This is a genomic window from Streptomyces sp. NPDC048441 (assembly GCF_043200235.1).
GTDB lineage: Bacteria > Actinomycetota > Actinomycetes > Streptomycetales > Streptomycetaceae > Streptomyces.
The window spans coordinates 571,073-627,339 of record NZ_JBICXM010000003.1; the positions used below are offsets into that span (position 1 = coordinate 571,073).

Annotated in this window: 55 protein-coding genes (1 of these 55 cut by a window edge); 34 read left to right on the forward strand and 21 right to left on the reverse strand. The window is 69.8% G+C overall.

All coding sequences use genetic code 11. From position 1 onward, the window contains the following. Positions 1-140: 140 nt before the first annotated feature. Positions 141-524: a DoxX family protein gene (locus tag ACGFSB_RS10550; RefSeq protein WP_393396810.1), complete on the reverse strand. Its 384-nt coding sequence runs from the start codon at positions 522-524 to the stop codon at positions 141-143. A 158-nt stretch (positions 525-682) separates the two neighbouring features. Here ACGFSB_RS10550 and ACGFSB_RS10555 point away from each other — a divergent pair, with 158 nt between their 5' ends. Continuing rightward, the gene (locus ACGFSB_RS10555) at positions 683-1,609 is read left to right on the forward strand and encodes an RNA polymerase sigma-70 factor (protein WP_393396812.1); all 927 of its coding nucleotides are present in this window, start codon (positions 683-685) and stop codon (positions 1,607-1,609) included. Positions 1,610-1,739: 130 nt separating this feature from the next. Here the strand turns inward: ACGFSB_RS10555 and ACGFSB_RS10560 are convergent, their stop codons facing one another. After that, the gene (locus ACGFSB_RS10560) at positions 1,740-2,339 is read right to left on the reverse strand and encodes a hypothetical protein (RefSeq protein WP_393396814.1); all 600 of its coding nucleotides are present in this window, start codon (positions 2,337-2,339) and stop codon (positions 1,740-1,742) included. 89 nt (positions 2,340-2,428) lie between these two features. On the opposite strand from ACGFSB_RS10560, the gene ACGFSB_RS10565 reads away from it, so the two are divergent. From ACGFSB_RS10565 to ACGFSB_RS10585, 5 genes are all read left to right on the forward strand, one after another. Further along, on the forward strand, positions 2,429-3,022 hold the full coding sequence (locus ACGFSB_RS10565) for a TetR/AcrR family transcriptional regulator (RefSeq protein ID WP_393396816.1): 594 nt from the start codon (positions 2,429-2,431) through the stop codon (positions 3,020-3,022). 36 nt (positions 3,023-3,058) lie between these two features. Beyond that, positions 3,059-3,493: a hypothetical protein gene (locus ACGFSB_RS10570; protein WP_393396818.1), complete on the forward strand. Its 435-nt coding sequence runs from the start codon at positions 3,059-3,061 to the stop codon at positions 3,491-3,493. Positions 3,494-3,657: 164 nt separating this feature from the next. Then, positions 3,658-4,473 (forward strand): response regulator transcription factor, encoded by an 816-nt coding sequence (locus tag ACGFSB_RS10575; protein ID WP_393396820.1) that lies wholly within the window; start codon positions 3,658-3,660, stop codon positions 4,471-4,473. Further along, on the forward strand, positions 4,433-6,517 hold the full coding sequence (locus tag ACGFSB_RS10580) for an ATP-binding protein (protein ID WP_393396822.1): 2,085 nt from the start codon (positions 4,433-4,435) through the stop codon (positions 6,515-6,517). Before ACGFSB_RS10575 ends, ACGFSB_RS10580 begins: the two co-directional genes overlap by 41 nt. Before the next feature lie 457 nt (positions 6,518-6,974). Beyond that, the gene (locus ACGFSB_RS10585) at positions 6,975-10,526 is read left to right on the forward strand and encodes a BTAD domain-containing putative transcriptional regulator (RefSeq protein WP_393396823.1); all 3,552 of its coding nucleotides are present in this window, start codon (positions 6,975-6,977) and stop codon (positions 10,524-10,526) included. Between the two features lie 47 nt (positions 10,527-10,573). Here ACGFSB_RS10585 and ACGFSB_RS10590 read toward each other — a convergent pair whose 3' ends face one another. Next, on the reverse strand, positions 10,574-12,292 hold the full coding sequence (locus ACGFSB_RS10590; RefSeq protein ID WP_393396825.1) for a bifunctional 3'-5' exonuclease/DNA polymerase: 1,719 nt from the start codon (positions 12,290-12,292) through the stop codon (positions 10,574-10,576). Between the two features lie 68 nt (positions 12,293-12,360). Continuing rightward, positions 12,361-13,104 carry a TetR/AcrR family transcriptional regulator gene (locus ACGFSB_RS10595; RefSeq protein ID WP_393396827.1) on the reverse strand — a complete coding sequence of 248 codons (744 nt, stop codon included), beginning with the start codon at positions 13,102-13,104 and terminating at the stop codon, positions 12,361-12,363. A gap of 177 nt (positions 13,105-13,281) precedes the next feature. Here ACGFSB_RS10595 and ACGFSB_RS10600 point away from each other — a divergent pair, with 177 nt between their 5' ends. The 5 genes from ACGFSB_RS10600 (at position 13,282) to ACGFSB_RS10620 (ending at position 20,663) form a co-directional block, all read left to right on the forward strand. Beyond that, positions 13,282-15,585, forward strand: a complete 2,304-nt coding sequence (locus tag ACGFSB_RS10600; RefSeq protein ID WP_393396828.1) for an MMPL family transporter — start codon at positions 13,282-13,284, stop codon at positions 15,583-15,585. A gap of 77 nt (positions 15,586-15,662) precedes the next feature. Continuing rightward, on the forward strand, positions 15,663-16,019 hold the full coding sequence (locus tag ACGFSB_RS10605; protein WP_393396830.1) for a YnfA family protein: 357 nt from the start codon (positions 15,663-15,665) through the stop codon (positions 16,017-16,019). A gap of 62 nt (positions 16,020-16,081) precedes the next feature. Continuing rightward, positions 16,082-16,921, forward strand: coding sequence for a nitrilase-related carbon-nitrogen hydrolase (locus ACGFSB_RS10610; protein WP_393396832.1), 840 nt, complete (start codon positions 16,082-16,084; stop codon positions 16,919-16,921). A gap of 51 nt (positions 16,922-16,972) precedes the next feature. After that, complete coding sequence (locus ACGFSB_RS10615) at positions 16,973-18,157, forward strand: DUF2786 domain-containing protein (RefSeq protein WP_393397040.1); 1,185 nt, start codon at positions 16,973-16,975, stop codon at positions 18,155-18,157. A gap of 262 nt (positions 18,158-18,419) precedes the next feature. Beyond that, entirely contained in the window at positions 18,420-20,663 is a 2,244-nt protein-coding gene (locus ACGFSB_RS10620) for an FUSC family protein (RefSeq protein ID WP_393396833.1), read from the forward strand. Positions 20,664-20,712: 49 nt separating this feature from the next. Here ACGFSB_RS10620 and ACGFSB_RS10625 read toward each other — a convergent pair whose 3' ends face one another. From ACGFSB_RS10625 to rpmB, 3 genes are read right to left on the reverse strand one after another with little or no spacing between them, the layout of a single operon-like run. After that, on the reverse strand, positions 20,713-21,216 hold the full coding sequence (locus ACGFSB_RS10625) for a hypothetical protein (protein ID WP_393396835.1): 504 nt from the start codon (positions 21,214-21,216) through the stop codon (positions 20,713-20,715). Positions 21,217-21,259: 43 nt separating this feature from the next. Next, positions 21,260-21,565, reverse strand: coding sequence for a 30S ribosomal protein S14 (gene rpsN, locus ACGFSB_RS10630; RefSeq protein ID WP_393396837.1), 306 nt, complete (start codon positions 21,563-21,565; stop codon positions 21,260-21,262). Further along, positions 21,565-21,801 carry a 50S ribosomal protein L28 gene (gene rpmB, locus ACGFSB_RS10635; RefSeq protein ID WP_393396839.1) on the reverse strand — a complete coding sequence of 79 codons (237 nt, stop codon included), beginning with the start codon at positions 21,799-21,801 and terminating at the stop codon, positions 21,565-21,567. Before rpmB ends, rpsN begins: the two co-directional genes overlap by 1 nt. A 98-nt stretch (positions 21,802-21,899) precedes the next feature. Here rpmB and rpmG point away from each other — a divergent pair, with 98 nt between their 5' ends. The 5 genes from rpmG (at position 21,900) to ACGFSB_RS10660 (ending at position 24,327) form a co-directional block, all read left to right on the forward strand. Next, positions 21,900-22,064, forward strand: coding sequence for a 50S ribosomal protein L33 (gene rpmG, locus ACGFSB_RS10640; protein ID WP_003999141.1), 165 nt, complete (start codon positions 21,900-21,902; stop codon positions 22,062-22,064). A 5-nt stretch (positions 22,065-22,069) separates the two neighbouring features. Beyond that, the gene (locus ACGFSB_RS10645) at positions 22,070-22,315 is read left to right on the forward strand and encodes a type B 50S ribosomal protein L31 (protein WP_393396841.1); all 246 of its coding nucleotides are present in this window, start codon (positions 22,070-22,072) and stop codon (positions 22,313-22,315) included. Between the two features lie 5 nt (positions 22,316-22,320). Further along, positions 22,321-23,526 carry a CobW family GTP-binding protein gene (locus ACGFSB_RS10650; RefSeq protein WP_393396843.1) on the forward strand — a complete coding sequence of 402 codons (1,206 nt, stop codon included), beginning with the start codon at positions 22,321-22,323 and terminating at the stop codon, positions 23,524-23,526. Then, complete coding sequence (rpsR, locus tag ACGFSB_RS10655; RefSeq protein ID WP_393396845.1) at positions 23,527-23,766, forward strand: 30S ribosomal protein S18; 240 nt, start codon at positions 23,527-23,529, stop codon at positions 23,764-23,766. Positions 23,767-24,087: 321 nt separating this feature from the next. Next, complete coding sequence (locus ACGFSB_RS10660; RefSeq protein ID WP_393396847.1) at positions 24,088-24,327, forward strand: DUF397 domain-containing protein; 240 nt, start codon at positions 24,088-24,090, stop codon at positions 24,325-24,327. 83 nt (positions 24,328-24,410) lie between these two features. On the opposite strand, the gene ACGFSB_RS10665 is transcribed toward ACGFSB_RS10660, so the two are convergent. Next, positions 24,411-24,896: an ATP-binding protein gene (locus tag ACGFSB_RS10665; protein WP_393396849.1), complete on the reverse strand. Its 486-nt coding sequence runs from the start codon at positions 24,894-24,896 to the stop codon at positions 24,411-24,413. Between the two features lie 324 nt (positions 24,897-25,220). Between ACGFSB_RS10665 and ACGFSB_RS10670 the strand changes: the two genes are divergently transcribed. The 4 genes from ACGFSB_RS10670 to ACGFSB_RS10685 all read left to right on the forward strand — a co-directional run bounded on the left by ACGFSB_RS10670 (position 25,221) and on the right by ACGFSB_RS10685 (position 28,985). Further along, positions 25,221-26,084: a helix-turn-helix domain-containing protein gene (locus ACGFSB_RS10670; protein ID WP_393396851.1), complete on the forward strand. Its 864-nt coding sequence runs from the start codon at positions 25,221-25,223 to the stop codon at positions 26,082-26,084. Positions 26,085-26,141: 57 nt separating this feature from the next. Next, positions 26,142-27,599, forward strand: a complete 1,458-nt coding sequence (locus tag ACGFSB_RS10675; RefSeq protein ID WP_393396853.1) for an aldehyde dehydrogenase family protein — start codon at positions 26,142-26,144, stop codon at positions 27,597-27,599. Positions 27,600-27,735: 136 nt separating this feature from the next. Further along, positions 27,736-28,281: a DinB family protein gene (locus ACGFSB_RS10680; RefSeq protein ID WP_393396855.1), complete on the forward strand. Its 546-nt coding sequence runs from the start codon at positions 27,736-27,738 to the stop codon at positions 28,279-28,281. A 74-nt stretch (positions 28,282-28,355) separates the two neighbouring features. Further along, positions 28,356-28,985, forward strand: coding sequence for a PadR family transcriptional regulator (locus ACGFSB_RS10685; protein WP_393396857.1), 630 nt, complete (start codon positions 28,356-28,358; stop codon positions 28,983-28,985). 31 nt (positions 28,986-29,016) lie between these two features. Here the strand turns inward: ACGFSB_RS10685 and ACGFSB_RS10690 are convergent, their stop codons facing one another. After that, positions 29,017-30,444 carry a glutamate decarboxylase gene (locus ACGFSB_RS10690; RefSeq protein WP_393396859.1) on the reverse strand — a complete coding sequence of 476 codons (1,428 nt, stop codon included), beginning with the start codon at positions 30,442-30,444 and terminating at the stop codon, positions 29,017-29,019. A gap of 141 nt (positions 30,445-30,585) precedes the next feature. Between ACGFSB_RS10690 and ACGFSB_RS10695 the strand changes: the two genes are divergently transcribed. Beyond that, positions 30,586-31,344, forward strand: coding sequence for a MerR family transcriptional regulator (locus tag ACGFSB_RS10695; protein ID WP_393396861.1), 759 nt, complete (start codon positions 30,586-30,588; stop codon positions 31,342-31,344). A gap of 70 nt (positions 31,345-31,414) precedes the next feature. Here the strand turns inward: ACGFSB_RS10695 and ACGFSB_RS10700 are convergent, their stop codons facing one another. Next, positions 31,415-31,783, reverse strand: coding sequence for a YbjQ family protein (locus ACGFSB_RS10700; protein WP_344518213.1), 369 nt, complete (start codon positions 31,781-31,783; stop codon positions 31,415-31,417). A 144-nt stretch (positions 31,784-31,927) separates the two neighbouring features. Between ACGFSB_RS10700 and ACGFSB_RS10705 the strand changes: the two genes are divergently transcribed. Next, on the forward strand, positions 31,928-32,620 hold the full coding sequence (locus ACGFSB_RS10705; protein ID WP_393396862.1) for a DedA family protein: 693 nt from the start codon (positions 31,928-31,930) through the stop codon (positions 32,618-32,620). A gap of 12 nt (positions 32,621-32,632) precedes the next feature. On the opposite strand, the gene ACGFSB_RS10710 is transcribed toward ACGFSB_RS10705, so the two are convergent. Then, entirely contained in the window at positions 32,633-34,318 is a 1,686-nt protein-coding gene (locus tag ACGFSB_RS10710) for a threonine/serine exporter ThrE family protein (RefSeq protein WP_393396864.1), read from the reverse strand. A gap of 130 nt (positions 34,319-34,448) precedes the next feature. After that, positions 34,449-34,937, reverse strand: coding sequence for an inorganic diphosphatase (locus ACGFSB_RS10715; protein ID WP_351172006.1), 489 nt, complete (start codon positions 34,935-34,937; stop codon positions 34,449-34,451). Between the two features lie 85 nt (positions 34,938-35,022). Here ACGFSB_RS10715 and dacB point away from each other — a divergent pair, with 85 nt between their 5' ends. From dacB to folE, 6 genes are all read left to right on the forward strand, one after another. After that, positions 35,023-36,618: a D-alanyl-D-alanine carboxypeptidase/D-alanyl-D-alanine-endopeptidase gene (dacB, locus tag ACGFSB_RS10720; protein WP_393396866.1), complete on the forward strand. Its 1,596-nt coding sequence runs from the start codon at positions 35,023-35,025 to the stop codon at positions 36,616-36,618. 206 nt (positions 36,619-36,824) lie between these two features. Then, positions 36,825-37,943, forward strand: a complete 1,119-nt coding sequence (locus ACGFSB_RS10725) for a zinc-dependent metalloprotease (protein WP_393396868.1) — start codon at positions 36,825-36,827, stop codon at positions 37,941-37,943. 237 nt (positions 37,944-38,180) lie between these two features. Next, positions 38,181-39,260 (forward strand): tRNA lysidine(34) synthetase TilS, encoded by a 1,080-nt coding sequence (gene tilS / locus ACGFSB_RS10730; RefSeq protein WP_393396870.1) that lies wholly within the window; start codon positions 38,181-38,183, stop codon positions 39,258-39,260. A 51-nt stretch (positions 39,261-39,311) separates the two neighbouring features. Beyond that, complete coding sequence (gene hpt / locus ACGFSB_RS10735) at positions 39,312-39,872, forward strand: hypoxanthine phosphoribosyltransferase (protein ID WP_393396872.1); 561 nt, start codon at positions 39,312-39,314, stop codon at positions 39,870-39,872. A 192-nt stretch (positions 39,873-40,064) separates the two neighbouring features. Beyond that, positions 40,065-42,101, forward strand: coding sequence for an ATP-dependent zinc metalloprotease FtsH (gene ftsH, locus ACGFSB_RS10740; protein WP_393397041.1), 2,037 nt, complete (start codon positions 40,065-40,067; stop codon positions 42,099-42,101). Between the two features lie 120 nt (positions 42,102-42,221). Beyond that, a complete protein-coding gene (gene folE, locus ACGFSB_RS10745; RefSeq protein WP_393396874.1) occupies positions 42,222-42,827 on the forward strand; it encodes a GTP cyclohydrolase I FolE in 606 nt (201 codons plus the stop codon). Positions 42,828-42,859: 32 nt separating this feature from the next. Here the strand turns inward: folE and ACGFSB_RS10750 are convergent, their stop codons facing one another. From ACGFSB_RS10750 to ACGFSB_RS10775, 6 genes are all read right to left on the reverse strand, one after another. Beyond that, on the reverse strand, positions 42,860-43,339 hold the full coding sequence (locus tag ACGFSB_RS10750; protein WP_393396876.1) for a DUF3180 domain-containing protein: 480 nt from the start codon (positions 43,337-43,339) through the stop codon (positions 42,860-42,862). A gap of 71 nt (positions 43,340-43,410) precedes the next feature. Next, a complete protein-coding gene (folK, locus tag ACGFSB_RS10755; protein WP_393396878.1) occupies positions 43,411-44,022 on the reverse strand; it encodes a 2-amino-4-hydroxy-6-hydroxymethyldihydropteridine diphosphokinase in 612 nt (203 codons plus the stop codon). Next, positions 44,019-44,378 carry a dihydroneopterin aldolase gene (folB, locus tag ACGFSB_RS10760; RefSeq protein WP_160506392.1) on the reverse strand — a complete coding sequence of 120 codons (360 nt, stop codon included), beginning with the start codon at positions 44,376-44,378 and terminating at the stop codon, positions 44,019-44,021. Before folB ends, folK begins: the two co-directional genes overlap by 4 nt. Positions 44,379-44,511: 133 nt before the next feature. After that, positions 44,512-45,036, reverse strand: coding sequence for a nuclear transport factor 2 family protein (locus tag ACGFSB_RS10765; protein ID WP_393396880.1), 525 nt, complete (start codon positions 45,034-45,036; stop codon positions 44,512-44,514). After that, positions 45,033-45,905 (reverse strand): dihydropteroate synthase, encoded by an 873-nt coding sequence (gene folP, locus ACGFSB_RS10770; protein ID WP_393396882.1) that lies wholly within the window; start codon positions 45,903-45,905, stop codon positions 45,033-45,035. Before folP ends, ACGFSB_RS10765 begins: the two co-directional genes overlap by 4 nt. 30 nt (positions 45,906-45,935) lie before the next feature. Further along, the gene (locus tag ACGFSB_RS10775) at positions 45,936-47,786 is read right to left on the reverse strand and encodes a phosphatidylglycerol lysyltransferase domain-containing protein (protein WP_393396884.1); all 1,851 of its coding nucleotides are present in this window, start codon (positions 47,784-47,786) and stop codon (positions 45,936-45,938) included. Between the two features lie 170 nt (positions 47,787-47,956). Between ACGFSB_RS10775 and ACGFSB_RS10780 the strand changes: the two genes are divergently transcribed. Next, entirely contained in the window at positions 47,957-49,075 is a 1,119-nt protein-coding gene (locus ACGFSB_RS10780) for an alpha/beta hydrolase (protein WP_393396885.1), read from the forward strand. Positions 49,076-49,112: 37 nt separating this feature from the next. On the opposite strand, the gene ACGFSB_RS10785 is transcribed toward ACGFSB_RS10780, so the two are convergent. Further along, on the reverse strand, positions 49,113-50,270 hold the full coding sequence (locus tag ACGFSB_RS10785; RefSeq protein ID WP_393396887.1) for an ABC transporter ATP-binding protein: 1,158 nt from the start codon (positions 50,268-50,270) through the stop codon (positions 49,113-49,115). A gap of 154 nt (positions 50,271-50,424) precedes the next feature. Here ACGFSB_RS10785 and ACGFSB_RS10790 point away from each other — a divergent pair, with 154 nt between their 5' ends. The 4 genes from ACGFSB_RS10790 (at position 50,425) to ACGFSB_RS10805 (ending at position 54,048) form a co-directional block, all read left to right on the forward strand. Further along, complete coding sequence (locus tag ACGFSB_RS10790) at positions 50,425-51,153, forward strand: ABC transporter permease (protein WP_393396889.1); 729 nt, start codon at positions 50,425-50,427, stop codon at positions 51,151-51,153. Continuing rightward, entirely contained in the window at positions 51,150-51,830 is a 681-nt protein-coding gene (locus tag ACGFSB_RS10795; protein WP_393396891.1) for an ABC transporter permease, read from the forward strand. Before ACGFSB_RS10790 ends, ACGFSB_RS10795 begins: the two co-directional genes overlap by 4 nt. A gap of 109 nt (positions 51,831-51,939) precedes the next feature. Further along, on the forward strand, positions 51,940-52,917 hold the full coding sequence (locus tag ACGFSB_RS10800) for an ABC transporter substrate-binding protein (protein WP_393396893.1): 978 nt from the start codon (positions 51,940-51,942) through the stop codon (positions 52,915-52,917). 123 nt (positions 52,918-53,040) lie between these two features. Next, a complete protein-coding gene (locus ACGFSB_RS10805) occupies positions 53,041-54,048 on the forward strand; it encodes a hypothetical protein (RefSeq protein WP_393396895.1) in 1,008 nt (335 codons plus the stop codon). A gap of 36 nt (positions 54,049-54,084) precedes the next feature. Here ACGFSB_RS10805 and ACGFSB_RS10810 read toward each other — a convergent pair whose 3' ends face one another. Both ACGFSB_RS10810 and ACGFSB_RS10815 read right to left on the reverse strand, forming a co-directional pair. Next, the gene (locus ACGFSB_RS10810; RefSeq protein ID WP_393396897.1) at positions 54,085-55,428 is read right to left on the reverse strand and encodes a PH domain-containing protein; all 1,344 of its coding nucleotides are present in this window, start codon (positions 55,426-55,428) and stop codon (positions 54,085-54,087) included. Next, positions 55,425-55,943, reverse strand: coding sequence for a PH domain-containing protein (locus ACGFSB_RS10815; RefSeq protein ID WP_393396899.1), 519 nt, complete (start codon positions 55,941-55,943; stop codon positions 55,425-55,427). The genes ACGFSB_RS10810 and ACGFSB_RS10815 overlap by 4 nt, the downstream gene beginning before the upstream one ends. 63 nt (positions 55,944-56,006) lie before the next feature. Between ACGFSB_RS10815 and ACGFSB_RS10820 the strand changes: the two genes are divergently transcribed. Then, positions 56,007-56,267 carry the beginning of an NADH-quinone oxidoreductase subunit D gene (locus tag ACGFSB_RS10820; RefSeq protein WP_393396900.1) on the forward strand. It continues 891 nt past the right edge of the window, so the window shows 261 of its 1,152 coding nt (coding positions 1-261); it begins with the start codon at positions 56,007-56,009; the stop codon falls past the right edge of the window.

The window sequence follows — 56,267 nt, forward strand, 5'->3', positions numbered from 1 at the left end:
GTCGGAGAGCGATCAGGATCAGGAGACGCCGAGCCGCGGACCGGCCAGGGATGTCTTTGTCGTTGTTCTTCTGATGCTACGCCGACGGCCCCGCCGTGTCGGGGGAACGCACGGCGGGGCCTGGCCTGGTTGGAAACCCCTCAGAAGGACTCCGGGCCAGGAGCGAAGCGCCCCCACGCTATGAATGCCGCGAGCGCGAGATACGTCAGGTTCAGCATCACGAACTTGAACTCGCCGAGTCGGCCGTGCGTGATCATCGCGCCGACCATCAGCAGGACCCAGCAGACCGCGGTCACCGGCACCAGGACCGGCGCGATGTCGACCACGGCGGGCAGGATCAAGCCCGCCGCGGCCAGGAGTTCGAGGATGCCGAGGGTCTTGATGAAGCGGGGGCTGACGTCTTTGGTCCAGCCCCCGCCATGAGCTGCGGCCAGCTTCTCCCTGGGTATGAACGTCTTGGTGATGCCGCCGCCCAGGGCTACCGCGGCAAGCACTCCGGCACCGATCCACAGCGCGAGGTTCATCGTCTGCTGCTCCCTTACTCCTTGATCCAGGTTTTGCTGCCTGCGTCCCGTATGACGAGGTAGCAAGTCCCCCTGTGACATCGACACCCCCCGGCTCAGGGGTGCGCGTTACTCTGGCCTGCCTGTGGTCCGGGGGAGGCGGGGAGATGGGGCGGCGCGTGAGCGAAGTCGAGGAGTTCGAGGAGCTGCGGTCGCTGCTCTTTTCGATCGCCTATCGGATTCTGGGCAGCGTGAGCGAGGCCGAGGACGCGGTGCAGGAGACCTGGCTGCGCTTCGACGGCTCGGCGACCCGGCCCACCTCGGCCAAGGCATTTCTGTCGGCCGTGGTGACGCGGATCTCGATCGACGTACTGCGTTCCGCGCGAGTGCGGCGGGAGGCGTATGTCGGGCCGTGGTTTCCCGAGCCGCTCCTGAACGATCCCTATCAGGATCCGGCGCGGGCGACGGAGCTGGCCGACTCGGTGTCGATGGCGGCACTACTGCTCCTCGAACGGCTCAGCCCGCTGGAGCGGGCGGTGTTCGTGCTGCGGGACGTGTTCGCCTTCGGGTACGACGACATCGCCGCCGCGGTGGAGCGTTCGGAGCCGTCATGCCGCCAACTGCTCGTACGGGCGCGGCGGCACATGGAGGCCGGGCGTCCGCGGTTCGCGACGGACCGCCGGGAGCGGCAGGAGCTGGCGACGCGGTTCTTCGACGCCCTGATGAAGGACGGGAATGTGGGCGGGCTGCGGGATTTGCTGGCCGCCGATGTGCGGCTCGTCGGGGACGGCGGCGGCAAGGCCCCGCAGCTGGCCAAAGCACTCCTGGGCGCGGAGAACGTGGCCCGCGTCCTTGCCGCGGTCTTCCCCCGGATGTTCCGGATCGACGTGTCGTCCGAGCCGTGTGACGTCAACGGCCAGTCCGGCGCGATCCTCCGCGACCGCGACGGCAAGGTGCTTCACACCCTGGCCTTCGACGTGTTCGACGGGCGGATCCAGACCATCCGCGCGGTGATCAACCCCGACAAGCTCGGCCACCTCGGGCCGGTCGCCGACGCCTGGGCCGTCGACCGCGAGCTGAAGCAGGCCGCCCGGGAACGGCGGTAGGTCCGGAACCGGCCCGTGCCGGTCGTGCGCTCCCCCCGGCCGCACGGACGGCACGGGCCCAGGATCATTCTGGACCCTCGATCCCCTTAAGTGGAAGATTTTTCTAGAAACTCATTCCGCTTCTGGCTGGTTAGCGTGCGTACGAGCCCAGGCCCACCAGGCAGTACACGTACTCGTTGATGGCCGACCCGTTGAGGGTGTAGCGGTACGAGAAGGCGTACTGCGTCTTGGAGTTGGTGTCGCAGCGGCTCATGTCCGACGTCATAGGGATCGTCTCGATCACCCGGTAGTGGGCGTCGGACGCGCCGCACGACACCTCGTCCACGCCGCTGACCTCCTGCGCCGTCTCGGAGTCCGGCAGCGTTCCGTTGAGGCAGGTGCCCGATGTGTACGGGCTTGGCGCCTCGCTGGTGGGAGGAGTGACCGGGTCGGTCTCGGTGCCGGTTCCGGTTCCGGTTCCGGTGTCGTACGGGTCGTCGGTGGACGGGGCGTCCGTGTACGGATCGTCGCTGGAGTACGGGTCGCTGGTGGACGGCTCGTAGCTGCTTTCCTGGCTGGTGGCCGACTGGCCGGGAGACGCGGTGTTGTCGCTGTCGTCATCCCCCTGGTTCAGCAGCAGGATCACGACGAGCACGGCGCCGATGGCGCCGAGCGACGCCAGGCAGCCACGGGCGTTGGACCCGGCCGGTGTGGGGCTCGGCCGTGGTGCGGGAGTTATGGGTTCGGACACCGGGTCAGTATGGGCCAGCGGGTGCCCTGCTTGGAGTGCCTTTCTAGAAAATAGCTCTAGAACTTGGGTGCTCTACGCTTGTTGTCACGATGAGCCCCAAGCAACAACGTGGCGAAGAGACCGCCGCCCGACTCCTGGACGCCGCACTTCAGGTGTACGCCGACTCCGGCGAGCAGGGCGTCACCGTCAGCGCCCTCACCAAGGCCAGTGGTGTCAGCCTCGGCAGCCTCTACCACCACTTCGGCAGCGTCGACGGCCTCATGAACGCCCTGCTGCTGCGCTGGCTCGGCCGTCTCCTCGCCGAGCTCGCCGCGGCCGTGGAGCGGTCCCGTACGGCCCGGACCGGTATCCGTGCCCTCGTGCGGACCTACCTGGCCTTCATCCAGGAACACCCGGACGCCGCCCGGCTCCTGCACTCCTCCTACGCCGACCGGCTCGGGATGGCGCAGGCCAAGCAGCTCCGCGACGCCCAGGAGGCCCGGCTCTCCCCGATGGCCGACTGGATGCGGCAGCACGTCGAGTCGGGTGAGATCTCCCCGCTCTCCACGCCCTTGATCGAGGCGCTGGTCCTCGGGCCCGTCGTCGCGACCGCGCGCCGCTGGCTCTCCGGCATCGACGACGTCGACCTCGACGAGGCCGCGCGGGTCCTGCCGGAGCGGATTCTGCGGTCGCTCAGCCCCTGAGTGAGCCCCTCCCCGGGCAGCTGCGAGGATGCCGGGATGAGTGATGACGGTGTCGCTTCCTGTGCCGGGTCCCATGCCGGGTCCCATGCCGGGTCCTATGTCCGGTTCCAGTCGCCCGTACAGCATCCGCGCGGGCACTTTCCTGGAGTGTTCGTTCTCGTCAACGGGCTTGCGCGGGAAGGGAAGCTGACTCCCGAGCAGGAGCGGTTCCGGCGGGCCAACAACGATTGGTACGACGCCGCCTATCCGACCCCGTCGAAGGTCGATCCCACCGTCTACGACCCCGACATCACTCCCGGCGCCGTTGCCTGGTTCAAGGCCACGGCCACTCAGCTGATCGAGCGCGTGCCGGGGTATCTGGAGATTCTGGACGCGCACGGCATCGAGTGCCGGATGATGCGCTCCTCGGATCCCGGGCGGGTTGTCTATGAGGATGAGTTTCAGGTTGTGGTCGTGCCGTACGCGGACTGACCGCTCGTAAGCCGCACTACGTAAGCCGCACTACGTAAGCCGCACTACGTAAGCCGCACTACGTAAGCCGTACTACGTAAGCCGTACTGCGGAGTTATGAGGATCCTGTCAGGCCGCCGTCCGTATTCCGTTTGGCTTGCCCCGTCCCGCTTATGCTCGACGCCATGTGCGCTTTTGTCCTGGTCGCGGAGGATGACGAGAAACAGGCCGAGCTGGTCCGCCGCTATCTGGAGCGCGAGGGCCACACGGTCAGCGTCGTCCACGACGGACGTGCCGCGCTCGACGAGGTCCGGCGCCGGCCGCCTGACCTGCTCGTACTCGATGTGATGATGCCGCGGGTCGACGGCCTCGGCGTCACGCGCGTCCTGCGGGGCGGGGCAGGGTCCTTCAGGACCGAGGAACAGCAGGCCGGGATTCCGATTCTGATGCTGACCGCCCGTACGACCGAGGACGATCTGCTGCTCGGGCTCGACCTCGGCGCCGACGACTACCTGACGAAGCCGTACAGCCCGCGCGAGCTGATGGCCCGCGTCCGTACGTTGCTGCGGCGCGCCAAGGGCACGCACCATCCGGTCGTCGAGGGCGCCGAAGCCGCCCCGCGTGTGCTGCGGGTCGGCGGGCTCGTCGTCGATCCCGTGCGGCACGAGGTGACGGTCGACGGGCGGCTCGTCGACTGCACGCCGGGGGAGTTCGAGCTGCTCGCGGCGCTGGCCGCGGAGCCGGAGAGGGCGTTCACCCGGCCCCAGCTGCTGGATCGTATTCACGGGTCGTCCGGCTACATATCCGAGCGCACCGTCGACGTACACATCCTCAATCTGCGCAAGAAGATCGAGGAGGATCCGCGCAGGCCGCGCCATCTGGTGACGGTCTTCGGCGTCGGATACAAGCTCACGGGTGCGGCCTACGGCGCGGCCCTCCGGGCGGCGCACGGGGCGAGTCATGGCGCACCCCTCGGGGCGGCGGCCCGGCATGGCGCGTGACATACCGTTCCGCAAGAGCCTGCTGACCCGCCTGCTCGCCGTCTCCGTACTCGTCTCCGTCGTCTCGATCGCCGCCACCGCCTGGCTCGCCGCGCAGACCACCTCCGGTGCGATCCGGCAGGAGCAGGGGCAGGTCATCGCCGACGACGCCCGTGTCTACGACGAGTTGCTCGGTCTCGCGGCGGGCGCGCCCGGATGGCAGGGAGCCCAGCAGACCGTGCGGGAGCTCGCCCGGAAGACCGGGCGGCGCATCGCCCTGACCACGCAGAACCGTGTCGTCATCGCCGACTCGCGAGGGAAAGGCGGCAAGGGGGCCGCCGGTGCCGAGCTGCCGGCCAAGGCATCGGCCGTAGTCGATCCACTCGCCGTCGACGGGGCGCTGACCACCGGGGCGCTGACCACCGGTGCGGGGAACACAGACGCGGGGAACGCAGACGCGGCGGCCGGGGGAAAGGACCGCATCGATCCGCGCGCGGTCGGCCCCTTCCGGCTGCCGGTGCCGGAGCGGAAAAGGCTGGCGGAGGCGGCCGCGAACGTCGTGGGCTGTATGCACGACCTCGGGGTCACCGCCCGGTCCGTGCAAGGGCCCAGCGGGCGTCCACGTGTCGAGGCCCCCAACGATCCGTCCCAGTTCCTCGACTCGGTCTGCCGCGACGACCGCCTCGACATGCCCACCCGTACCGAGAGCAAGGCGCTCGTGCGGCTCAACGAGCTCACCAACGCGTGCCTGCGGCGCGGGGACGCCCCGCCCGTCAAGCTCGGTCTCGATCTGACGTGGTGGCAGCAGGCGGGAGTCTTCGACCGCCGTTCCGGGCGCTACATCCCCACCGAGTCGGACGCCCCCAAGGAGTCGGGCGGCCAGGGCAGCCCCGCCGAGCCGAGCGCCGCCCCCGGGGAGCGGCGTACGCCCACCAGCACCCCCGCGGCATCGCAGCCCCCCATCGAGCCGTCGGGCGGTGTCAGTCGCGTCGGAGGCGAGTTCGACGCCAAGACCGCCGCCTGCGTGGCCAGCGCACGGCGCGAGCAGCTCGGTCTGTACGTCTCCGCGCCCGCGCTCCTCTTCGTCACCAGCTCCGACGGTTCGCGCACCGCGGCGGCCCGCGCGGTCGCGTCCTCGGGGTTCAGCCTCTCCGGAGCCAACACCCTCCGGCTCGCGGGGCTCTCGGCGGGCATCCTCGCGGCGACGGTCGCCGTCACCGCCTTCGCCGCGACCCGGCTGATCAAGCCGCTGCGGGCGCTGACCGCCGCGACCCAGCGGATGAAGACGGGCGAGGCGAGCGAACCCGTCACGGCACGCTCGGCGGGATCGGCGGGGGAGATCCGCCGGCTCGCCGAAGCCTTCAACGACATGGCCGCCCACCGCAAGGCCCTCGAGAACCAGCGCCAGGCCATGGTGAGCGACGTCGCGCACGAGCTGCGTACGCCGCTCTCCAACATCCGCGGCTGGCTCGAAGCAGCCGAGGACGGCGTCGTCGCCACCGACCCCGAGCTGGTCTCCTCGCTCCTCGAAGAGGCGCTGCTGCTCCAGCACATCGTCAACGACCTCCAGGATCTGGCCGCCGCCGACGCCGGTACGCTCCGGCTGCACCGCGAGCCCGTGCACGCCGCCGACGTCGTGGACCAGGTCGCGGCAGCCCACCAGGCGGGGGCCGAGGCGGCGGGCGTACGGCTGAGCGCGACGACGCTCGGCGACCCCTGCTTCACTGCCGACCCGCTGCGGCTCCGCCAGGCGATCGGCAACCTGGTCTCCAACGCGATCCGGCACACGCCAGACGGCGGCAGCGTCACGATCAACTGCCGCGCCACGCCAGACATGGTGGAGGTGGAGGTCGCCGACACCGGCACCGGAATCGACCCCGAGGATCTGCCGCACGTCTTCGACCGCTTCTGGCGCGCGGACAAGTCGCGCACGCGGGCGACGGGAGGCAGCGGCCTCGGTCTCGCGATCGTACGAAAGCTGGTGGAGGGGCACGGCGGGACGGTGACCGCGCGGAGTACGCCGGGGGAGGGGGCGGTGTTCACGGTGCGGGTGCCGTCGGGGTGAGGGACGCTGCCGAGAGGTGTTACCGAGAGGTGATACCAAGAAGTGTTACCGAGGGGTACTGCCGCCTACGTGAGTGAATGGTGGGCGATCAGTGAGCAACTGGTGCCGGAATCCACGGCGTCCGCGCGCGTTGGTGAGGTCGCGGCACGGCCGTGGGGCGGTGCCTGCCGCGTTGGTACGGTGCTTCGCGCGCGGTCGATCCGATTCTGCGAGCCCCTCAACCTCTCCACCCCGTAAGGAAGTTGAGGGCGCATCGCAGAAACTGAGCGAGCCCGGCAGCAACGGTGACACTCCCCCGAGTTACGCGTTACACGCGAGTACCGGCGCGGCCGGGCCCGATGTATTGATCCCATCAGAGGCCGCCAACCGATCGCTAACATGTGGCCAACGGTTGGCGGGAGATGGCGTGGGCGTGCGGTGCGACGGGTTGCGGTTCGGACTCCTTGGAGCGCCCGCCGTGTACGACGCCGATGGCGAGCCACAGCCCGTCCAGAGCGCCAAGGGGCGCGCGCTGCTCGCCGCGCTGCTGCTCGAACCGGGCAGGGTGGTCTCCGTCGACGCCCTCAAGGACGCACTGTGGGGCGGGGCGCCGCCCGCGTCCGCGCACGCCTCGTTGCAGAACCATGTGACGCGCCTTCGCCGACTCCTCGACGATCCTGACCGGCTGCGGGCGGTGCCTCCGGGGTACCGCCTTCGGGTGGCCGAAGGCGAGCTTGACGTACGGGTCTTCGAGCAGCTGGTCGGGCAGGCGCGGGCGGCGCACGCGGGACGCGACTGGGACGGCTGTGCGGACTCGGCGTCCGCCGCGCTCGCCCTGTGGCGCGGTACCCCGCTGGGCGGGGTACCCGCGGACGCGGCGGGCCACGCGCTCGTGCCGCGCCTCGAGGAGGCGCGGCTCCTCGCCCTCGAACTGCGGTACGACGCGGAGCTGGCCACCGGGAACGGTGCAGGGGGGATGGTTCCGGAGCTCACGGAGCTGGTCGCCGAGTATCCCTTGCGGGAAGCCTTCCACCGCCAGCTGATGCTGGTGCTGCACCGCACGGGCCGCCAGGCGGAGGCCCTCGCGGTACACCGGGAACTGCGACGCAGGCTGGTGGAGGAGCTCGGGGTCGAGCCGGGGTCCGCGGTGCGGGAGGCGCATCGGGAGGTGTTGCGGGAGCCTGCGGGGGTGGGGGCTGTGGGGGTGGGGGCTGCGGGGGTGGCGGGGTCTTTGACGGGTTCCGGGCCGGGATCCGGGCTGGGATCTGGGGCGGGTTCCGGGCTGGGATCTGGGGCGGGTGCTGCCTCGGGGGGTGTGTCGGGTTTCAGGGGCTCCGGGGGGCCCGGGGCGGGTGCCGCCTCGGGGGCTGTGTCGGGCTACGGCGGCTCCGAAGGCTCCGAGGTGGGCTCGATGGCGGGGGACGCCGCGCCGGGTACTGCCTCGAGTGCCGGGGGTGCCGGGGGTGCCGGGGGTGCCGGGGGTGCCGGGGGTGCCGGGGGTGCCGGGGGTTCCGGCGGTTCCGGCGGTTCCGGGCCGGGCATCGCTTCGGGTTTCGTGCCGGGCTCCGGGACCGGTTCCGTGTCGGATTCCCCAGTGGCTTCCCCATCGGCTTCCGGGCCGGGTTCCGCCGCAGGCCCCATGCCGGGCTCTGCCTCAGCCCTTTCGCCGGGCTCCGGGGCGGCAGCGGCAACCGAAGCTGCGGGTGCCGCCCCGGCTTCCGTGTCCAACACCCCCGCACCCACCCCCACTCTCGCCCGCACCCGCACCCTCCCCGCCCAACTACCCCCGCCCCCACCCCACTTCACCGGCCGGGACGAAACAGTGCGCGCCCTGTCGCAGCTCCTCGCGGGACAGAGCACCGGCGGCCATGAGCAAGCGCACAAGCACAAGCGCAAGCACACGCCCGCACTCGTACCCGCACCCGCACACGCGCCCGGCGCCACCTCCCCCCTGGCCCTCCTCTCCGGCATGGCCGGTGTCGGCAAGAGTGCGCTCGCCCTGCATGTGGCGCACAGGCTGCGGGAGCATTTCCCGGACGGGCAGCTCTACGTCAATCTGCGCGGCGCCACCCCCGGGATGACCCCCCTCACCACCGACCAGGCCCTGGCCGCGCTGCTCCGTGACCTCGGGGTCGAGCCGAGCCACAGCCCTGAACACCCGGACGCCGCGGCCGCGTTGCTCCGCTCACTGCTCGCGCCCACCCGTACCCTGCTGGTCCTCGACGACGCGGCGACCGCCGCGCAGGTGCGGCCGCTGCTGCCCGCGGGGCCCGGCTGCGCGGTCATCGTCACCAGCCGCTCGCCGCTCACCGCGCTCGACGGGGCGGGACGTTTCCCGCTGGATCCGCTCTCCTGCGGGGACAGTGTCGCCCTGCTGCGCGCCGTCTCCGGACGCGTGGGGCTCGACGCCGGGCACCCCCTGGTCGAACTCGCGGGCCGGCTGCCGCTGGCCCTGCGCATCATCGCGGCCCGCCTCGCCGCCCGCCGCGCGCTCACCCCGGACGCCCTCGCCGAGCTCCTCACCGTCAGCGGCGGGCGGCTGCGTCACCTGGAGCACGACGACTTGAGCGTGCGGCGCTCGCTGGCCGTGGCTCTGGACGCGCTGCGTACGTCGGACCGCGAGTCCGACCGGGACGCGGCAGCCGCCCTCGCCGTGATCGGCGCCCTGGACCTTCCGGCGTACGGAGTCCCGCTCCTCGCCCGCCTGTTGGGGGTGGAGGAGTGGCGCGCGGGAGCGGCACTCGACCGTCTCGTCGATGTCGCGCTGCTCGACGAGACGGCGTACGGCCGCTATGCCCCGCACGATCTCGTACGCGACTTCGCGAGGGAGGCGGCCCACCAGGAGGGGAGGGCGGCGGCGGACGTCGTGGAGTCGGCGCTGCACTGGTACGCGGAGTCGGCGCGGCAGAGCCTGCTGGCGATCATGCCGGAGGGCCTGGACCGCGACGACCGGCTGTGGGAGGTCGAGGAAAGGCTGCGGGCAGCCGGCCCGGCCCCCGATCCGGCCTCGGCCCCTGATCCGGCCTCGGCCCCCGGGCAGGCCCCGGCCCCCGGCCAGACCGTGCCGACGATGTCCGCCGATGACGCCTTCGCCTGGGGCGACACAGAGCTCGCCAACGTCATCGCCCTCGCCGACCGCCACGGCCGGGAATCCGTGCTCCTGCCCGTCCTCGTTCGCTGCTTCTTCTCGTACCTCAAGCGCCGCGGCCGACTCGCCGAGGCGGACCTCCTGAACCGCCTCGCGGTGACCGCGGCCCGCCGCTGGAGCGACACCGACGCCGAGGCGCAGGCCCTCACCGACCTCGCGGGGCTCAACTATGTGGCGGGGCGCAGCGGCACGGCGCTCTCCCTGATCGACGAGGCCATCGACCTGTGGCGCGAGCTCGACCGCATGTCGTGCGTCTACCGCGCGGTCCTCAACCGCAGCCTCCTCCTCGAAACCTTGGGCCGCTACGACGAGTCGGTCGAGGCGCTGCGGCAGAGCCTGGAGCTGGCCAAGGCCCTGGAGGATCCCCTGAGCGAGGCATTCGCCCTCAGCCACCTCGGCAACATCTACGAGCACAGCGACGTGCGCACCGCGATCGACTATCACGAGCGGAGCCTGGCGATCGGCGAGACCCTCGCGCACGACGGTGTCCGCCAGGAGGCCCACTGCGACATCGGCCGCGCCTACCTCATCCTCGACGAACCAGCCGTCGCGCTCACGCACTTCGAGGAGAGTCTGCGCATCCACGGCATGGCCGAGGACTGGCACAACGAGTCCAAGGTGCGCCTCGGCATGGTCCGGGCCCTGCGCGAGGTGTCCCGCACGCGGGACGCGGCGCGCGAGTGCGCCGGGCTCCTGGAGCGCGCGGAGCAGCGGGCCGACGGCCACATGGCGGGTCTGGCACGCCATCAGCACGGGCTGCTGCTGTACGCGGAGGGGCGCACCGAAGAGGCGTACGCGCAATGGAGATCGGCCCTCGCGGCGCTCGACGGCACGGACAGCAGCGAGGTCGCGGGCGAACTCAAGGACTTGCTCGCGGGCTGAACCGGCCCTCGCCTCATCAACCCCCCGGAACCCGCCCTGTCGGCCCGCTACTTCGCGTCCGCGTAGCACTCCACCACGGCGGCGGTGAACGGGAAACGCACCGGCGTCTCGCCGAACGCGATGCGTCCCGCGAGGTCTCCGGCCTCGCGGATCGCCGCCGTGACCGTCTCCGCCTCCTCCTGGGGGCAGTGCACGATGACCTCGTCGTGCTGGAAGAAGACCAGCTCGGCGCGGAGCCCGGCGGCGGCGATGGACTGGCGCAGCGCGGCCAGCATCAGCAGGGCCCAGTCGGCCGCGCTGCCCTGGACGACGAAGTTACGGGTGAAGCGGCCCCGGGCGCGGGTGTTGCTGGACGCGTACCCAGGAGTGAACTCGCCATCCTGAGAAGGGAGTTCGGCAGCCGGATCGTCCTGTGGGATGCCCGCCTCGTCGGAGTCCCCCGCGCCGGCCGCGGGCGGGCTCGTCCGTCCCAGCCAGGTCCGGACGAGCCTGCCCTCCTCGCCCTCCTTCGCCGCGTCGTCGACGTACGCGACGGCGGCGGGGAATCTGCGCCGCAGTGCCGCCAGGTTCTTCAGGCCGTCGCCCGAGGTCTGGCCGTAGACAGCGCCCAGGAGTGCGATCTTGGCGTGTTCGCGGTCGCCGGAGAACGCGCGGTCGGAGAGGCGCGTATAGAGGTCTTCGTGGCTCCCGGCCACCTCCATCAGGCCCCGGTCGCGCGAGATCGCGGCGAGGACCCGCGGCTCCATCTGATCGGCGTCGGCCACGACGAGCCGCCAGCCGGGGTCGGCGACGACCGCGCGCCGGATGATCTTGGGGATCTGCAGGGCGCCGCCCCCATTGGTGGTCCACCGGCCGCTGACGGTGCCGCCCGGTGTGTACTCGGGCCGGAAGCGGCCGTCGCGCACCCAGTCCTGGAGCCAGCTCCAGCCGTGCGCCGTCCAGATCCGGTACAGCTTCTTGTACTGGATGAGGGGCTTCACGGCGGGATGGTCGATCTCCTCGATCTCCCATCTCCGGGTGGACTTGACCCTGATCCCGGCCTGCGCGAAGGCCTTGATGACATCGCTCGGCAGGTCGGGGCGGACGCGGCGGCCGAAGGCGGCGGAGATCTCGTCGGCGAGCTCGGCGAGGCGGCGGGGTTCCGCCGCTCCCGCGTTCCTTCCACCGCCCGCGTACCGCTCGCCGAGCAGTTCGGTGAGCAGGGCGTGGTGGACATCGGCGCGCCAGGGGAGGCCCGACACGTTCATCTCGGCGGCCACCAGCATTCCGGCCGACTCGGCGGCAGTGAGCAGCCGCATCCTGCCGGGGTGCTCGGCGGCCCCGTGTCTTCGCTGCTGCGCCGCATACACCTCCAGGAGGGCGTCGAAGGGGAGGGATGTCGTGGGGGAGGGCTCGAAGAGGGAGTCCTGGGCGCCGGGAGCCGCGGCTCTGGGGGGCGGGTCGTTCGGTACGGGGGCGTTGTGCAGCCGTGCCCAGGCGGCGGCGGCCGAGCGGGGCTCACCGAGGCGGCCCTCGTGGCCGAGGAGGAGCAGCTCGGCGTCCTCGATGTCATAGCAGCGGTCCACGCGGACACCGGCGGCGAGCAGCGTGGGGTAGATCTCGGCGGTGGAGCGCCACACCCAGCGGCTCACGTCGGGCCTGGAGCGCACGGCCTCGGCCAGGTCCCGCTCGTGCAGCACGGGCCCCGCGGGCAGGCCGTGGTCCCCGAGGGGGGCGAGCGTTGCGCCGCCGGCCTCGGTGGCGGCGACGGCCCACCTTTCGGTCATGCTGCCGAGTCTGTCAGCCACCACTGACAATCCGACTGTTCCGCCGGGCGATCCGGCGGTGCATGTCCTCAAGTCCGCCGGGCGATCCGGCGGTGCACGTCCTCAAGCAGGTTCCGCATCGCCATGCGGAAGATCTCGGCCTGATGATCACCGAGGAAGGAGGTGTGCCCGAACACCTCCAGGACGACGAGGCCGTGCAGATGCCCCCACGCGCTCATCAGGAGAGCGGTCGCGGGCGGCGGCAGCTGTCCCTGCCCGAAGTGCGGCAGCTGTTCCAGGTACGCCCGGAGCGGCGGCGAGAGCTCGGGGGCATCGGCGGCGGCGAGTTGGTCCGTGGTGAACCCGGCGAAGATCTCCCGCTCGAAGATCGCGCTCATCCGGCGTGACGCCTGAGTGGTCGGGCCCTCGTCGGGTGCCGCGTAGTCGCGCAGCGGTGTTCCGTAGAGGAGCTGGAAGAGCTCGGGACGGTCGATGGCCCAGCGGCGGTAGCCCTCGGCCGCGACCACGAGGCCCGGCACGGACGAGTCGTCCGCCGCGCTGTCGACGGCGGCCTGCACGGCATCGGTCAAGTCGTCGTACGCCTTGGTGACGAGCGCGGTGACGAGGGCGTCCCGGCTCGGAAAGTAGTGGTAGAGCGCCTGCACGGTCATGCCGAGACTGCGGGCGACCGCCCGCAGGGACAGGGCGGCGGGTCCGTGTTCGGTGATGTGGAGCTCGGCGGCGTCCACGATCTCTTGCGTCGCGGCGGCGCGGCGCCGCTGGCGCAGGGAGGGCGGGGAGGGCGTGGACGGCGTGGAGGGCGGGACGGCCATTGCGTACTCCTCTACTTTGCCAGGACCCAAGCATGGTGTGCGGAAAATCTAACACTGCCAAATTCTCTTTCTCCTCGCTAACGTCGTTCGCGGCCGGTCAACTCCGGCCGCTTCGCGCCGCTTTCACCGTATGGACACCAAAATGCTCACCGGAATGGACACCGAAGGAGAACCTGCGTGTTTGAACGCATAGCCGAACTGGCGATCCGCCGGTCCCGGCTGATACTCATCGTCGCCGCCGTGGCCGTGGCCCTCATGGGTGTCCTGGGCGCCGGAGCGTTCGGCAAGCTGTTGGGAGGCGGCTACGACGACCCGGCCTCCCAGTCCACGCGGGCCGGGAACGTCATCGACGAGAAGTTCGGCGGGGAAACGAACCTGGTCCTGCTTGTCCGCGCCTCCGAAGGACAGGCCCCCGAAGGACAGGCCCCCGAAGGACAGGCCCCCGAAGGGCAGGCCTCCGAAGGGCACGCCTCCGGGGTCGACGCCCCGGCCGCCCAGCGCAGCGGCCACGCCCTGGTGGCCGACCTCAAGAAGGACCGGCGCCTCGAGAACCTGATCTCGTACTGGGACACGGCAAGCCCCGACCTCCGCTCCAAGGACGGCCGCGAGGCCATGGTGCTGGCCCATGTGAAGGGCGACGACACAGACCGGGACAAGAACGCCGAGAGCATCATCGACGCCTACACCGGCCCCTACGAGGGCGCACTCACCATCAAGGCGGGCGGCGGCGCCGCCGTGACCAGCGAGATGGGCACGCAGTCGGGCGAAGACCTGCTCCTGGCCGAAGGCATCGCGGTACCGCTCACTCTGCTCCTGCTCCTGCTCGTCTTCGGCAGCCTGGTCGCGGCCCTGCTGCCGCTGGCGATCGGCCTCATCGCCATCGCGGGCACGTTCGCGGAGCTGTACGTCCTGGGCAGCGTCACAGATGTCTCCGTCTTCGCGATCAACCTGACCACGGCCCTGGGCCTCGGCCTCGGCATCGACTACGCCCTGCTCATGGTCAGCCGCTTCCGGGAGCAGCTCGCGGCAGGGGCGAGCGTGGACGACGCGGTCCGGCGGACGGTGAGCACAGCGGGCCGTACGGTCGCGTTCTCCGCGGCGACGGTGGCTGCCGCGCTCGCGGCGCTCCTGGTGTTCCCGCAGTACTTCCTGCGCTCGTTCGGCTACGCCGGGATCGGCGTCGTCGTCATCGCGGCCGTCAGCACCCTGTTCGTCATGCCGGCCCTGTTCGTCGTCCTGGGGACGCGGATCAACAGCGGACGCCTGCCGTGGGCGAAGCGCGGGCGCACCGCCTCCCGGACACCTCTATGGGGGCGTCTCGCCGCCACCGTCATGCGGCGGCCGGCGCTCACCGCGCTGCCCGTGCTGGCGATCCTGCTGCTCGCGGCGAGCCCGCTGCTCGGCATCACCTTCGGCACACCGGACGAACGCGTGCTTCCGGAGGATGCCAAGAGCCGCCAGGTCTCTTCGGTACTGCGGGAGAAGTTCAACGGCAACGACGACGCGGCCCTCCATGTAGTCATCGACGAAGCCATCAGTAAGGCGCCACTGAAGTCGTACGCGGATGAACTCTCCGGGCTCAAGGGCGTCGTCCGAGTCGAGACAAGCGAGGGAACGTACGCCCAAGGGCGGTCCACGCCGGCCGACCCCGGCGACAAGAAGACCCTCGGCCGCCCCGACGCGCAGCGGATCAACGTGGTGAGCACCGTGACGCCGAAGTCGGACGAGGCGCAGAGTCTGGTCGAGGAGGTGAGGGCGGTCGCCGGGCCCCCCGGGTCGAACCCCCTGGTGGGCGGGGTCGACGCCGTACTGGTCGACTCCAAGGACTCCATCGGCGACAGGCTCCCGATCGCCGTGGCCCTGGTCGCCGTCACCACCTTCATCCTGCTGTTCCTGTTCACCGGCAGCGTCGTGCAGCCACTGCGTGCACTGATCCTGAACATGATCAGCCTGGGGGCGACCCTCGGCGTCATGACCTGGATCTTCCAGGACGGCAACCTCTCCTCTCTGCTCGGCTTCACCGCGCAGCCGATGGAGGTGTCCATGACGGTGCTGATGTTCTGCATCGCCTTCGGGCTCTCGATGGACTACGAGGTGTTCGTCACGAGCCGTATCAAGGAACTCCACGACCAGGGCGAGGACAACGAGTCCGCCGTCACCCATGGCCTCGGCCACACGGGACGCATCGTCACCGCGGCGGCCTGCCTGCTTGCGGTGAGCTTCTTCGCCTTCGGGACGGCCCAGCTCAGCTTCATGCAGCTGTTCGGCCTGGGCAGCGGCCTCGCCATCCTCATCGACGCGGTCGCCGTACGCGGCATCCTCGTACCCGCGGCGATGCGTCTGCTCGGTCGCTCGGCCTGGTACGCACCGGGCCCCCTGCGAAAGCTGCACGGGCGGTTCGGCCTCAGCGAAGGGGGCCCCGCGGCCGGGCAGGAGGGCGCCACGGAGCCGCCGTACGCGAGGGACTCGACGCGGGTCTGAGGAGGGGGGCCTGGGCGAGGGACTACCGTCGGCGCTAGCCCCTCGCCCCCCTCTTCCTCCCCCTGAGAGACATTCCTGTGCTCGGCACCACCGTCACCACCGCCATCACCCGTTCCCTTGCCCTGTTCGCCGTGGCGGCCCTCTTCGAGATCGGAGGGGCCTGGCTGGTCTGGCAGGGCATCCGCGAGCACAAGGGCTGGATCTGGGTGGGCGCCGGCGTGATCGCCCTCGGCCTGTACGGAGTGGTGGCCACCTTCCAGAGCGATGACAACTTCGGCCGAATCCTCGCCGCGTACGGCGGGATCTTCGTCGCCGGGTCGATCGCCTGGGGCATGGTCGCCGACGGCTACCGCCCCGACCGCTTCGACATCATCGGCGCGCTGGTCTGCCTCGCGGGGATGGCGGTCATCATGTACGCGCCCCGCGGCAACTGACCGCCGGCGCGTCAGCCGTCCCCGACATGCGGGGGGCGCCCCGCGCTGCGAGGCTCGGAGTCATGAGAGTGGCCCTTGCGCAGACCGACTGTGTCCTCGGCGATGTGGACGAGAACCTCGCGGTGGCGCGGGACCAGATCGGCCAGTCGGCGGCCCAGGGCGCAGACCTCGTCGTCTTCCCCGAGCTGAGCCTGCACGGGTACCACCTGGGCGGCCTGGAACGGGACACTTCGCTCGACGCGAAGGACGTCCGCCTCCGAGAGCTTTCGACACTCGGCCCCGACGTCATAGTGGGCATCCACGAGCACACCAGCCTGCGCGCGTACAACACGGCGGCGTACTACGCCGATGGCCAACTCCTGCACGCCCACCGGAAGTTGTATCTCCCGAACTATCTTGCCTGGGAGGAGCGCAAGCACGTCAGCCCCGGCCAGCACCTGCGCGCGTACGACCTGCCGGGGGAGCACGGGCGCGCCGCGACCCTCGTCTGCAACGACGCGTGGCAGCCGGTGCTGCCGTGGCTCGCGGTGCAGGACGGTGCCGAGGTCATCATCATCCCCACGAACAGCGCGGCGAGCCTCGATCCCGAAGCGATGGACACGGGCCTGTACTGGGACACGCTGCTCTCCTACACGGCCCGAATGCTCCAATGCTGGGTCGTCTTCGTGAACCGGGTCGGGAACGAGAACGGGGCCTCGTTCTGGGGCGGTTCGAGGGTGGTCGACCCACGCGGCACGGTCGTCGCACAGGCGCCGAAGTGGGAGCCGGGCCTGGTGACGATCGACATCGACGTCCACGAGGCGCGGCGGCATCGGCGTGCGGTGCCGCTCGTCGCGGAGGCGCGGCTCGGCCTGGTGGACCGCGAGGTACGCCGCCTGATCGACGAGGGCGGCGACAGCTGACGCCCTGCGTCCTGAGGCTATGGCCAGCCATACCCTTGACGTATGGATCCGGTGACCGAGGTGATCGACAAGGCGTTCGCGGCAGCGCTGTACGCGGACGGCGACGAAGGCCTCGACACCGGCGCGTCCCTCCTCGCGGCCGCCCCCGGCGCCGACGCGGAGCTGCGGCGCAGGGGCGAGGAACTGGTGCGCCGCGCATGGGAGCGCGGCTGGCAGCCCGCGGACGTCATACGCATGGTCGGCCGCGCCCAGGACGACACCGCCCTCGGCACGGACCGCACCCACCGGACACACCTGGCCGCCGAGCTGATCACTTCACAGACCAGGCCGTACGGCGACACGCTCCCGCCCCGCTGGAAGGCGCAACTGGCCGAGCTCGCCTCCCACACCGCCCCACGACCGGACCGCTTCTCCCAGGCCACCACCACCCTCGCCCTCTACCGCCTCCTCCTGCGCCTCCCCCCGATCGAGCCGGTGGGCCCCGCCCCCGGCACCCCGCTCCACGCGCCCCCGCCCCCCGGCCACGAGGAGCCTCGCATCCTCACCCGTATCCGCGCCCTGCTCGCCAAGGCGGAGGCGACCGGGTTCCCTGAGGAGGCGGAGGCGCTCACCGCCAAGGCGCAGGAGCTGATGGCCAGGCACACCATCGACGAGGCCCTGCTCGCGTCCCGTACCCACGCCAAGGACACTCCCGGCGCCTGCCGCATCGGGGTCGACGCCCCGTACGAGACGGCGAAGGCGATCCTCCTGGACGCGGTGGCCACCGCGAACCGCTGCCGCGCGGTGTGGAACGAGGCGTTCGGCTTCTCGACCGTCGTCGGCTTCGAGTCCGACCTGGAAGTGGTCGAACTCCTCCACACCTCCCTGCTCGTACAGGGCACGGCGGCGATGACGAAGGCGGAGGCGGGGCAGCGGGCGGGCGGCCGGAAGCGTACGAAGACGTTCCGTCAGGCGTTCCTCATGGCGTACGCGAACCGCCTCGGCACGCGCCTCGCGGTGGCGGCCCAGGACGCCACCGAAGAGACCCCGGGGGCAGGTGAACTGCTCCCGGTCCTGGCCGCCCGCGATGTGGCCGTCACCGACCGCACCGAGCAGATGTTCCCCGAGACGACCACGACCCGCGTACGGGGCGCGACGGACGCCGAGGGGTGGACGCGCGGCACGGCCGCGGCGGACCGGGCGCATGTGCCGGGGGCGGCCAAGGACCCGAGCCGCCCACTGAGCCGCGGAGCATGAACGGCTGACCGGCACGAGTTCCCGGCATGGGAGCACTGGGAGTGCCGGGAGTGCCGGGAGTGCCGGGAGCGTCGGGAGTGCCGGGAGTGCCGGGAGCGCCGAGAGCGTCGGGAGCGCCGGGAGCGCCGCGAGCACCGCGAGCACCGAGAGTGCCGCGAGCACCGAGAGCCCCGAGAGTGCCGGGAGCACCGAGATTGCCCGATAAGCCCGAGTAGCTCCCTGATAGCCACGAGTGGCGAAAAGTGCCCCGTATCATCACAGAGTGACCTGGTTCCGAGCGCTGAAGGAGACCGCCCGCTCGGGCCTGACCGTCGAGCGGAAGCGCCTCGAACCCCTCATCGCCCTCCGCGGCGCAGCCGGCCTGGCCATCGTGATCGGCGTGAGCCTCACCCTCTTCGGGCCCGCCGTGGCCGCGAGCTCGGCGTTCGGTGCCTACCAGGCAGCCATCGCCACCTTCCAGCGCAGCTGGCGCCCCCGCCCGGAACTCGCGCTGGCCTCCGGCACGAGCCTCGCCCTCTCCACGTTCCTCGGCTACCTCACCGCTTCCCACACACTCCTCTTCCTCGCACTCCTCGCCCTCTGGGCTTTCCTCTCCGGCCTGAGCTGGGCCGCGGGCCCGACCATCGGCATCATCGCCTCGTCGAACGTCGCGATCATGCTGGTCACGGTCACCCTCCCCGGCTCCCTCGCCGACGCGGCGGGCCACTCCGCGATGATGGTGGTCGGCGGCGCGATCCAGGCCGCCCTCGCGGTCCTGTTCCCCGTACGCAGATGGGGCGCCCACCGAGACGCCCTGGCGGACGCGCTCGCAGCGGAGGCCGACTACGCCCGCCGCCTGCGCCACGATCCCCTCGCCGACTTCGACCCGGAACCCCTGATGGCCGCCCGCGACGCGGCGACGGTCACCCCGCGCCAGGCCCGCACCCGCCCCGCCGAACTCCACGGCGCCCGCGGCCTCGCGGAACGCATCCGCCCCGTACTCGCCTCCCTGGCCGACCCGGCCGTAGGCGTACCGGAAGAAGGCCCCGAACGAGACCGCGTACGCGAAATCCTGGCCGCGGCGGGCTCGATCCTGGACGCGGCGGCCAGGGCGATCCGGCACGGCGAACCGGTGAAGATCCCGCCCGAGTCGGTGGCCACCCTCAAGACCCCGGACACCGGATCCATCCTCACGGGCCCGGCGCACAGAGCGGCGAGACGCCTGGCGGCGCTGCTGCGAGACGTAGTCGAAACGGCGGGCAAGCCTCCTGAGGCCGAGCTTGAGCCCGAGCGCGAGCCCGAGCCCGAGGCATCCCCGGACGCCCCAAAAACCCCCACGGAACCCACTCCCACCCAACCCACCCAACCCACCCCCCTCCTCCGCCCCACCTTCCCCGCCCTCTTCCCCGCCGCCCTCCGCGCCATGAGAGCCGAGCTCAGCCAAGGCCACGCGTCTCCCGTCACCCGCCACGCGATCCGCGTCACGGCGGTGGCCGCCGCCGGTTACCTCCTGGGCACCTGGCTCCCCCTCGGCCACGGCTACTGGGCCCCCATGGCCTCCGTCATGGTGATGCGCCCGGACTTCTCGCAGACGTACTCCCGCGCGGTGGCCCGCTTCGGCGGCACCCTCGTCGGCGTCGCCCTCGCCACGGGCCTGGTCCAGCTGGCGCACCCCGACACCGGGCTCTCCGCGGCACTCGCGATCTTCAGCGCCGGGATGATGTACCTGCTGATGCGCACAGGGCAGGTCGCCGCCCAGGCCTGTGTGGCCGCGTACGTCGTGTTCCTGCTCGGCATGGGCGGTGAGCAGTGGACGCAGACCGTGCCGGAACGCGTCGTGCTGACCCTCCTCGGCGGTGTCCTCGCGATGATCGCGTACGCCGTCTACCCGGCCTGGGAGACTCCGCGCCTGCGCAACCGCCTGGCCGCCTGGCTGGTCGCGGACGGCCGCTACGCCGCCGCTGTCGTCGGCCGTTACGCCGACCCCGTGGGCAAGTCGTGCCCGGACGTCCGCGGGGCACTCCTCGCAGCCCGCGACGCCCGCATCGCCTGGCAGGAAGCCACCGCCCGAGCCAAGCACGAACCGGTACGCCACCGCGGCCTCTCCCGCGCGGCGGCGGCCGACGCCGAGGAGACCCTCGCCCAACTGGGCCGCGTGGCCATGCTGATGGAGGCCCATCTCCCGGACCGCGACGCGACCCCCGTCCCCGCGGCGGCCCGCCTCGCGGAGACCCTGCGCAAGTCGACGGAGGAGGGCGCGAAGGCGGTACGTGAACGCCGCATCCCGAAGTGGGACGCCGTACGCAAGGCCCTCGACGAGTGGGACGGCGAGGGGGTGCCCGACCGTGTCGTACGCAGAGGAGCGGGGCTCCTCCTCACGACCCTCGAGGAACTCTCGGACGCCTTGGACACGACGCCACCGCCCATGCTGGTGGACGGCTCACAAACAGCCTCACAAACAGCCTCACAAGCAGCCGCACAAACAGACAACGGACCGCAGGACCCCAAGGGTCCCACGGCCCGCTGACCGCACTACAGAGAACTACAGACAACTACAGACAACTACGGAGAACTACTCAGGACTGCGGAAGCCCCGCCGTAGGCAGCCCCTCCGGCAGCTTCCCGCCCTCCGTCTTCTTGAACTGGTCCGTGCCGGCGCCGGTCCAAGAGACCGTCATCGACGTGCTGTTGACCGACTCGACCTTGCCCTCGGTGCGGTCCGACCCGCCCTTGACGCACTTGAGCTGGATCGCATCGCCACCGGCGGTCCCGCTGCACAGCACGTTCTCGCCGAGCAGCGTCGCCTGCTTCCCGGCGATGACCAGCGCGAGCGGACTCCCGTCGGCGGTGGTGACCCAACTGCCATCGGAGCTGCCGTCCTTGGCGCCGGAATCGGAATCGGACCCGCCCTCGTCCGGCGTCCCGGACCCATCGGAGCCGGCGGACGAACCCGCCGTGCTCTTGTCCTTGCCCCCGTCCCCACCGTCATCGCCGTCACTGCTGCAACCGGTCAGGACAAGGGCGGCGACAAGACCCGCCGCCGCGGCACCGATACGTACGTTCCGGACGTGCGTGCGCACTGGATTTCCCCCTATAGGACAGGTCAGTGGATCGCGCGCCAAGCTACCAGGACGACTTGCGCACCCCGGGGAGGAATCCGGCGTGCGCTTGGTCACGCAACTTCACCCTCGAAAGGCCGAACTTCCCCACGTATCCGCGCGGACGACCGTCGACACTGTCCCGGTTGCGTACGCGCGTCGCACTCGCGTCCCGCGGCTGACGCGCCAACTCCGCCTGGGCGGAGTCCCGTTCGGCCTCGCCGGTCCCGGGTCGACGGATGAGTTCCTTCAGCTCGGCCCGTCGTACGGCATACCGCGCGACGATCTCGCGCCGCTTCTCATTCTTCGCGATCTTGCTCTTCTTGGCCATCAGACCCTCACTCCCCGCGCACGGATCCTGGCGACGGCGGCCTCGATGCCGATGGAGTCGACGGTCTTGATGCCCTTGGTGCTGAGCCGCAGCCGTACGTGGCGGCCCTCGCTCGGCAGCCAGTAGCGCTTGCGCTGGACGTTGATGTCGAACCGGCGTGACGTGCGCCGGTGCGAATGCGAGATCTGGTTGCCGAAGCCCGGCGTGGCGCCGGTCAGCTGGCAGTGGGCGGACATGGTGACGCACCTCTCGGTCATGGGGACGGGGAAGGGATCCCCTGCGATCCCCTGTGGAACCGTTTTGAAAACGGCATTCATTTTCATATACTAGCGTCATGGCTCGCAACGAACTCCGCCCCGTCATCAAACTCAGGTCCACCGCAGGCACCGGCTACACGTACGTGACCCGCAAGAACCGCCGTAACGACCCCGACCGCATGACCCTGCGCAAGTACGACCCCGTCGTCGGGCGCCACGTCGATTTCCGAGAGGAGCGCTGACCGTCATGCGCAAGAACATCCACCCGCCGTACGGCCCCGTCGTCTTCCGCGACAAGTCCTCCGGCTTCGCCTTCCTCACCCGGTCCACCGCCACCAGCGAGAAGACGATCGACTGGGAGGACGGCCGCACCTACCCCGTCATAGACGTCGAGGTCTCCTCCGCGAGCCACCCCTTCTACACGGGCACGGCCAAGGTCCTGGACACGGCGGGCCGCGTGGAACGCTCCGAGCGCCGCTTCGGCACGCGATGAGCTCCATGGACTCGACGAACTTGACGAACTCGACGAACTCGATGGACATCGCGATCGTCGGCGGCCTGCACTCCGACGCCCGGAAGCAGACTGTCGAGCGGCTACTCGCCACCGTCCCGGGGAGCGTGGCGCTCCATCACGACCTGGCGACGGCCGTGCACGGCACAGTCGTACGTACGGTGCGCGACGCGACCGGAGTGCTCTCCACCGGCGAGGCGCCGCTGGTCAACGACTGTGCGTGCTGCGCCCTGCGCGAGGACCTCGTGCCCGAGCTCGAACGGCTCGCGGCATCGGGGCTCACCCGGCTCGCGGTCGTCGAGCTGTGGGACTCGGTCGAGCCCAAGGCGATGGCCGAGGTGATCACGGCGCACGAGTGCCCCCCAGGCCTCCCCGGCCTGCGGCTGAGCGGCGTCATCACGGCCGTCGACCCGGCCCTCCTCCTGCCCTGCCTTGGCAACGGCGACGACCTCATGGAGGCCGGGCTCGCCGCTGCCGCCACGGATCAGCGCACGGTCGCCGACACGTGGGCCCGACAGCTCGAGTACGCCCCGGTGATCGCCATCGCGGACTCCCCGGAAGCCGACGACGAGGATCGTGCGCTCCTCGCTCAGCTCCACCCGACTGCCCGTCAGGTCCCGATCAGCGGTCAAGGGGATCTTCATGGAGGCCCCTACGGGCACCTGGCGGGCGCCGCACTCGGCGGGTTCGACGTCGAAGCAGCAGCCGCCGCCCAGCATCCGTCCTGCGCGCTGCTGCCGATCGACGCCGACGAGGCCGGGGTCGCCACCCTCGTATGGCACCGGGACCGGCCCTTCCACCCGGAGCGGCTCTACCAGGCTCTGGAGGACCTGACCTGCGCGGCGGCCCGCAGCCGTGGCCGTTTCTGGCTGGCGGACCACCCGGACACGCTGCTCGGCTGGGACGCGGCGGGCGGCGCGCTCTGCGTCGAGAGCGCGGGGCCGTGGCTGGCCTCGCTGCCGGACGCGGCATGGGAGATGGTGCCGCCGGTGCGGCGGGCCGCGGCCGCACTCGACTGGCATCCGGAGCACGGCGACTGCTGCCAGCATCTGGTCTTCACCTCGCCGGGACTCGACCGCGAGGGGCTCGAAGAGGTCCTGGAGTCCTGCCTGTTGACCGACGAGGAGTACGCCGCCGGGCGCGACGCCTGGAAACACCTGCCGCCCGCCTTCGACACCCTCCTGGAGGTCTGAATGTCCCCCCGCAAGCTCTCTCCGCGCGATCAGAAGCCCCGTCCCAACCCACTGGACCAGGCGAAAATCACGTACATCGATTACAAGGACACGGAGTTGCTCCGCAAGTTCATCTCGGACCGGGGGAAGATCCGCTCCCGGCGGGTGACTCGTGTCTCGGCTCAGCAGCAGCGGATGCTCGCGCGGGCGATCAAGAATGCCCGGGAGATGGCGCTGCTTCCGTACGGCTCGCCTCGCTGAACGCGTCTCCCATCCCCCGTCCCCGTCTCGCGGAACAATCGAGGACTGTGGAACACGAAGGGCGCCGTACGCGTCTCTTCCTAGTACGAGGACGGGGACGGGCGGACGGGGGAGTGCGGGACTCGACTCGTCGCGTGACATGTGAATGCCATGCGAAGGCCTGGGCAGGCGCTGAACGTGCTGACAGAGCTGTAACCAAGGGAACACCCCGCGTGCACGTGCATCTGCCCATGCATCCGCATGTGAACACAGCTATGATCCGGAACAGTTGACCACTGCATCTAGAGCCACATCGGGCACTGCACCACCGGGGAGCGACCTGTGCACCACGTGTTTAACGGCATGGCGGCCACGGAGCTTCACGGGGTGGTCTGGCAGAAGAGCATGCACAGCAACTCGCAGGGCGCGTGCGTGGAGTTCGCGAAACTGCCGGGCGGCGATGTCGCCGTACGCAACTCGCGGTTTCCCGAAGGGCCGGCGCTCGTCTACACGCGTGCGGAGATAGAAGCGATGCTGCTCGGCATGAAGGACGGGGAGTTCGACGGCCTGATTGGTGGTTGACCACCTATCAGGTGGTTCATCCCCTCTGTTCGTTGACTCGGCCCGCTGGCCGGCCGACCGCTACTCCTTGACTCGGCCGCTCGCTATGCCAGCTGGAACAGCGCCCACACGACCTTGCCCCGCAGCGCGCCCGCGAGCGGGTGCCAGCCCCAGCTGTCGCTGAACGAGTCCACCAGGAAAAGGCCGCGGCCCGACTCGGCCGAGAAGTCGTCGTCCGTCTCGCGCGCTACCGGGCTGTCGTCACTGGGGTCGCGCACCGCGCACACCAGACGCGAGGTCCAGCGCATCAAGTGCAGCCGCACCGGCGGGCCCTGTTCGCGCGGGGTGTCGGACGGCAGCGCGTGCCTCAAGGCATTGGTGACCAGCTCGGAGACGACGAGGGCGATGTCGTCGAAGCGCTCTTCCAGTTCCCACTGGCTCAGCGTCTTGCGGGTGAACTGCCGTGCGCTGCCCACCGCTTCATAGCGGGCGGGCAGAGAGCAGGATGCCGCGCTGGTGACCGCTGAGGGGTCGAGTGGGGGAAGCCCCTGCCGTAACGGCTCGAGCATGGTCGATCCATTCGTCCCCATGCGAGGCACTCCCCGGTTTCGCGGTCATAGCGATGGAGCGGTGGCGCGGTCGGTACAGCTAGGCACAGCTAGATACGGCTGGGTACGGCGGTGGTACAGAGGTGGCGCGCGGACCATGGTTCCGAATGCGTACAGCAGATGCAAGGGCAGATGCACGTGCACGCGCCGGAATTGGTCGTTCCCGTGCCACTTCTTGCCCATTTCTTCCTACGACTTCTTGTGGAGGACTTCCGAAGGCTTTCCGTTTCTGTAACCGAACGTGTACGGCCTGAAGCGTTTAATGGCAGACTGCTGGCTTCCAAGTGATGGGGAGGATTGAGCGAAGTGACCGCAGGGGAGTCGAGCGGCTCGGTCGTACGGCGCATGCTCCTTGGCTCGCAACTCAGGCGCCTGAGGGAATCGCGCGGCATCACCCGTGAAGCGGCCGGTTACTCGATCCGCGCATCCGAATCGAAGATCAGCCGCATGGAGTTGGGACGGGTGAGCTTCAAGTCCAGGGATGTCGAGGACCTGCTGACGCTGTACGGCGTCACCGACGAGGCCGAGCGGGTCGCCCTGCTCTCACTCGCCAAGGAGGCCAACCTCGCTGGCTGGTGGCACAGTTACTCGGACGTCCTGCCGGGCTGGTTCCAAACGTACGTTGGTCTCGAAGGCGCCGCTTCACTCATCCGCGTCTACGAAGTCCAGTTCGTCAACGGCCTGTTGCAGACGGAGGCGTACGCCCACGCGGTCGTCGCGCGCGGCATGAAGGGCGCGAGCAAGGCGGACATCGAGCGCCGCGTCGCGCTGCGCCTCGAGCGCCAGAAGCTGCTCATCTCCGAGCGCGCGCCCCGCTTCCACTGCGTACTGGACGAGGCGGCACTCCGACGCCCGTACGGGGACCGGGAAGTGATGCGTGGTCAGATTCAGCATCTAATCGACATCTCCGAACGGCCGAATGTCACTCTTCAGGTCATGCCGTTCAGTTTCGGTGGGCACTCGGGCGAAAGCGGAGCGTTCACGATGCTGCGCTTCCCGGAGTCGGACCTCTCCGACGTGGTGTACGTGGAGCAGCTGACCGGAGCCCTGTATCTCGACAAGGCCGAGGAAGTCGGCCAGTACGAGCGGGTGGTCGGTCAGTTGCAGAGCGACAGCCCGAATCCGGCCGATAGCCGCGATCTTCTCCGCGGTCTACTCCAACTGACCTGAAACGTCAGTACGATGACGTGAAATCAGATGTCTGCACAGTCTGCGGCAAGGGGTCTCATGTCCTTCTTCACTGACCTGGCTCACCAGTACATCGACGGTGAGTGGAAGGCCGGATCCGGATCCTGGGACATCATCGACTTCAATCCGTACAACGGGGAGAAGCTGGCGTCGATCACCGTCGCGACGGCCGACGAGGTGGACCAGGCCTATCGAGCGGCCGAGCGCGCGCAGAAGGCGTGGGGCACGACCAACCCCTACGCCCGGCGTGCCGTCTTCGAGCGTGCCCTGCGCATCATCGAGGACCGTGAGGAAGAGATATCCGAGGCGATCGTCGCCGAGCTGGGCGGCACCCGGCTCAAGGCCGCCTTCGAGATCCACCTCACCAAGGAATTCCTGCGCGAGGCCGTCCACGTGGCGCTCCAGCCCGAGGGCCGCATCATGCCGTCGCCCGACGACACCAAGGAGAACCGCCTCTACCGCGTCCCGGTGGGCGTGGTCGGGGCCATCAGCCCCTTCAACTTCCCGCTCCTGCTCTCCCTCAAGACGGTCGCCCCGGCGCTCGCCCTGGGCAACGCGGTAGTGCTCAAGCCGCACCAGAACACGCCCGTGATGGGCGGCAGCTTCCTTGCGAAGCTGTTCGAGGAGGCGGGGCTTCCGTCCGGTGTCCTGAACGTGGTCATCACCGACATCGCCGAGATCGGTGACGCGTTCATCGAGCACCCGGTGCCGAGCGTCATCTCCTTCACCGGCTCCGACCGCGTCGGCCGCCATGTCGCCACGGTCTGCGCGGCGAACTTCAAACGGTCCATCCTCGAGCTCGGCGGCAACAGCGCGCTCGTCGTCCTGGACGACGCGGACGTGGACTACGCGGTGGACGCGGCGGTCTTCAGCCGCTTCGTGCACCAGGGCCAGGTCTGCATGGCCGCCAACCGCATCCTCGTGGACGAGTCGCTGCGGGCGGAGTTCACCGAGAAGTTCGTCGCGAAGGTCGCGTCCCTGACGGTCGGCGACCCGGCGGACCCGGCGACCCACATCGGCCCGCTGATCAACTCCTCGCAGGCCGACGCGGTTTCGAAGGTCGTCGACCAGACGGTGGCCGCGGGCGCGAAGGCGCTCCTGCACGGCCGTGCCGACGGCAACCTGGTGGCACCCACCGTTCTGACGGACCTGCCGGCCGACTCCCCGGTCCTGCACCAGGAGATCTTCGGCCCGGTGGCGCTGCTCGTGCCCTTCGACGGCGAGGAAGAGGCCGTCCGTATGGCCAACGACACTCCGTACGGCCTCAGTGGCGCCGTCCACACCGCCGATGTCGAGCGGGGCGTGCGGTTCGCGCGGCGGATCAACAGCGGCATGTTCCACGTGAACGACGGCACGGTGCACGACGAGCCGATCGTGCCCTTCGGCGGCGAGAAGCACTCGGGCGTCGGACGTCTCAACGGCGAGTCGACGGTGGAGGCGTTCACCACGCAGAAGTGGATCTCGGTACAGCACGGACGGTCGCGCTTCCCGTTCTGAGAATTCTGAGAACCCTGCCGCTGCGTACGTCAGGAAACTCCCGGACCCTTGCGGACAGAAGCTGACCGCAAGGGTCCGTAACGTTCGTGGTGTCGGAAAGCCCGGCAGGCTCCACAGGCTCGGAGAGGCGGACCTCATGGTCACCCACGTCAACGCAGAAGCCCCCGGCGACGAGCGCGGCGCGCTGCTCGCCTTCCTCGACGCCGAGCGCGGCGGTATCCGGCGGGCCCTGATCGGCCTGAGCGACGAGCAGGCGGGCACCAAGCCGAGCGCCAGCGAACTCTCGCTCTCCGGGCTGCTCAAACATGCCGCGGAGGTCGAGGAGAGCTGGATCTCGCGGGCGAAGGGTGTCGACCCGGCGGTCGAGCGCACCGAGGCGAACTGGGACGAGTGCTTCCGCCTGGTCGAGGGCGAGACGGTCGATGCGGCGCTCGCGTACTGGCGCCAAGTCGCGGACCGCACCGAGGAGTTCATCCGCTCGCTGCCCACCCTCGACGAGACCTTCGGGCTGCCCGACCAGCCGTGGTTCCCGAAGGAGGACGTATCGATGCGGTGGGTGCTGCTCCGTCTGATCACCGAGATGTCGCGGCACTCGGGCCACGCGGACATCATCCGCGAGACGCTCGACGGCAAGACCGCCTTCGAGCTGGTGGCCCTGGAGCGGGGCGAGAGCTGGGGCTAGGGCCTCTCGTTCGGATCTCCGCGGTGCCGCTAGCCTAATCAAAATTGATTAGGCTAGAAGGGGAGGTGGCTCTCATGTCGGCGATCCGGCTCCTGGTCCTCGGTGCCGTCCGTCAGCACGGACGGGCCCACGGCTATCAGGTGCGCAACGACCTGGAGTACTGGGGCGCCCACGAGTGGTCCAACGCCAAGCCCGGCTCGATCTATCACGCGCTGAAGCAGATGGCGAAGCAAGGCCTGCTGCTCGCCCACGAGGTCGCCCCGTCGACGGCGGGCGGGCCGCCGCGCACGGAGTACGAGATCACCCGGGCGGGCACCGAGGAGTACCTGAGCCTGCTCCGGTCCAACCTGATCTCGTACGACCAGCGGCCCGACATGCTCGCGGCGGCGCTCGGCTTCATCGTCGACCTGCCCCGCGGCGAGGCGGTCGAACTCCTCAAGCAGCGGGTGCGGGGCATCGAGGAGTGGCGCAGGTCCGTCACCGAGTACTACACGCCCGAGGACGGCCCGGAGCAGCTCGGGCACATCGGCGAGATCATGAACCTCTGGGTCCATACGGCCGACGGGGGCGTGGAGTGGACGCGCGGCCTGATCAAGCGGATCGAGGGCGGTGCGTACACGTTCGCCGGCGAGGGCGAACCGTTCGTGGGCGTACTCGGCGACGGCGAGGAGAACCCGTTCGCGGCCGGGGAGAAGCCCCGCTGAGCTCACCTGGGAAGGGCTCTATGGAGAGGCCCTAGTGGTGGAACCCGGTGGCCGCGTCCTTGTCCCGCGTCATCGGGTGCGGCTGGTTCCGCAGTTCGGGCACGAGGCTGCTCAGGTCCGCGAGGAAGAGTTCCGCGAGGTCGGCTGTGAAACCGTTGCGGCAGACCACGCGCAGGACCGCCAGATCCTCCCGGTGGGCCGGGAAGGTGTACGCGGGAACCAGCCAGCCGCGCTCGCGAAGCCGCCGGGACACGTCGAAGACGTCGTACGCCTTCACATCGTCGAGCGTCGTGAAGGCGAACACCGGCAGCTGGTCCCCCCGGGTGATCAGCCGGAAGTCGCCGAGTGCCTCGATGCGTTCCGCGAGGCCGCGGGCGACGTTCCTGGCGGCCTGCTGGACGGCGCGGTAGCCCTCGCGGCCCAGGCGCAGGAACGTGTAGTACTGCGCGACGACCTGCGCTCCCGGCCGGGAGAAGTTCAGCGCGAACGTCGGCATGTCACCGCCGAGGTAGTTGACCCGGAAGACCAGCTCCTCCGGCAGCGCGTTCGCGTCCCGCCAGAGCGCCCAGCCGACGCCCGGATAGACCAGGCCGTACTTGTGGCCCGACGTGTTGATGGACGCCACCCTCGGAAGGCGGAAGTCCCACTCCAGGTCCTCGTCGAGGAAGGGCGCCACCATCGCGCCTGACGCGCCGTCGACGTGCACGGGGATATCAAGCCCGGTGCGCTCCTGGAGGTCGTCCAGGGCCGCGCAGAGCTCGGCCACCGGCTCGTACGACCCGTCGAAGGTGGAGCCGAGCACCGCCACCACACCGATCGTGTTCTCGTCGCAGAGCTCGGCCGCGGCCTCGGGGTCGAGGTGGAACCGGTCGCCCTCCATGGGGACCTGGCGGGCCTCGACCTCCCAGAAGTTGCAGAACTTGTCCCAGCAGACCTGGACGTTGACGCCCATGACGAGGTTGGGGCGCGCGGTGGGGGACGGATAGCGGTCGATGTTCCGCTCGGCCTTGGCCCAGCGGCGCTTGAGCGCCATCCCGGCGAGCATGCACGCCTCGCTCGACCCGGTCGTCGAGCAGCCGACGGCGCCCGCCGGATCGGGCGCGTGCCACAGGTCGGCGAGCATCGCCACGCAGCGCCGCTCCAGCTCGGCGGTGTGCGGGTACTCATCCTTGTCGATCATGTTCTTGTCCCGGCACTCCGCCATGAGGACGCCGGCCTGCGGCTCCATCCACGTGGTGACGAAGGTCGCGAGGTTGAGGCGGGAGTTCCCGTCGAGCATCAGCTCGTCGTGCACCAGCTGGTACGCCGTCGTGGGTGGCAGCGGCCCGTCCGGGAGGCGGTGCTTGGGCGGGGCCTCGGTCATGCCGCTGACCGGGTTGGCCTCTCCGTAGAAGGGGTTCACCGCGAGGGTGTGCTCCTTGGAGCCGCCGTTCGGGCCATCGCTGTGGTGGAGCGGCATGGGCGGTCTCCTCGTGCTCCTCGTGGCTGAGGTCTTCTGTTCCTGTTGGCGAGGATATGGGCGGCTGCCGGGGTCTGCACTTGCACCTCACGTGACGTGAGGACTCAGGCTGGAACGCGTACCGAGAGAGAGGCGGGAGCCGTGAGCTACTCCGTGGGACAGGTCGCCGGGTTCGCCGGAGTGACGGTGCGCACGCTGCACCACTACGACGAGATCGGCCTGCTCGTGCCCAGCGAGCGCAGCCATGCGGGCCACCGGCGCTACTGCGACGACGACCTGGACCGGCTGCAGCAGATCCTGTTCTACCGGGAGCTCGGCTTCCCCCTCGACGAGGTGGCGGCCCTCCTGGACGACCCGGATACGGACCCGCGCACGCATCTGCGCCGCCAGCACGAGCTGCTGACCGCCCGGATCACCAAGCTCCAGGAGATGGCCGCCGCCGTCGAGACCGCCATGGAGGCGAAGAAGATGGGCATCAACCTCACGCCCGAGGAGAAGTTCGAGGTCTTCGGGGACCACGACCCCGACCAGTACGCGGAGGAGGTCGAGCGCCGCTGGGGTCACACCGACGGGTACAAGGAGTCGCAGCGCAGGGCCGCCTCGTACACGAAGGAGGACTGGCAGCGCATCAACGACGAGCTCACCGCGGTCCACGCGCGCATGGGCGACCTGCTCGTCCAGGGCCTGCCCGCGGACTCCGCGGACGCGATGGACGTCGCGGAGGAACACCGCGGCTTCATCTGCCGCTTCCACTACGACTGCACGTACGCGATCCACACCTGCCTCGGCGAGATGTACGTGGCGGACGAGCGGTTCACGGCCACCTATGAGGCCATCCGGCCTGGGCTCGCGGTCTACATGCGGGACGCGATCCTTGCGAACGCGGCGCGGAACAGCTGATCGGTCACCGGTAAGGGGCACCCGGCCATGCCGGGTGCCCCTTACCGCTGCTCCTGTTACGGGCTTACGGCTACTGCTCCTGCGCGATCACGACCGCGGTCCCGTACGCGCACACCTCCGTGCCCACGTCCGCCGCCTCCGTGACGTCGAACCGCATCATCAGGACCGCGTTGCCGCCCCGCGCGCGTGCCTGCTCGATGAGGCGCTCCATGGCCTGGTTCCGGGTCTCCACCAGCGTCTTGGTGAGGCCCTTCAGCTCACCGCCGATCATGGACTTCAGCCCCGCGCCGATCTGGCTGCCCAAGTGCCGGGAGCGCACTGTGAGGCCGAAGACCTCACCGATAACCTGTTGTACGCGGTAGCCCGGTACGTCGTTCGTCGTCACGACCAGTACGTCGGAGTGCGGATCGGTGCCGCCGCCGAAATCTTCGATACCCATGGCACACAGCTTTGTCCCTGATGCCGCACAGTGCACTCTGGGCAGAGCGGTGGAACCTGGGCACGTCACCTCGCGTTGATAGCTTTGGGCGGCCACCCGGCCACCCCCGCCGCATCGCCCTCTCACCCTCAGGAGCCCGGAACAGTGACGACGCTTGCGCTCGGACCAAGCTGGCTGGATCCGGATTACCTCCTGAACACGTTCGGGATCTGGGGCCTGCTCGCGATCGTCTTCGCCGAGTCGGGCCTGCTCATCGGCTTCTTCCTGCCGGGCGACTCGCTGCTGTTCACGACGGGCCTGCTGATCACGACGAAGCAGCTGGACTTTCCGCTCTGGCTCTGTGTCGTCCTCGTCTGCGTCGCCGCGATCCTCGGCGACCAGGCGGGCTATCTCTTCGGCAAGAAGGTCGGCCCCTCGCTCTTCAACCGCCCGGACTCCAAGCTGTTCAAGCAGGAGAACGTGGTCAAGGCGCACGACTTCTTTGAGAAGTACGGCCCGAAGTCCCTGGTCCTCGCCCGCTTCGTGCCCATCGTGCGGACGTTCACGCCGATCATCGCGGGCGTCAGCGGCATGAAGTACCGCTCGTTCATCACGTTCAACATCATCGGCGGCGTCCTCTGGGGCGCGGGCGTCACGATGCTCGGCGCGTGGCTCGGCAACATCGAGTTCGTGCACAAGAACATCGAGGCGATCCTCATCCTGATCGTCCTGATCTCGGTGGTGCCGATCGCGATCGAGTTCCTGCGGGCGCGCAGCAAGTCCAAGAAGGCTGCCGCGGCCGAGGGCGACACCCCCGGGGAGAGCCCGGCGTCGCGCGGCCGTCACGCGAAGCGCTGACGCCACGTACTCCTAGAAGCCGCGCGTCCGCTTCGCCGCACGGCGGTTCGCCGCGGAGGTCGCGCCCGGGATCTTGAGGATCAGGCGCGAGACCTCGCTGCCCAGGTTCACGCCGATCGCGATGGCCAGGGCGGTGGCGACCGCCTTGGTGAGCGAGTTGATGCCCGTGTTCATGTCGTTCTGGGCGAGGGCGAGCAGACCGAAGTACGTCGCGCTACCGGGCAGCAGCGGGCCGATGGCCGCGGTGACGTACGGCAGTGAAGAGGCGAATCGGTAGCGCGAGAAGAGCTGCCCGAACAGGCCCACGAGCCCGGCGGCGATCGCCGTCGCCGCGACCGGTGAGAGTTCGATCGAGGTGTTCGCGAGCGCCCCGTACATGACCCAGGCGATCCCGCCGTTGAGCGTCACGATCAGTACGGTGTGCCGCTCCTGCTGGAGCAGGATCGCGAAGGCGAGGCTCAGCGCCATCGACGCCAGGATCTGGATCACCGGGCGCGACGGGACGTCCAGGAACGTCGTCTCCGGCTTCAGGCTCGTCGCGTCGAGCATCACGCCGAGCGAGAGCACCATCAGGACGCCGCAGACGATGCCCACGATGAGGTAGCCGACCTCGAGGAGCCGTGCGGCCGCAGTGATGTAGTAGCCGGTCAGGCCGTCCTGGACGCCGGCCACCAGGGCCCGCCCCGGAATCAGCGCGAAGAGCCCACCGGTGATCACCGCGGAGGCCCTGACCTCCTGGGAATGTATGAGGCTGAGCGCGACGCCCATCACCGCGGGCGGCATCGCCGCCCCCACGAACTGGTAGAACTCCGGAAGGCCGCGGCCCGCGCACAGCCAGGCGAGCCGGTCGCCGAGCATCGCGCCGATCGCCGCGACCACGAAGACCAGGGCGCCACCGCCGACGAGTACGGACGCCGAGCCCGCGAGCAGCCCGCTGGCCGCCGTGAGCGCCCAGCCGGGGTAGGGGTGGCGGTTACGGCGGATGCCCGCGAGGCGGCGGTAGGCCTCTTCGAGGGTGATGTCGGTGTCCGTGTCGCTGATGTCGTCCACCAGGTGGAAGACGGCCGCGAGCCGGGTGTAGTCGGTGCCACGGCGGCGCACCGTCCTGGAGGCCGTGACCGGGTCGTCCACCAGGGACGGCTGGTGCGAGATCGAGAGCAGCGTGAACGTCACGGTCGGCTCGCAGCGGTCGAGGCCGTAGCTGCGGCAGACGGCGAACATGGCCGCCTCCACGTCTTCCGCGCCCTCGCCGCCCGCGAGCAGCAGCTCGCCGATACGCAGCGTCAGGTCGAGCACGCGCGGCACGGCGGGCCCGGTCTCGTCCTCGTGCTTCTGTGACGCCTCCGGAGTGGGCCGTTCGGCGACCGGCATACGCAGCATCGTGCGCATCTGGTCCTGCCAGGGCGTCTCCTTGGTGAGCTTCACCAGGGGGATGCCGTGCGGGGGCGTGAAGGCGGCCGGAGCGTTGCGGGAGCTGTAGGTGTTCGGCGTGGTGAACGCCGACTTCTCGGTCTCCTGCGTGGTCGAAGAAAGGTTCGGCGAGAGGTTCGGCAGACCGGTCGGGACCGAGAACTCGGAGGTCGTCTGCGACTCGTCCTCGGGCGCCGCCGACTGTGGCACTACGCCGGTGGGCTGGGTGAACGCGCTGCGTGCCTCATCCGACTGTGGCTTGCGGTCCTCGTCCTCCTGGTCAGTCACTCTTCCTTGCCTCGCTCCCACATACGAACCGTGCGCACCTCCAGTACGAACAGTATGCGCACAGATACGCGAACGGGCCGCGTGGTCTCTGTGGAGATCACGCGGCCCGTTCGAGGCGGGGCGGGGGCGCTCAGTGGCCCTGGGCCTCGGCGCGCTTGTACGACTTCTCGATCTCGGCCTCGGCGTCCGTGCGGCCGACCCAGTCGGCGCCCTCGACGGACTTGCCGGGCTCCAGGTCCTTGTAGACCTCGAAGAAGTGCTGGATCTCCAGGCGGTCGAACTCGGAGACGTGGTGGATGTCGCGCAGGTGCTCCACGCGGGGGTCCGATGCCGGGACGCAGAGCAGCTTGTCGTCGCCGCCCGCCTCGTCGGTCATCCGGAACATGCCGATCGCGCGGCACTTGATGAGGCAGCCCGGGAAGGTCGGCTCGTCCAGGATGACGAGGGCGTCCAGCGGGTCACCGTCCTCGCCGAGGGTGTTCTCGACGAAGCCGTAGTCAGCGGGGTAGCTGGTCGACGTGAAGAGGCGACGGTCCAAACGGATCCGGCCGGTCTCGTGGTCCACCTCGTACTTGTTCCGCGAACCCTTCGGAATCTCGATGGTGACGTCGAACTCCACGGGTGGCTCCTCCATGATCAGCACATACTTCGGGTGGTTAAGTGTCCCTCACGCAGATGTGTGATCGCGAAAGGGGCTGGTCGTCGTGCCCGAGCTCAAGCCTTGGCAACAGACCCGGCAGCAGGTTCGGGAGCTGGTGGGGAAGCTTCCGAAGCCTTCGGCGCTTCAGCTCCCCGCCGCTCTCAAATCTCCGGCGAAGCTCAAGACATGGCAGCTCACAGCGGGTGCGGCGACTGTCGGACTCGCGATCGCGGCCGGTGCGGTCGCCGCGGCAGGACCTTGGGACTCCTCCGGTCAGCGTACGGCCGAGCGCGACTGGGCCGCTTCCCAGGAGAGCGGGGGTGGCGCAGATCACGGCGCTCGTACGTCCGGACGAGCGCCTGCGGCCGCCCCGAGCGCCCCCTCCGTGCTCAGCGGGCTCGGCGCTCCCGCCGGTTCCGCGCACGGTGGCTCCGCGCCCGCGCCTGACGGCAAGGCGCTCGCGGGTGTCCTCGACCCCCTCCTGAAGGACAAGGCGCTCGGCTCCGAGCGGACGGCTGTCGTCATCGACGCGGGCACGGGGAAGCAGGTCTACGGCAAGGGCGGCGGCGACACCCTGACGCCCGCGTCCACCACCAAGATCGCCACGGCGGTCGCGGCGCTGACCTCGGCGGGTGCCGACCACCGCATCACCACGAAGACGGTCATCGAGCCGGACTCGAAGGACGTCGTCCTGGTGGGAGGCGGCGACCCCACGCTCACCGCCCGCAAGGACGGTCCCTACGCGCAGAGCGCCGCGAGTCTGCGCGAGCTGGCCAAGGACACCGCGCGCGCTCTGAAGGACCGCGGCGCCGACAAGGTGACCCTGTCGTACGACACCTCTCTTTACGAAGGGCCCGAGCAGCACCCCATCGGCCCGAACGAGAACCTCACCCTGGTCAGCGCCCTGATGGCCGACGAGGGCCGCCTCGACGACTCCTCCAGCGGGCCTGCCCCGCGCACGGGCGACCCGGCGGGCGACGCGGCGAAGAAGTTCGCGGAGCTCTTGAAGGAGCAGGGCATCGAGACGGGCGCGGAGGGCAAGTCCAAGGACGCCAAGCACAGTAAGGACCCCGGCCCGTCCAAGGCGACCGGCCGAGCCGAGTCCCTGGCCAAGGTCGAGTCCCCGCCACTCTCGGCCCTCGTCGAGCGGATGCTGACGCACAGCGACAACGACATCGCGGAGGCCCTTGCCCGCCAGGCGGCGCTCGCGGCCAAGGAGCCGGTGAGCTTCGACGGCGCGGGCAAGGCGATCGACGCTCAGCTCAAGAAGGCCGAGCTGCCGCTGGCCGGAACGAAGTTCGCCGACGGAAGCGGCCTGGACCGCGCCGATCGCAACTCCGCCGACCTGCTCGCCGCGCTCCTGGCCCGCGCCGCCGACCCCGCCCACCCGGAGCTGCGCTCGGTGGTGACGGGCCTGCCGGTGGCCGGCTTCACGGGCACGCTGGTCGACCGCTACCCCAAGGACTCCCCGGGCACGGGCGTCGTACGCGCCAAGACAGGCACCCTGACGGGCGTGAACACCCTCGCGGGCACGGTCGTGGACGCGGACGGCCGCCTACTGGTCTTCGCCTTCATGACCACAGGCACCACGGACCCCAAGGGAGCACAGGCGGCGCTCGACCACATGGCGTCGGCGGTGGCGGGGTGCGGGTGTAGCTAGCAGCGCCGGGTAGCGCCCCGAAGGGGCGCGGGGAACTGCGCGACCAGCCACGACGGCGCGGCAGTCGGCCGCAGGGCCGTGTTCTCCCGACGGGCCCCGGACCCCCAGCAGGGCAGGCGGGGCAGGAGAGCCCCTAGGGGCGCCACCCGGGGAAGCTCCGGGTGCAACCCCCTCCGCAGCCGGACACGACCACGTACCGTTGACGCATGACGAGCATCGGTGGTGCGGAGATGGTCGACTGGAATCTCGCGGTGGCGACCGCGACGCGGCTAGTGAGGCCGGGTCCAGAAGTGAGCCGGGACGAGGCGCGGGCCATCGTCGCCGAGCTCCGGAAACATGCCAAGTCCTCGGAGGAGCACGTCCGTTCCTTCACCCGGATGGGCACCGAGGTCACCCATGACACCCCGGTGCTCGTCGTCGACCGGGCCGGGTGGATCCGGGCGAACGTCGCCGGGTTCCGGGAGATCCTCAAGCCCCTCCTGGACAAGATGCAGGACCGGCGCAGCGGCCCCGGGGGCGCCGTGCTCGGCGCGGTCGGCGGCAAGGTGACGGGCGTCGAGCTGGGGATGCTGCTCTCCTTCCTCGCCTCGCGCGTCCTCGGGCAGTACGAGACCTTCGCCCCGGCCACCCGCGACCTCCCGGCGGGGGAGAACGGCGGCGGCAGGCTCCTCCTCGTGGCACCGAACATCGTGCACGTCGAGCGCGAACTCGACGTGGATCCCCATGACTTCAGGCTCTGGGTATGCCTGCACGAGGAGACGCACCGCACGCAGTTCTCGGCCGTGCCCTGGCTGCGGGACCACCTGGAGGGGGAGATCCAGTCATTCCTCTCCGAGACCGAGGTCGACCCGATGACGGTCCTGGAGCGCATCAGGGAAGCGGCCCAGTCGTTGGCCGGCGGTCGTCCCGAGGGCGAGGAGGGCGATGAGGGCCGCTCCATCGTCGAGCTGGTGCAGACCCCCGCCCAGCGCGAGATCCTCGCCAGGCTCACGGCCGTCATGTCGCTCCTTGAGGGACATGCCGACTTCGTGATGGATGGAGTCGGCCCTGATGTGGTGCCTTCCGTCAACGAGATCCGGGAGAAGTTCCAACAGCGCAGGGCGCGCGGGGCGAGCCGCCTTGACCAGGCCCTGCGCAAGCTGCTCGGCCTCGACGCGAAATTGCGCCAATACAGGGACGGTGAGCGATTCGTGCGCGCGGTCGTCGGCGAGGTCGGAATGGACGGCTTCAACCGGGTGTGGACTTCGCCGAACACGCTGCCCACCAAGGCGGAGATCGCCAAACCGGCGGACTGGGTCGCGCGGGTGCACCGTAAGGGAGAGTGAGGGGCGTAGGGGAGCGAGTTGCGGCCGATGGCAGGAGAACGCCCCCGCAATCACCCGTCCGAGGGACCGTGAGCCATAGGTAGGCGTGCAATGCTCGGGTATCGGCTCGGCTCTGTCACCATCGACACACTCTGAGTGACTAACCTCGTGAGATCTGCCTGAGGCCCGATCTCCCGAGTGGTGGTCCTGAGTGACAGGTCCGAGGCTCACCCCCGAATTTCATGAAGGGAACCGGACATGGGTCCCCATCCTGCGGTCGCGGCGATACGCCTGGCGGTCCGCCGCGTACTCCACGACGTACTGACCGACGTACAGCGCACCGACAATCCGCGCACCCCCGAGAACGTCCCCCTACGCCCCGCTCCTCCCCACCCTCCCCGCGAGCAGGCGGCATCGCCACTCGTGCTCGTCGCATGTTCCGGCGGCGCCGACTCCATGGCGCTCGCCTCCGCCCTCGCCTTCGAGGCCCCCAAGCTCGGCATCCGGGCCGGCGGTGTCACCGTCGACCACGGACTGCAGGACGGGTCCGAGCTGCGCGCCGCTGAGGTCGTCTCGCGGCTCACCGCCCTCGGTCTCGACCCCATCGAGTCCGTCGCCGTGGACGTCGGCAGGGACGGCGGCCCGGAAGCCGCGGCCCGCGACGCTCGGTACGGGGCGCTCGACGCCGTCGCCGAGCGCCATGGCGCTGCCGCGATCCTGCTCGGCCACACCCGCGACGACCAGGCCGAGACCGTACTGCTCGGCCTCGCCCGCGGCTCCGGCATCCGGTCGCTCTCCGGGATGGCCGCCGTGTCCGGCGGGCCGGGGGCGGACCGCCGCTACCGCCGCCCGTTCCTGCACATCGACCGGCAGACGGCCCGAAAGGCCTGCATGGTCCAGTCGCTGCCCGTCTGGGACGACCCGCACAACACCGACCCCGCCTACACCCGATCCCGGCTGCGGCACGAAGGTCTGCCCGCCCTGGAGAAGGCGCTCGGCAAAGGCGTAGTGGAAGCACTCGCCCGTACGGCCCAGTTGTCCCGGGATGACGCCGACGCCCTGGACCACTGGGCCGCGCAGGCGGAAGCCTCCGTGCGCGACGCCGCGGGTCTCCTGGAGTGCGCCAAGCTCTACGCCCTGCCGCCCGCGGTGCGCCGCCGCATCGTGCGCCGCGCCGCCATCGACGCGGGCGCCCCCGCGGGTGCTCTGTTCGCCCGGCACCTCGAAGAGGTCGACCGGCTGATCACGGGCTGGCGCGGTCAGGGGGCCATCAATCTCCCGGGCAAAGTCGTCGCCCAGCGCCAGGGTGGCAGACTGGTGATCCGGCAAGGCTGTTGACCGAGGGGCTCCTGGCCTCCGCGCAGCCGGTGGGACGGACGACCGAAAGTGATGCGGGTGGACGCGAAAGACATGGGCACCGACCTTCAGTCGGTGCTCATCACCAAGGAAGAGATCGACGCCAAGCTGGCTGAGCTGGCCGCGAAGATCGACGCGGAGTACGCGGGCAAGGACCTGCTGATCGTCGGAGTGCTCAAGGGCGCAGTGATGGTCATGGCGGACCTGGCGCGTGCGCTGTCCACCCCGCTCACCATGGACTGGATGGCCGTGTCCTCGTACGGCGCGGGCACCCAGTCCTCCGGTGTGGTGCGGATCCTCAAGGACCTGGACACCGACATCAAGGGCAAGCACGTCCTGATCGTCGAGGACATCATCGACTCCGGTCTGACGCTGTCCTGGCTGCTCACCAACCTCGGTTCGCGCGAGCCCGCGTCGCTGAAGGTCTGCACGATGCTGCGCAAGCCCGAGGCGGCCAAGGTCGCGATCGACGTGGAGTGGGTCGGCTTCGACATCCCGAACGAGTTCGTCATCGGGTACGGCCTGGACTACGCGGAGAAGTACCGCAATCTGCCGTTCGTCGGCACGCTCGCTCCGCACGTCTACGGCGGCTGAGACCCGGCCTCCCGGCCAACTCCACGGAGGCGGCCGGGAACCCTCACCCGTTTCCCGGCGTTGGAGGATGCGAAGGCGGGTTTGGCAGCCGTCCCGTGCGGCTCCGGGTGACAATGCTGGGGTACCGTCCGAAGAACAGTCTTTATCAAACTCACTATGGCAGGAGGGACGGGGCGTCATCGCTCCGTATGGATGGACGTGAAGCGATACTTCCGTGGGCCAGTCATGTGGATCGTGCTGGCCGTCCTTGCCGTGGTCGTGTTGATGCAGGTCGTCGGTTCGTCCGGCGGCTACAAAACGGTGGATACCGGCCAGGTAATTCAGGCGATCAACGACAACAAGGTCGAGTCCGCCAAGATCACCACCGGTGACGAGTCGACCATCAAGGTCGAGCTCAAGGATGGCCAGAAGGTCAAGGACAGCAGCAAGATCCAGGCGAGCTACATCGGCGACCAGGGTGTCGCCATCGCCAAGACCTTGCAGGACAAGTACCAGGACAAGCAGATCCCGGACGGTTACACCGTCTCGCCGTCGAAGCAGAACCCGTTCGTCGGCATCCTGCTTTCCCTGCTCCCCTTCGTACTCATCGTCGTCGTCTTCCTGTTCCTGATGAATCAGATGCAGGGCGGCGGCTCCCGCGTCATGCAGTTCGGGAAGTCCAAGGCGAAGCTCATCACCAAGGACACCCCGAAGACGACGTTCTCCGACGTCGCCGGGTCGGACGAAGCCGTCGAGGAACTCCACGAGATCAAGGAGTTCCTCCAGGAACCGGCGAAGTTCCAGGCCGTCGGAGCCAAGATTCCCAAGGGCGTGCTCCTCTACGGCCCGCCCGGTACGGGTAAGACGCTCCTCGCGCGCGCTGTCGCGGGTGAGGCCGGCGTCCCCTTCTACTCGATCTCCGGTTCCGACTTCGTCGAGATGTTCGTCGGTGTCGGCGCCTCGCGTGTGCGTGACCTCTTCGAGCAGGCCAAGGCGAACGCCCCGGCGATCGTCTTCGTCGACGAGATCGACGCCGTCGGCCGGCACCGCGGTGCCGGTATGGGCGGCGGTCACGACGAGCGCGAGCAGACGCTGAACCAGCTGCTCGTCGAGATGGACGGCTTCGACGTGAAGGGCGGCGTCATCCTGATCGCCGCCACGAACCGCCCCGACATCCTCGACCCGGCGCTCCTGCGCCCCGGCCGTTTCGACCGGCAGATCGCGGTCGACCGTCCGGACATGCTGGGCCGTCTGGAGATCCTCAAGGTTCACCAGAAGGGCAAGCCGGTCGCCCCGGACGTCGACCTGGGCGCGGTCTCCCGGCGCACGCCGGGCTTCACCGGTGCCGACCTGGCGAACGTGCTGAATGAAGCGGCGCTCCTGACGGCGCGCGGCGACAGGAAGCTGATCGACAACCACGCGTTGGACGAGGCGATCGACCGCGTCGTGGCGGGTCCGCAGAAGCGGACGCGGATCATGTCGGACAAGGAGAAGAAGATCACCGCGTATCACGAGGGCGGACACGCCCTGGTCGCGGCGGCATCTCCGAACTCGGACCCGGTCCACAAGATCACGATCCTGTCGCGCGGACGGGCCCTCGGTTACACGATGGTCCTGCCCGACGAGGACAAGTACTCGACCACGCGTAACGAGATGCTCGACCAGCTCGCGTACATGCTGGGCGGGCGCGCGGCCGAGGAGCTCGTCTTCCACGACCCGACGACGGGCGCGGCGAACGACATCGAGAAGGCCACCGCGACCGCACGGGCCATGGTCACGCAGTACGGTATGACCGAGCGGCTCGGCGCGATCAAGTTCGGTGGCGACAACACCGAGCCGTTCCTGGGCCGCGAGATGGGTCACCCGCGCGACTACTCGGAAGAGGTCGCGGCGCTGGTCGACGAAGAGGTCAAGAAGCTCATCGAGACCGCGCACAACGAGGCCTGGGAGATCCTCGTCGAGAACCGCGACGTTCTCGACAACCTGGTCCTCCAGCTCCTTGAGAAGGAGACCCTGAACAAGGAGCAGATCGCCGAGGTCTTCGCAGGTCTCGTGAAGCGCCCGGCCCGCCCGGCGTGGACCGGTTCCTCGCGGCGTACGCCTTCGACCCGCCCGCCGGTGCTCTCCCCCAGGGAGCTGTCACTGACGAACGGTGCGAACGGCTCCACGCCCGCGGTGACCGCAGGCACGACGGACGCATCGCCCGCGGCCGGCATCGAGGTGGCCCCGGAGGACCGCCCCGAGAGCTGACACCGCGCGTCTCAGCAGGCCCGGAATGGATGCTGCGCCCCCCAGGTTCTAGCCTGGGGGGCGCAGTTTTTTCGTACGCACTGACGCACAGATGCGTGGAACGCTAGGAACGAGGCACAGATGACCGACCCCGTGACGCTGGACGGCGAGGGCGCGATCGGCGAGTTCGACGAGAAGCGAGCCGAGAACGCCGTGCGCGAGCTGCTGATCGCGGTCGGGGAGGACCCGGATCGCGAGGGCCTCCGGGAGACTCCGGGCCGTGTGGCGCGCGCGTACAAGGAGATATTCGCGGGGCTCTGGCAGCAGCCCCAGGATGTCCTGACGACGACGTTCGACCTCGGTCACGACGAGATGGTCCTGGTGAAGGACATCGAGGTGCAGAGCTCCTGCGAGCACCATCTGGTGCCCTTCCACGGTGTCGCGCACGTCGGCTACATCCCGTCGGCCGACGGCAAGATCACCGGCCTGTCCAAGCTCGCCCGCCTCGTGGACGTGTTCGCGCGCCGTCCGCAGGTCCAGGAGCGGCTGACCACGCAGGTCGCGGACTCCCTGATGGAGATCCTGGAGCCGCGCGGCGTCATCGTGGTCGTCGAGTGCGAGCACATGTGCATGAGTATGCGGGGGGTGCGGAAGCCGGGCGCCAAGACGATTACCTCGGCGGTGCGGGGGCAGTTGCGGGACCCTGCCACGCGCAATGAGGCGATGAGCTTGATCATGGCTCGATAGCACCCCCTACGGGGCGGCAGCAGCCGGTGAGGCTATGCCGCCGGGGCGGTCGCGTCGTCCTCGTCTTCCGGGAGCTTGCAGACTCGCTCCAGGAAGAACGCGGCAGCTATCACTCCGATGCCCGCGAGGACCGAGAGCCCGGCGTAGATCGCCTGGTCCCTGCGGGCGGGAATGTCCAGGTACTCCAGGAGGAAGGCGCCCGTGCCGCCGTACATCCCGGCGACGAGAGCGGCGACCAGCGCGCTCGACTGGCCGAAGACGACGGCGCGGGCGGCCATCATCGGCTCGACGCCCTTCGCGCCGGGGCGCCGCTCGCGCTGGGCGCGCAGCCGGGACCGCAGCGAGAGCGCCGTGGACAGCAGCACCACGGCGATCACCGCGAGCACGATGGGCGCGGCGAGCGGGACCCGCGGCAGTGTGCCGACGGAGTCCCACAGCCGGGCGCCCGCCCAGGACAGCACCCCGGCCACCAGGAAGAGGCCGGCCAGTGTCCTGATGCGCAGCTGCTTCACGGATGACCCTTCGTCGTCTTCGTCGTCGTACGGACCCGCTTGTCGTCGTGCGGTCCGATAGACCCTAACGACTACTCGGGCAGCCTGAGTTCCAGGTCGACACGGGGGGCGACGCCCTCGCGGGAGACATGGGAGAGCAGCTCGGCGACCGGGCCGTGTCCCGCCAGCTGGGCCTCGGGCTCCACGTCGTACCAGGGGGCGAGGACGAAGGCGCGCTCGTGCGCGCGCGGGTGGGGGAGCGTGAGGACGGGGTCGTCCGACACGACGTCTGCGTACGCCACGATGTCGACGTCGATCGTGCGCGGGGCCCAGCGCTCGTCCCGTACGCGGTGGAAGGCTTCCTCGACCGCGTGCGCCCGCTCCAGGAGTGAGGAGGGCGGCAGGGTCGTCTTCACCACGACGACCGCGTTGAAGTACGACGGCTGGCTGCCCGGCTCGACGCCCCAGGGCTCCGTCTCGTACACCGGAGAGACCGCCTTGACCCGCAGGCCCGGCGTGTCCTCCAGGGCGTCGATGGCGCCCTGGAGCGTCTCCAGGCGGTTGCCGAGATTGCTGCCGAGGGAGATCACGGCGCGTTTGGGGTTGGAGAGAGTGGTGTCGGCCGCGTCGACCTGTTCCACCACGGCGGTGGGCACCGGCTGGACGGTCGGGTCGCTCTGCCCTTGCGTGGAAAACGCGGTCATACTCGGCTCCGGGTGATGGTGACGGTCACATCGTCGAAGGGGACGGTGATCGGGGCGTCCGGTTTGTGGACGCACACCTCGACCTCCAGGACTCCTTCGTGCTTCAGACACGTCTGGGCGATGCGCTCGGCGAGTGTCTCGATGAGGTCCACGGGATCACCCTCGACGGCGGCCACGACCTCCTCGGCCACGACTCCGTAGTGCACGGTCTTCGCCAGGTCGTCGTCGGCGGCGGCCGCACGGGTGTCCAGGCCGAGAACCAGGTCCACGATGAAGGTCTGGCCTTCTTCGCGTTCCCGAGGAAAGACACCGTGGTGCCCGCGAGCCTTGAGGCCGCGCAGCGCGACACGATCCACGCGAATCACTCCTGCAATCGTCGGTATCGGCAGGCCTGCACCGAGTGCGGTCGGCACACCAGCCTCGATCGAATCTACCTGCGCGCACTGACAGTCCTTGCCCGCGGGGGCTCCTGGAGCGGCCCCTACCCACTCAGGAGGGTGACTCCTCGTCCTCTTCGTCGTCGGTTTCGGCGAGTACGGGTGAGGCGTGGTGCGACCAGAGCTTCCATCCGTCGAGTGTGCGGCGGAACACATTCGTGGCGACCACGAGCTGGCCGACGAGCGGGCCGAGCTCGCCGCCGCCCTCGGGGGGCGGGCCGCCGCTGAGGATGTTCTCCGTACAGGTCACCAGGGCGGTGTCACCGGCGACGCCGACGTGCACGTCGGTCAGGAAGAACTGGATGTACTCGGTGTTCGCCATGATCAGCGCGTACGACCTGAGGACCTCGCCGCGGCCGGTGAGGACCGGCCAGCCGGGGTGGACGCAGGAGATCGCGGCCGCGTCGTCCTCCGGGTCGTCGTCGATGCCCCGGTCGTCGGGGTCGTCCGGCTCCGGTGCCGCGTCCGTGTCGAGCCACAGGTCGGAGACCACGTCGAAGTCGCCGCGCTCGAGTGCTTCGTAGAAGGCCGTGTTGGCCAGCTCGACCTGCTCGACGTCGGTGCGCGCCCCGGTCACTGAGTGCCGCCGGCCGCGCTGGTCACGGCGTGTGCGACACGGACGGCGTCGGCGGTGGCCCGCACCTCGTGCACACGGACCGCCCAGGCGCCCTGGTGGGCCGCGATGGCGGAGACGGCGGCGGTGGCCGCGTCTCGCTCGCGGGCGGGCGGCGGCGCGCCCTCGGGGCCCGCGAGGACCCGGCCGAGGAAGCGCTTGCGGGAGGCGGCGACCAGGATCGGGTGGCCGAGCTCGCGCAGCCGGTCGAGGCGGGCAAGGAGCGCCAGGTCGTGCTCGACGTCCTTGGAGAAGCCGAGGCCCGGGTCGATGACGATGCGCTCGGGGGCGATGCCGCCGTCGATGGCGGCCCGCACGCGCGCGTGGAGCTCGTCGACGACTTCGGAGACCACGTCCTCGTAGACGGGCTTGGCGTGGATGTCGGCGAGGAAGCCGCGCCAGTGCATGACCACGAAGGGCGCCCCGGCGGCGGCGACGGCCGGCACCATGCGCGCGTCGGCGAGGCCGCCGCTGACGTCGTTCACCAGGACGGCGCCCGCGGCGAGCGCCTGCTCGGCGACGGTGGCGCGCATCGTGTCCACGGAGACCGTCACGCCCTCGGCGGCGAGACCCCGCACGACGGGGACCACACGGCGCAGCTCCTCGTCCTCGTCCACGCGCGAGGCGCCGGGCCGGGTCGACTCACCGCCCACGTCGACCAGGTCGGCGCCCTGGACGACCAGGTTGATGCCGTGCTTGACGGCGGCCGTGGTGTCGAACCAGCGGCCTCCGTCGGAGAAGGAGTCGGGTGTCACGTTGACGACCCCCATGACCGCGCAGCGGCCCCATTCCGGCAGCCCTGCGACCGATCCCCGCCCGCGCAACGTACTCATGCCTCCAGCCTAGGCCCGTCCGGGCGGGCTCTATGCCGCCCGGACCTCGTGCTCCGCGGCCCGGTGCGGGCAGGGGCGCCGCTGTGTGCTCGCCCGGCGCAGGAAGCGGGGGAGCGCCAGGGTGACGAAGCCCTCGGCCTGCATGGCCGCGAATCCGATGCGGGGGAGGTCCTTGGAGGAGCGGTAGACGACGAAGCGGGGCTCCCAGCGGGGGCGGAACTTCGCGTTGAACTTGTACAGGGACTCGATCTGGAACCAGCGCGACAGGAAGACCAGCAGGCCGCGCCAGGCGCGCAGGACCGGGCCCGCGCCGATCTTCTCGCCACGGGCGAGTGCCGCGCGGAACATCGCGAAGTTCAGTGAGACGCGGGTGATGCCGAGCTTCGGGGCGGCCTGGAGGGCGGCCACGATGAGCAGTTCGTTCATGCCGGGGTCGGCCGAGCGGTCGCGGCGCATGAGGTCGAGGGAGACGCCGTCCTTGCCCCACGGTACGAAGTGGAGGACCGCCTTGAGGTCTCCGTAGGGGCCCGGTTCCTCGTCGGCCTTGTGGGCGGTGGCGATCAGACAGTCGCCGTCCCCGGGGTCGCCGATCCGGCCGAGCGCCATGGAGAAGCCGCGCTCGGTGTCCGTGCCGCGCCAGTCGTCGGCGGCGCGCTGTATCCGCTCGAGCTCCAGCTCTCCGAGGTCACGCACGCGCCGTACGCGCGTCTCGTAGCCATTGCGCTCGATCCGTTTGACCATCTGGCGTACGTTGCGCATCGCACGCCCGGACAGGGAGAAATCCGCGACATCCACCACCGCCTCGTCGCCCAGTTCGAGGGCGTCGAGGCCGGTCTCCCGAGTCCAGACCTCGCCGCCCGTCTCGGAGCAGCCCATGACGGCGGGCGTCCAGGAGTGGGCCTTCGCCTCGTCCATGAAGCGCTCGATAGCGCCGGGCCAGGCCTCCACGTCACCGATCGGATCACCGCTCGCGAGCATCACTCCGGAGACGACGCGGTAGGTGACCGCCGCCTTGCCGCTGGGGGAGAAGACGGCGCCCTTGTCGCGGCGGAGCGCGAACTGGCCGAGCGAGTCGCGGGCGCCGTGCTTGTCGAGCAGGGCGCGCAGCTTCGTCTCGTCGTCGTCGGTGAGGCGTGCGGCCGGGTGCTCGGGGCGGAAGGCCAGATAGACAGTGGTGATCGCGGTGAGCAGGCCGAGCGCGCCGAGCGAGCAGGCGACCGTCCAGGACGTCCGTCCGTAGTAGTCGACCGGGCCTTCGAAGCCGAACAGGCCGTACAGGACGTGGGCGAGGCGGTCCGTGATGCTCGGGTCCCCGATGACCTTCCCCGGGTGGACACTGACGATCACCAGGCCGAGGAGGATGGAACCGGCCCCGAGGAGCACGAAGTTGGCCAGGGCGCGCCAGCGGCTGCGCGGGTCGGGCAGCGCGGTGAACTCGTTCCGATGGCGCAGCAGCAGTGTCAGGAGCGCGATCGAGATCAGTACGCCGATGACCGAGTGCCGGTAGGCGAACTGCGCCACGGCACCGGCCGGGAGCAGCACCACGGCAGCCCGCCAGGCCCGCCGCTTGTGGCGGCGGAGGCCGTGCGCGAGCAGCAGCAACAGGACGCCCGAGCTGAGCGCGAGGGCGGCGGCGAAGGGGCCGAGCGCGCCCGGCAGGACCTCGGCGATCGCGTGCATACGGCTGTGCCGGAAGCGGGGGAACACTCCTGCGGCTACATTCAGCAGGCCCACAAGGGTGCAGGCGCGGGCGACGAAGGTCGGTACGGCTTCGGGGCGGGGCCCGCGGAGCAGTCGTCCGAGTCTGCCGTCAGGGAGCCCGCCGGTACGGCGCCGGCCCTCGGGGCGGGTGCCCTCACTGTCCGGAACCCTGCCCGACATTTCCGCATCTATCCTGACAGACATCGCATCCCGTGGTTCTGCGAGAGACCTTGAATCCGGCAACATTGCGCCCTCTAGGACGGTCCTTCGGGGAGCCGGGTTCACTCCCCGACTGGAAAACCGTTGGAAAAGAACGACGGAACAGGCAGAAAGCGCAGGCAGAACACCCCATGGGTCTGACGAGCAACAAGCTTCTCGTGCTGGCGGTGCTCCTCGCCGTCCTGCTGTTCATCGGCACGGTCTGGCTCTGGCCGCGCCTGGCACGCCAGTCCTGGCGGGCCGTCATCGGCCGTATCGGGCTGCTCATCGCCACCCAGCTGGCGATCTTCGCCTCGGTCGGCCTCGCCGCCAACCAGGCATTCGGCTTCTACGCGACATGGGCTGACCTCTTCGGCCAGGAGACGAGCCCCGGTGTCGTCGTCGACCACGATCCCGCCAAGGGGCAGACGCCCGTCGAGGTGCGGAGCACCCGGCCGGTGAACGTGCCCGGCGGTGGCAGGCCGTCGACCGGCGGCCAGATCCAGAAGGTCGTCATCAGCGGGAAGGAATCGGACATAGCGAGCCCCGCCTATGTCTATCTGCCGCCCGAGTACTTCCAGCCGCGGTACAAGAGCCGCACGTTCCCCGTGTCCGTGGTGCTCACCGGCTATCCCGGCACGGCCGAGGCGCTGACCAAGGGCCTGCACTACCCGCAGACTGCCCACGCGCAGGTGAGGCGGGGCAAGATGCAGCCGATGATCCTGGTCATGATGCGGCCCACCGTGGCGCCGCCGAGGGACACCGAGTGCGTGGACGTCCCCGGTGGCCCGCAGGCCGAGACGTTCTTCGCCAAGGACCTGCCCGGTGCCATTTCCGAGCAGTACAGGGCGGGCACGAAGGCAGGGAGCTGGGGCGTCATCGGCGACTCCACGGGCGGCTACTGCGCCTTGAAACTGGCCATGCACCACCCCGATGTGTACGCCGCGGGTGCGGGCCTGTCCGCGTACTACAAGGCGCCCATCGACGTCACGACGGGCGATCTCTTCCACGGCGACAAGGAGTTGGAGCAGCGCGCCGACCTCATGTGGTACCTCGACCACATGCCGGCTCCCAAGACGTCTCTCCTTGTCACCACCAGCAAACAAGGAGAGGACAACTACGGGGAAACCGAGCAGTTCATCGACAAGGTGAAGTCGCCGACCAGGGTCTCGTCGATCACCCTCGACAGCGGTGGGCACAACTTCAACACGTGGCGCAGGGAGATCCCGGCCACGCTGGAGTGGATCAGCGGGCGGCTGAACGGCAAGTAGGCCTCAGCTCCCGAAGCAGGTCCTCCGAAGTGGTCCGTCAGCTTCCGCCGATGGCCGCGATGGTGTCCAGCTCGACCTCCCCGCGCGCGATGTCGCGGGCGTCCGCGGCCGTCGACCTACGGAGTGCCTCGTGCAGCCGGGCCGGGGTGAGGACGCCCAGGAAGCGGCCCTCGCTCTCCTTGTCGATGACCGCGATCCAGCCCGCGTCGTGCTGGAGCATCGTCGCGAACGCCTGCTTCAGGGAAGCGCCCACCGGAAGCCACGCCTCCATACGGCGGGCATGGTCCCTGACCGTCCCGGAGCCGCCGTGCGCGTGCTCCGCGGCGATCCAGCCGTGCAGGTTGTTCTCGCCGTCCAGGACGACCGCCCAGCGGGCTTCGAGCTTCGCGGGCAGCGGGTCGTCCAGGTGCAGGACGGGCGGCTGCTCCAGGTCGCCCTCCTCGATGGGCGTCACCGAGAGGCGCTTCAGGCCGCGGTCGGCGCCGACGAAGTCCGCTACGTAGTCGTTCGCCGGTGCGCCCAGGATCGTCGACGGGGTGTCGAACTGCTCGATGCGGCCGTTTCCGTAGACGGCCATGCGGTCGCCGAGGCGGACCGCTTCCTCGATGTCGTGCGTGACGAAGAGCACGGTCTTGCGGACGGCCTGCTGGAGGCGGAGGAACTCGTTCTGCAAGTGTTCGCGCACCACGGGGTCGACGGCTCCGAACGGCTCGTCCATCAGGAGCACGGGCGGATCGGCCGCAAGGGCGCGGGCCACGCCCACGCGCTGGCGCTGGCCCCCGGAGAGCTGCTCGGGGTAGCGGTCGCCGAACGTGGCGGGGTCGAGGCCGACCAGGTCGAGGAGTTCGGCCGCGCGCTCGCGGGCCTTGCCGCGCTTGACGCCCAGGAGGTGCGGGACGGTCGCCGTGTTCTCCAGGACCGTTTTGTGCGGGAAGAGGCCGACCTGCTGGATGACATAGCCGATGCGACGCCGGAGTTGGACCGGGTCGATGGTGGATATGTCGTCGCCTTCGACGTATATCCGGCCCTCGGTCGGCTCGATGAGACGGTTCACCATCTTCATCGTCGTCGTCTTTCCGCAGCCCGACGGGCCTACGAGCGTGACCAGTTCACCCTCGGCGACCTCGAAGGACAGGTCGTCGACGGCGGTGGTGCCGTCCGCGTACCGCTTGGTGACGTGCTCGAACCGGATCATGATTCCCCATTGTCGCGGGCGTTGTGTAAAGCCCATGTTGCGGCAATACGACGACTCTCGGCGATTGTCAGTGCTCCGCGTTAGGGTCGCCCGACGGCCTCATGAGGGTCGCCGGACGGCCTCGGAATTCGGGACGCGGGGGAAGTGGGGCGGGATGAGCGAACAGAACTGTCTGGTGACGAATGACTGGATTTGCGGGGAGTACGTCAGTTCCCGCAGCCAGGAGTTGATCGACGCCACCGTGCAGCACGTGGGGATCACCGCCGCCTCGGTCGCCATCGGGGTCGCCGTCTCGCTGCCGCTCGCGCTGCTCGCGCGACGCTGGCATTTCCTCGCGGGCCCGATCCTCGGCCTGACGACCGTGCTCTACACCGTTCCCTCGCTCGCGATGTTCTCGCTCCTGCTGCCCTTCTTCGGGCTCTCGGCCTCACTGGTCGTCACGGGCCTCGTGCTGTACTCGCTGACGATCCTGGTGCGGAACATCCTGGCGGGGCTCCAGGCTGTGCCTCAGGAGGCGCGGGACGCGGCCAAGGGCATGGGGTACGGCCCACTGCGACTGCTGTGGGAGGTGGAGCTGCCGCTCGCGCTTCCCGCCCTGCTCGCGGGCGTCCGCATCACCACTGTCTCGACGGTGGCGCTGACGACGGTAGGGGCGATCGTCGACTACGGAGGCCTCGGATCGCTGATCCTCGACGGCCTCGACACGACCTTCAAGGCGCAGGTGCTCACCGCGTCCGCGCTCTGCGTGCTCCTCGCCGTCGTCGCCGACCTGCTCCTCCTCGCCCTCCAGCGGTGGCTGACGCCCTGGACGCGAGTCCGTCGCATACGTACGAACCGCCCCGCTCGCCAGGAGCGCCCGGCCAAGGTGGCTGAACCTGTATGAACGCGATCACCGGTGCGTACGACTGGCTGACCACGTCCGCCAACTGGCAGGGCGAGAAGGGGGTGTGGCACCGCCTCGCCGAGCACCTCTACTTCAGCGGCGTGTGCCTCGCCGTCGCGTGTGTGATCGCCCTGCCGATCGCGCTCTGCCTCGGTCACATAGGCAAGGGCGGCGCCCTCGCGGTCAACATCTCGAACATCGGCCGAGCGGTTCCGACGCTCGCGGTGCTCGTGCTCCTGACGCTCACCCCGCTCGGCGAGCACGGGGACGTACCGACGCTGATCGCGCTCGTACTGTTCGCGGTGCCGCCGCTGCTGACCAACGCGTACCTCGGAATGCGCGAGGTCGACCGGTCGGTGGTGGAGGCCGCGCGGGGGATGGGCATGAGCGGCCGCCAGCTGTTCGCGCGGGTCGAACTGCCCCTCGCGTACCCACTGATCATGACCGGAGTCCGGACGGCGGGCGTGCAGGTCGTCGCCACGACGACGCTGGCCGCGATGGCGGGCGAGGGGGGCCTCGGCCGGATCATCACGGCCGGGTTCAATCTGCAGAACACACCCCAGGTGGTGGCGGGGGCGCTGCTCGTGGCGCTGCTCGCGATCTTCGTGGAGGTGGTCCTGATCGTGGTGGGGCGGTTCTTCAACCCCATGCGGGGGCGGTCGGGCGTCGCGCGGTGATCGGCGGACGAGCGGTCGGCGGACGGGCGATCGGCGCATGGCAGTTTCCAGAGTTCCAAGAGTTTCAAATTCCAGTGTCTCCAAAGGCTTTCGAAATGGTGGTTCACCGATGAACAGCACAACGCGTCGCGCGCGACGGATGGCAGGGGCGGCCATGGCCGTCGTGGCGCTGACCGCGGGTCTCGCCGCGTGCGGCGGGGACAGCCTGGAGAAGGACAGCAAGGGCGGCGACTCGGGCAAGGGCGGTGACAAGGGCAAGATCGTGGTCGGGTCGGCCCGTTTCACCGAGCAGAAGGTGCTCGCCGAGCTCTACGTAGGCGTGCTCGAGAACGCCGGATACGACGCCGAGGTCAAGACCGTCCAGAACCGCGAGGTGTATGAGCCCGAGCTGAAGAAGGGCTCGATCGACGTCGCACCTGAATACGCGGCGACGCTCGCGGAGTTCCTCAACCTCGGCAAGAACGGACCGAAGGCGAAGCCGGTCGCGTCGAATGATGTGGACGAGACGGTGGCCGAGCTGAAGAAGCTCGCCGGGCCGCGCGGCCTGAAGGTACTTCCGGCCGGTGCGGCGGTCGACCAGAACGCGTTCGCGGTGACCAAGGAATACGCGGCGAAGCACAAGCTCAAGACCCTTTCGGATCTCGGCAGGTCGGGCGAGAAGGTCAAGATCGCCGCGAGTGACGAATGCGAGTCGCGGCCGTTCTGCGCTCCGGGTCTGAAGAAGAAGTACGGGATCGACATCACGGGAATCGACCCCAAGGGCGTCGGCACCACGCAGTCCAAGCAGGCCGTGAAGAACGGCACGGACCAGGTGGTGCTCACCACGACCACCGACGCGACGCTGGACAGCTTCGGTCTTGTGGCCCTCAAGGACGACAAGAAGCTCCAGAACGCGGACAACATCCTTCCGGTGGTGAACGCGAAGGAAGCGGGCGACAAGGAGATAGCCGACGCGCTCGGGAAGCTCACCGAGACGCTGACGACGGAAGATCTCGCCGAACTCGACCGGAAGGTCGATGTGGAGCGCCAGAAGGAAGCGGATGTCGCCCGCGAGTATCTGGAGTCGAAGGGATTGATCAAGAAGTAGCGCGGCCGAAACTGGAGTTGAGTGGCCGAAGAGGAGTGGGAAGGGCGGGGAGTTCGCGCTGTGGCGCTGTCATTTTGGCGGGCGAGGCACCAGAGTTCGCCTACGCGCGGTAAGTTTCTGGCCATGCCACGTGGACGTCACCGCCATTCCCCACCCTTGCACAGGCTGCTTCCCCCTTCGACGGTCGCAAGTCTGTCTCTCGTCTGCGCCGGTGGCGCCTGGCTTTTCGCGGAACCTCTCGTGCTCCGCGGCCTCGCCGCCGCCGCTGCCGCGTCCGCAGTCGTGGGCTCGGTCGTCATGCGCCGCTGGGATCTGGCGGCCGGTAAAACCGTCGCCGAGCTCGGCAGAGGCCGCAAGAGCGACGAGTGGCGTTACGAGGAACGGATAGCCGAGTGCGAATCCGATCTCGACGAATCCCGCGAGCTGCGGGGCCGCCTGGAGACGAAGCTGCGCTCCAAGCGGGCCGAGCTCGCCGCGCTGCGGAACGAGCACGCGGCGCTGCTGCGGCGGTACGCCACGGCGGAGACCGAGCGGGCGACCGCCCTCGAGGGGCGGCGACTGCTCGCCATCGAGGCGTCCACCCCGGCGCGGGCGCTGCCGCCGGCTCCGGCGCGTGCGGAGGTTGCGCCTCCTCCTGCCGTGCGGCCGGGGACGACCGCGACTCCGTCGATGTACATGCGGGCCAACGCGGCGCTCGACCGGCTGACTCCGAAGCCTTCCGATAACGGCGCGGACGGGGACGGCGCGGACGGGGACGGCGCGGACGCGAACGGGGACGAAGCGCGGGGGAAGCCCGGGGCGGCCGAGGGGTATGGCGGGCATGAGCGCGCGGTCGCCGTCGCGCCGCCCGCGCAGAGGAGGCGTCCGATGGTCCAGGGCGGTTTCGACTTCTTCGGTACGAAGAGCGACACGTCCGCCGGGGCGCTGGAGGCCGTGCAGAACGTGGACCTCGCGGACGTGGTGGGCGAGGAGGCACTCGCCGTGCACAAGGCGGAGTCCGAGGGGGAGTTCAAGAAGGCGCCGGAGCGCGATGACGCGTCCCGTGGCGTGGGCCAGGTCATCGACCTGACGGAGCACGACGAGACCGAGCAGATCGATGTGGCGGAGCTGCGGACGGCTCTGCGGGCGTAGCTGAGACTTCGGGGGTACGGGACGGCCGCCCGTCCCTCACGCCATCCACCGGTCGGGCCGCGCGGTCCTCCGCCCCGTCCGTGAGCGATCGGCCTGCGCCTGAAGCAGCGCCGCTGCCTCGTCGGCGGGCCGCAACCGCGCCGTCACCGTCTTGTTCGCGCCCGTGTCGACCTGCACGTCCGCCACCCCCTTGAACCGCTCCCAGGGCCCCTGCGAAAGCCGCACACTCTGCACCTTCGCGTGCGGCACCAAGGACAGGCGGCGTCGCAACAGGCCGTGCCGCGCCGCGAACACCGTGTCCGTCACCGTCAGGCCGTACCCCTTCCACCACACAGGCAGGCACCACGCGGCCCGCGCGGGAGGGCGCATCAGTTCGTCAGCCGCCGGCACCCGGACGCCCGGCAGGATCCGAGCGATCACGGACTCCGCGACCTCCCGCGGCGCCACCGGGATCAGGACGCTGTTGGACGAGCCCGCCACGTCCAGCTCGACACGCACCCAGCCACGCCGCCGCCACAGCCACGGCTCCACGACACGCACCGTCTGCACCCGCCCCGGAGGCACCGTCTCGTGCGCCTTGTCGAGCAGCCCGTGGTCGATGCGCAGGCCGTCGGGGGACTCGCCCACCTTCCAGTCGTACTCCCCGATGAACCGCCCCCCGCTGCTCGCGAACGCGCCGCCCAATATGGGCAGTCCGGTCACCAGGACCGTCCATAGGTTGTGGGTGAGGAACCACAGGAAGGGCGGCACGATGAGCGCGGCGACGAGCATCCCCCACGTCGCGCCGGTCAGCACCAGCGAGATCGCGAGCATGCGCGGCTGTACGTGCAGCAGGTTCCGGACCGGCGCCTCGCCGACCTCGTGCGCCGTCTCCGGCGCGAAACCGGCCGCCCGCGCGAGGAGTTCGGCCCGCAGGGCCGAGGCCTCCTCCTGGCCGAGATAGGCCAGTTCGTCCTTCTTCTCCGTCCCGACGACATCCAGTTTGAGCTTGGCGACGCCCGCGAGACGGGCCGCGAGCGGCTGTGTCACGTCCACGGCCTGGAGGCGGTCGAGCCGGATGTGCGCCGTGCGGCGGAACAGCAGTCCGGTGCGGATGCGCAGTTCGGTGTCAGTGACGGCGAAGTGAGTGAACCACCAGCTCAAGAAGCCGTAGAGGGCGCCGCCCAGGAGGACGACGGCGATCCCGGCGAGCAGTTGTGCCACCGGCAGCTCGGAGGCGCGCCGCTGCGTGCCGTTCGGGTCGTGCACGGCGAGGCCCACGAGGACCGCGATCGGCGCCCAGGCGCGGCGCAGGGGCGTGATGGGGTGCAGACGCCGCTCTCGCGCCTCTTCGGCGTTGGGGGCGTGCTCGTCCTCCGTCGCTTCCTGTACGCCGCTCACAGCCCCGCCGAGCGGGCCTCGCCCAGTTCGGTGAGCCGGTCGCGGAGCCGCTCGGCCTCCGCGGGGACGAGGCCGGGGATCCGGGCGTCCGTGGCCGCGGCGGCCGTGTGCAGCTGCACGCTCGCCAGGCCGAAGTGCCGCTCCACGGGTCCCGAGGTCACCTCGACGAGCTGCATCCGGCCGTACGGCACGATCGTTTCCTCACGCCAGAGCACCCCTCGGCTGATCAGCAGGTCGTCGGCCCGCTCCGCGTACCGCCAGGACCGCCAGTTGCGCCCCAGCATCGGCCAGCCCCAGGCCACGAGGGCGAGGGGCAGTGCCGCGAAGGACGCCCACACGGGTCCCGCGAACATCCCCAGGAGCACCCCGAGCGCCACCGCGAGCGGCAGGAGCCACACCACGAGGAGCAGCCGCCGCATTCTCAGCAGCCCCTGTGGCAGACCGGTCCACACCGGCTCCGCCGCTGACCGTCCCGGCTGTGCCGGTCGTGCCGGCTCTGCCGTCCCCGTATCCATGCCGCAAGCGTACGTAGCCGATGTGGCGGGCGCGTGCGGTCGCGCGTACGAGAGAATGCGCGCATGAGCCCCACGACGGAGACCACGCTCGGCATCGGCGGCGCCGCGGAGAGCACCGACATGGTGCTCAACATCGGCCCCCAGCACCCGTCCACACACGGCGTGCTGCGGCTGCGCCTCGTCCTCGACGGCGAGCGGATCCAGCAGGCGGAGCCGGTCATCGGCTATATGCACCGCGGTGCGGAGAAGCTCTTCGAAGCGCGTGACTACCGGCAGATCGTGGTGCTCGCCAACCGGCACGACTGGCTGTCCGCGTTCTCGAAC

Excerpts from the sequence above, each read along its gene's own strand:
- ACGFSB_RS10785 (WP_393396887.1), bottom strand. The coding sequence starts at position 50,270 with ATGATCCGGTTCGAGCACGTCACCAAGCGGTACGCGGACGGCACCACC.
- ACGFSB_RS10580 (WP_393396822.1), top strand. The coding sequence starts at position 4,433 with ATGGCGCACCCCTCGGGGCGGCGGCCCGGCATGGCGCGTGACATACCG.
- ACGFSB_RS10590 (WP_393396825.1), bottom strand. The coding sequence starts at position 12,292 with ATGACCGAAAGGTGGGCCGTCGCCGCCACCGAGGCCGGCGGCGCAACG.
- ACGFSB_RS10795 (WP_393396891.1), top strand. The coding sequence starts at position 51,150 with ATGAACGCGATCACCGGTGCGTACGACTGGCTGACCACGTCCGCCAAC.
- ACGFSB_RS10680 (WP_393396855.1), top strand. The coding sequence starts at position 27,736 with ATGGTCACCCACGTCAACGCAGAAGCCCCCGGCGACGAGCGCGGCGCG.
- ACGFSB_RS10575 (WP_393396820.1), top strand. The coding sequence starts at position 3,658 with ATGTGCGCTTTTGTCCTGGTCGCGGAGGATGACGAGAAACAGGCCGAG.
- rpmG (WP_003999141.1), top strand. The coding sequence starts at position 21,900 with ATGGCTCGCAACGAACTCCGCCCCGTCATCAAACTCAGGTCCACCGCA.
- ACGFSB_RS10565 (WP_393396816.1), top strand. The coding sequence starts at position 2,429 with ATGAGCCCCAAGCAACAACGTGGCGAAGAGACCGCCGCCCGACTCCTG.
- ACGFSB_RS10690 (WP_393396859.1), bottom strand. The coding sequence starts at position 30,444 with ATGCCGCTCCACCACAGCGATGGCCCGAACGGCGGCTCCAAGGAGCAC.
- folP (WP_393396882.1), bottom strand. The coding sequence starts at position 45,905 with ATGAGTACGTTGCGCGGGCGGGGATCGGTCGCAGGGCTGCCGGAATGG.
- ACGFSB_RS10800 (WP_393396893.1), top strand. The coding sequence starts at position 51,940 with ATGAACAGCACAACGCGTCGCGCGCGACGGATGGCAGGGGCGGCCATG.
- ACGFSB_RS10725 (WP_393396868.1), top strand. The coding sequence starts at position 36,825 with ATGACGAGCATCGGTGGTGCGGAGATGGTCGACTGGAATCTCGCGGTG.
- rpsR (WP_393396845.1), top strand. The coding sequence starts at position 23,527 with ATGTCCCCCCGCAAGCTCTCTCCGCGCGATCAGAAGCCCCGTCCCAAC.
- ACGFSB_RS10570 (WP_393396818.1), top strand. The coding sequence starts at position 3,059 with ATGAGTGATGACGGTGTCGCTTCCTGTGCCGGGTCCCATGCCGGGTCC.
- ACGFSB_RS10775 (WP_393396884.1), bottom strand. The coding sequence starts at position 47,786 with ATGTCGGGCAGGGTTCCGGACAGTGAGGGCACCCGCCCCGAGGGCCGG.
- ACGFSB_RS10665 (WP_393396849.1), bottom strand. The coding sequence starts at position 24,896 with ATGGGGACGAATGGATCGACCATGCTCGAGCCGTTACGGCAGGGGCTT.
- ftsH (WP_393397041.1), top strand. The coding sequence starts at position 40,065 with ATGGACGTGAAGCGATACTTCCGTGGGCCAGTCATGTGGATCGTGCTG.
- hpt (WP_393396872.1), top strand. The coding sequence starts at position 39,312 with ATGCGGGTGGACGCGAAAGACATGGGCACCGACCTTCAGTCGGTGCTC.
- folE (WP_393396874.1), top strand. The coding sequence starts at position 42,222 with ATGACCGACCCCGTGACGCTGGACGGCGAGGGCGCGATCGGCGAGTTC.
- rpsN (WP_393396837.1), bottom strand. The coding sequence starts at position 21,565 with ATGGCCAAGAAGAGCAAGATCGCGAAGAATGAGAAGCGGCGCGAGATC.
- ACGFSB_RS10790 (WP_393396889.1), top strand. The coding sequence starts at position 50,425 with ATGAGCGAACAGAACTGTCTGGTGACGAATGACTGGATTTGCGGGGAG.
- ACGFSB_RS10700 (WP_344518213.1), bottom strand. The coding sequence starts at position 31,783 with ATGGGTATCGAAGATTTCGGCGGCGGCACCGATCCGCACTCCGACGTA.
- folK (WP_393396878.1), bottom strand. The coding sequence starts at position 44,022 with ATGACCGCGTTTTCCACGCAAGGGCAGAGCGACCCGACCGTCCAGCCG.
- ACGFSB_RS10675 (WP_393396853.1), top strand. The coding sequence starts at position 26,142 with ATGTCCTTCTTCACTGACCTGGCTCACCAGTACATCGACGGTGAGTGG.
- ACGFSB_RS10595 (WP_393396827.1), bottom strand. The coding sequence starts at position 13,104 with ATGGCCGTCCCGCCCTCCACGCCGTCCACGCCCTCCCCGCCCTCCCTG.
- ACGFSB_RS10805 (WP_393396895.1), top strand. The coding sequence starts at position 53,041 with ATGCCACGTGGACGTCACCGCCATTCCCCACCCTTGCACAGGCTGCTT.
- ACGFSB_RS10645 (WP_393396841.1), top strand. The coding sequence starts at position 22,070 with ATGCGCAAGAACATCCACCCGCCGTACGGCCCCGTCGTCTTCCGCGAC.
- ACGFSB_RS10780 (WP_393396885.1), top strand. The coding sequence starts at position 47,957 with ATGGGTCTGACGAGCAACAAGCTTCTCGTGCTGGCGGTGCTCCTCGCC.
- rpmB (WP_393396839.1), bottom strand. The coding sequence starts at position 21,801 with ATGTCCGCCCACTGCCAGCTGACCGGCGCCACGCCGGGCTTCGGCAAC.
- ACGFSB_RS10610 (WP_393396832.1), top strand. The coding sequence starts at position 16,082 with ATGAGAGTGGCCCTTGCGCAGACCGACTGTGTCCTCGGCGATGTGGAC.
- ACGFSB_RS10685 (WP_393396857.1), top strand. The coding sequence starts at position 28,356 with ATGTCGGCGATCCGGCTCCTGGTCCTCGGTGCCGTCCGTCAGCACGGA.
- tilS (WP_393396870.1), top strand. The coding sequence starts at position 38,181 with ATGGGTCCCCATCCTGCGGTCGCGGCGATACGCCTGGCGGTCCGCCGC.
- ACGFSB_RS10650 (WP_393396843.1), top strand. The coding sequence starts at position 22,321 with ATGGACTCGACGAACTTGACGAACTCGACGAACTCGATGGACATCGCG.
- ACGFSB_RS10815 (WP_393396899.1), bottom strand. The coding sequence starts at position 55,943 with ATGGATACGGGGACGGCAGAGCCGGCACGACCGGCACAGCCGGGACGG.
- ACGFSB_RS10550 (WP_393396810.1), bottom strand. The coding sequence starts at position 524 with ATGAACCTCGCGCTGTGGATCGGTGCCGGAGTGCTTGCCGCGGTAGCC.